The organism is Veillonella sp. CHU740 (assembly GCF_003992055.1).
GTDB lineage: Bacteria > Bacillota > Negativicutes > Veillonellales > Veillonellaceae > F0422.
The window spans coordinates 115,343-173,013 of record NZ_RQVD01000001.1 but is presented as its reverse complement, the minus strand read 5'-3'; the positions used below and the strand labels follow the sequence as shown (position 1 = coordinate 173,013).

Annotated in this window: 59 protein-coding genes, 4 tRNA genes and 1 riboswitch (2 of these 64 running past the window's edge); of the genes, 61 read left to right on the top strand and 2 right to left on the bottom strand. The window is 40.3% G+C overall.

From position 1 onward, the window contains the following. The 59 genes from EO115_RS00800 to EO115_RS00510 form a co-directional block, all read left to right on the top strand. Positions 1–1,049, top strand: the 3' portion of a protein-coding gene (locus tag EO115_RS00800) for an NADP-dependent malic enzyme (RefSeq protein ID WP_126937092.1). Its footprint begins 139 nt before the window's first position; the window shows 1,049 of its 1,188 coding nt (coding positions 140–1,188); its start codon lies beyond the left edge, outside the window; it ends in the stop codon at positions 1,047–1,049. Positions 1,050–1,262: 213 nt separating this feature from the next. Then, positions 1,263–1,574 carry a 50S ribosomal protein L21 gene (gene rplU, locus EO115_RS00795; RefSeq protein ID WP_009352881.1) on the top strand — a complete coding sequence of 104 codons (312 nt, stop codon included), beginning with the start codon at positions 1,263–1,265 and terminating at the stop codon, positions 1,572–1,574. Positions 1,575–1,579: 5 nt separating this feature from the next. Beyond that, positions 1,580–1,894 (top strand): ribosomal-processing cysteine protease Prp, encoded by a 315-nt coding sequence (locus EO115_RS00790; protein ID WP_126937091.1) that lies wholly within the window; start codon positions 1,580–1,582, stop codon positions 1,892–1,894. A 12-nt stretch (positions 1,895–1,906) separates the two neighbouring features. Then, a complete protein-coding gene (gene rpmA / locus EO115_RS00785) occupies positions 1,907–2,194 on the top strand; it encodes a 50S ribosomal protein L27 (RefSeq protein WP_009353004.1) in 288 nt (95 codons plus the stop codon). Positions 2,195–2,560: 366 nt separating this feature from the next. After that, positions 2,561–3,979, top strand: a complete 1,419-nt coding sequence (gene hydG, locus EO115_RS00780; protein WP_126937090.1) for a [FeFe] hydrogenase H-cluster radical SAM maturase HydG — start codon at positions 2,561–2,563, stop codon at positions 3,977–3,979. 433 nt (positions 3,980–4,412) lie between these two features. Then, positions 4,413–5,372, top strand: coding sequence for a homoserine O-succinyltransferase (gene metA / locus EO115_RS00775; RefSeq protein ID WP_126937195.1), 960 nt, complete (start codon positions 4,413–4,415; stop codon positions 5,370–5,372). A gap of 47 nt (positions 5,373–5,419) precedes the next feature. Beyond that, entirely contained in the window at positions 5,420–6,688 is a 1,269-nt protein-coding gene (locus tag EO115_RS00770; RefSeq protein ID WP_126937089.1) for an O-acetylhomoserine aminocarboxypropyltransferase/cysteine synthase family protein, read from the top strand. Positions 6,689–6,944: 256 nt separating this feature from the next. Beyond that, positions 6,945–7,940, top strand: a complete 996-nt coding sequence (locus EO115_RS00765; protein ID WP_126937088.1) for a hypothetical protein — start codon at positions 6,945–6,947, stop codon at positions 7,938–7,940. Between the two features lie 102 nt (positions 7,941–8,042). Beyond that, positions 8,043–8,405, top strand: a complete 363-nt coding sequence (locus tag EO115_RS00760; RefSeq protein WP_126937087.1) for a helix-turn-helix domain-containing protein — start codon at positions 8,043–8,045, stop codon at positions 8,403–8,405. Between the two features lie 412 nt (positions 8,406–8,817). Continuing rightward, complete coding sequence (locus EO115_RS00755) at positions 8,818–8,982, top strand: 4Fe-4S binding protein (RefSeq protein WP_126937086.1); 165 nt, start codon at positions 8,818–8,820, stop codon at positions 8,980–8,982. A gap of 114 nt (positions 8,983–9,096) precedes the next feature. Further along, the gene (locus EO115_RS00750; RefSeq protein WP_126937085.1) at positions 9,097–10,131 is read left to right on the top strand and encodes a rod shape-determining protein; all 1,035 of its coding nucleotides are present in this window, start codon (positions 9,097–9,099) and stop codon (positions 10,129–10,131) included. Then, complete coding sequence (gene mreC / locus EO115_RS00745) at positions 10,131–11,048, top strand: rod shape-determining protein MreC (protein WP_126937084.1); 918 nt, start codon at positions 10,131–10,133, stop codon at positions 11,046–11,048. The genes EO115_RS00750 and mreC overlap by 1 nt, the downstream gene beginning before the upstream one ends. Beyond that, on the top strand, positions 11,045–11,536 hold the full coding sequence (gene mreD / locus EO115_RS00740) for a rod shape-determining protein MreD (protein ID WP_126937083.1): 492 nt from the start codon (positions 11,045–11,047) through the stop codon (positions 11,534–11,536). Before mreC ends, mreD begins: the two co-directional genes overlap by 4 nt. A gap of 12 nt (positions 11,537–11,548) precedes the next feature. After that, positions 11,549–13,465 (top strand): penicillin-binding protein 2, encoded by a 1,917-nt coding sequence (gene mrdA / locus EO115_RS00735; RefSeq protein ID WP_126937082.1) that lies wholly within the window; start codon positions 11,549–11,551, stop codon positions 13,463–13,465. Positions 13,466–13,474: 9 nt separating this feature from the next. Further along, complete coding sequence (rodA, locus tag EO115_RS00730; protein WP_126937081.1) at positions 13,475–14,578, top strand: rod shape-determining protein RodA; 1,104 nt, start codon at positions 13,475–13,477, stop codon at positions 14,576–14,578. Positions 14,579–14,615: 37 nt separating this feature from the next. Further along, on the top strand, positions 14,616–16,499 hold the full coding sequence (locus tag EO115_RS00725) for a TIGR03960 family B12-binding radical SAM protein (RefSeq protein ID WP_126937080.1): 1,884 nt from the start codon (positions 14,616–14,618) through the stop codon (positions 16,497–16,499). Next, positions 16,471–17,160 carry a TIGR03936 family radical SAM-associated protein gene (locus EO115_RS00720; protein ID WP_126937194.1) on the top strand — a complete coding sequence of 230 codons (690 nt, stop codon included), beginning with the start codon at positions 16,471–16,473 and terminating at the stop codon, positions 17,158–17,160. The genes EO115_RS00725 and EO115_RS00720 overlap by 29 nt, the downstream gene beginning before the upstream one ends. A gap of 9 nt (positions 17,161–17,169) precedes the next feature. Continuing rightward, positions 17,170–18,588, top strand: coding sequence for an Rne/Rng family ribonuclease (locus EO115_RS00715; protein WP_126937079.1), 1,419 nt, complete (start codon positions 17,170–17,172; stop codon positions 18,586–18,588). Positions 18,589–18,694: 106 nt separating this feature from the next. Further along, the gene (locus EO115_RS00710) at positions 18,695–19,258 is read left to right on the top strand and encodes a manganese efflux pump MntP family protein (protein ID WP_126937078.1); all 564 of its coding nucleotides are present in this window, start codon (positions 18,695–18,697) and stop codon (positions 19,256–19,258) included. A gap of 384 nt (positions 19,259–19,642) precedes the next feature. After that, positions 19,643–19,733: transfer RNA gene (locus EO115_RS00705), tRNA-Ser, on the top strand. A 209-nt stretch (positions 19,734–19,942) separates the two neighbouring features. Next, complete coding sequence (locus EO115_RS00700) at positions 19,943–20,617, top strand: trimeric intracellular cation channel family protein (RefSeq protein ID WP_126937077.1); 675 nt, start codon at positions 19,943–19,945, stop codon at positions 20,615–20,617. 105 nt (positions 20,618–20,722) lie between these two features. Next, positions 20,723–22,468 carry a DUF4127 family protein gene (locus EO115_RS00695; RefSeq protein ID WP_126937076.1) on the top strand — a complete coding sequence of 582 codons (1,746 nt, stop codon included), beginning with the start codon at positions 20,723–20,725 and terminating at the stop codon, positions 22,466–22,468. 50 nt (positions 22,469–22,518) lie between these two features. Beyond that, complete coding sequence (locus EO115_RS00690; RefSeq protein WP_126937075.1) at positions 22,519–23,622, top strand: acyltransferase; 1,104 nt, start codon at positions 22,519–22,521, stop codon at positions 23,620–23,622. A 577-nt stretch (positions 23,623–24,199) separates the two neighbouring features. After that, positions 24,200–25,054, top strand: a complete 855-nt coding sequence (dat, locus tag EO115_RS00685; RefSeq protein ID WP_126937074.1) for a D-amino-acid transaminase — start codon at positions 24,200–24,202, stop codon at positions 25,052–25,054. Then, entirely contained in the window at positions 25,054–25,596 is a 543-nt protein-coding gene (locus EO115_RS00680; RefSeq protein WP_126937073.1) for an ECF transporter S component, read from the top strand. Before dat ends, EO115_RS00680 begins: the two co-directional genes overlap by 1 nt. A gap of 418 nt (positions 25,597–26,014) precedes the next feature. After that, positions 26,015–27,061, top strand: a complete 1,047-nt coding sequence (locus EO115_RS00675) for a methionine ABC transporter ATP-binding protein (RefSeq protein ID WP_126937072.1) — start codon at positions 26,015–26,017, stop codon at positions 27,059–27,061. Further along, entirely contained in the window at positions 27,042–27,695 is a 654-nt protein-coding gene (locus EO115_RS00670) for a methionine ABC transporter permease (RefSeq protein ID WP_126937071.1), read from the top strand. Before EO115_RS00675 ends, EO115_RS00670 begins: the two co-directional genes overlap by 20 nt. Positions 27,696–27,706: 11 nt before the next feature. Continuing rightward, positions 27,707–28,516: a MetQ/NlpA family ABC transporter substrate-binding protein gene (locus EO115_RS00665; RefSeq protein WP_126937070.1), complete on the top strand. Its 810-nt coding sequence runs from the start codon at positions 27,707–27,709 to the stop codon at positions 28,514–28,516. A gap of 215 nt (positions 28,517–28,731) precedes the next feature. Continuing rightward, a complete protein-coding gene (locus EO115_RS00660; protein ID WP_126937069.1) occupies positions 28,732–29,022 on the top strand; it encodes a YerC/YecD family TrpR-related protein in 291 nt (96 codons plus the stop codon). An 85-nt stretch (positions 29,023–29,107) separates the two neighbouring features. Further along, on the top strand, positions 29,108–29,887 hold the full coding sequence (locus tag EO115_RS00655) for a TSUP family transporter (RefSeq protein ID WP_240628884.1): 780 nt from the start codon (positions 29,108–29,110) through the stop codon (positions 29,885–29,887). A gap of 11 nt (positions 29,888–29,898) precedes the next feature. Further along, positions 29,899–30,669, top strand: a complete 771-nt coding sequence (locus tag EO115_RS00650) for an SDR family NAD(P)-dependent oxidoreductase (protein WP_126937068.1) — start codon at positions 29,899–29,901, stop codon at positions 30,667–30,669. Between the two features lie 78 nt (positions 30,670–30,747). Beyond that, positions 30,748–31,821 (top strand): hypothetical protein, encoded by a 1,074-nt coding sequence (locus EO115_RS00645; protein ID WP_126937067.1) that lies wholly within the window; start codon positions 30,748–30,750, stop codon positions 31,819–31,821. Between the two features lie 18 nt (positions 31,822–31,839). Beyond that, entirely contained in the window at positions 31,840–32,184 is a 345-nt protein-coding gene (locus EO115_RS00640) for a YkvA family protein (RefSeq protein ID WP_126937066.1), read from the top strand. A 48-nt stretch (positions 32,185–32,232) separates the two neighbouring features. After that, positions 32,233–32,643 carry a thioesterase family protein gene (locus EO115_RS00635; RefSeq protein WP_126937065.1) on the top strand — a complete coding sequence of 137 codons (411 nt, stop codon included), beginning with the start codon at positions 32,233–32,235 and terminating at the stop codon, positions 32,641–32,643. A 3-nt stretch (positions 32,644–32,646) separates the two neighbouring features. Beyond that, positions 32,647–33,465, top strand: a complete 819-nt coding sequence (murI, locus tag EO115_RS00630; RefSeq protein WP_126937064.1) for a glutamate racemase — start codon at positions 32,647–32,649, stop codon at positions 33,463–33,465. Between the two features lie 8 nt (positions 33,466–33,473). Beyond that, a complete protein-coding gene (locus EO115_RS00625; protein WP_126937063.1) occupies positions 33,474–34,013 on the top strand; it encodes a hypothetical protein in 540 nt (179 codons plus the stop codon). Between the two features lie 11 nt (positions 34,014–34,024). After that, positions 34,025–34,681 (top strand): coenzyme F420-0:L-glutamate ligase, encoded by a 657-nt coding sequence (locus tag EO115_RS00620; protein ID WP_126937062.1) that lies wholly within the window; start codon positions 34,025–34,027, stop codon positions 34,679–34,681. A 76-nt stretch (positions 34,682–34,757) separates the two neighbouring features. After that, positions 34,758–34,857, top strand: a riboswitch (TPP riboswitch). 258 nt (positions 34,858–35,115) lie between these two features. Then, entirely contained in the window at positions 35,116–35,310 is a 195-nt protein-coding gene (gene thiS / locus EO115_RS00615; protein WP_126937061.1) for a sulfur carrier protein ThiS, read from the top strand. Continuing rightward, a complete protein-coding gene (gene thiF, locus EO115_RS00610) occupies positions 35,311–35,886 on the top strand; it encodes a sulfur carrier protein ThiS adenylyltransferase ThiF (RefSeq protein WP_126937060.1) in 576 nt (191 codons plus the stop codon). It begins immediately after the preceding gene. A gap of 34 nt (positions 35,887–35,920) precedes the next feature. Beyond that, entirely contained in the window at positions 35,921–36,691 is a 771-nt protein-coding gene (locus EO115_RS00605; protein WP_206168420.1) for a thiazole synthase, read from the top strand. 26 nt (positions 36,692–36,717) lie between these two features. Beyond that, complete coding sequence (gene thiH / locus EO115_RS00600; RefSeq protein ID WP_126937058.1) at positions 36,718–37,914, top strand: 2-iminoacetate synthase ThiH; 1,197 nt, start codon at positions 36,718–36,720, stop codon at positions 37,912–37,914. After that, positions 37,901–38,722, top strand: a complete 822-nt coding sequence (locus EO115_RS00595) for a thiamine phosphate synthase (RefSeq protein ID WP_164724011.1) — start codon at positions 37,901–37,903, stop codon at positions 38,720–38,722. Before thiH ends, EO115_RS00595 begins: the two co-directional genes overlap by 14 nt. A gap of 280 nt (positions 38,723–39,002) precedes the next feature. After that, positions 39,003–39,941: a glycosyltransferase family 2 protein gene (locus EO115_RS00590; RefSeq protein WP_126937056.1), complete on the top strand. Its 939-nt coding sequence runs from the start codon at positions 39,003–39,005 to the stop codon at positions 39,939–39,941. A gap of 26 nt (positions 39,942–39,967) precedes the next feature. Further along, entirely contained in the window at positions 39,968–40,828 is an 861-nt protein-coding gene (locus EO115_RS00585; RefSeq protein ID WP_126937055.1) for an NlpC/P60 family protein, read from the top strand. Between the two features lie 71 nt (positions 40,829–40,899). Further along, positions 40,900–41,610: a metal ABC transporter ATP-binding protein gene (locus EO115_RS00580; RefSeq protein WP_126937054.1), complete on the top strand. Its 711-nt coding sequence runs from the start codon at positions 40,900–40,902 to the stop codon at positions 41,608–41,610. A 1-nt stretch (position 41,611) separates the two neighbouring features. Beyond that, positions 41,612–42,415 (top strand): metal ABC transporter permease, encoded by an 804-nt coding sequence (locus tag EO115_RS00575; protein ID WP_126937053.1) that lies wholly within the window; start codon positions 41,612–41,614, stop codon positions 42,413–42,415. 59 nt (positions 42,416–42,474) lie between these two features. After that, the gene (gene alaS / locus EO115_RS00570) at positions 42,475–45,084 is read left to right on the top strand and encodes an alanine--tRNA ligase (protein WP_126937052.1); all 2,610 of its coding nucleotides are present in this window, start codon (positions 42,475–42,477) and stop codon (positions 45,082–45,084) included. Between the two features lie 53 nt (positions 45,085–45,137). Further along, a complete protein-coding gene (locus EO115_RS00565) occupies positions 45,138–45,398 on the top strand; it encodes an IreB family regulatory phosphoprotein (protein WP_126937051.1) in 261 nt (86 codons plus the stop codon). Further along, the gene (ruvX, locus tag EO115_RS00560) at positions 45,398–45,808 is read left to right on the top strand and encodes a Holliday junction resolvase RuvX (RefSeq protein WP_126937050.1); all 411 of its coding nucleotides are present in this window, start codon (positions 45,398–45,400) and stop codon (positions 45,806–45,808) included. The genes EO115_RS00565 and ruvX overlap by 1 nt, the downstream gene beginning before the upstream one ends. Before the next feature lie 10 nt (positions 45,809–45,818). Further along, entirely contained in the window at positions 45,819–46,091 is a 273-nt protein-coding gene (locus EO115_RS00555) for a DUF1292 domain-containing protein (protein WP_126937049.1), read from the top strand. Between the two features lie 66 nt (positions 46,092–46,157). Beyond that, on the top strand, positions 46,158–48,287 hold the full coding sequence (locus EO115_RS00550; RefSeq protein WP_164724010.1) for a DUF4261 domain-containing protein: 2,130 nt from the start codon (positions 46,158–46,160) through the stop codon (positions 48,285–48,287). Between the two features lie 123 nt (positions 48,288–48,410). Continuing rightward, positions 48,411–49,418, top strand: a complete 1,008-nt coding sequence (mltG, locus tag EO115_RS00545; RefSeq protein WP_126937047.1) for an endolytic transglycosylase MltG — start codon at positions 48,411–48,413, stop codon at positions 49,416–49,418. Then, positions 49,408–50,016, top strand: a complete 609-nt coding sequence (locus EO115_RS00540; protein WP_126937046.1) for an O-methyltransferase — start codon at positions 49,408–49,410, stop codon at positions 50,014–50,016. Before mltG ends, EO115_RS00540 begins: the two co-directional genes overlap by 11 nt. Beyond that, on the top strand, positions 50,009–51,238 hold the full coding sequence (locus EO115_RS00535) for a U32 family peptidase (RefSeq protein ID WP_126937045.1): 1,230 nt from the start codon (positions 50,009–50,011) through the stop codon (positions 51,236–51,238). The genes EO115_RS00540 and EO115_RS00535 overlap by 8 nt, the downstream gene beginning before the upstream one ends. A 21-nt stretch (positions 51,239–51,259) precedes the next feature. Then, positions 51,260–51,493, top strand: a complete 234-nt coding sequence (locus tag EO115_RS00530) for a DUF4911 domain-containing protein (protein WP_126937044.1) — start codon at positions 51,260–51,262, stop codon at positions 51,491–51,493. Positions 51,494–51,509: 16 nt separating this feature from the next. After that, entirely contained in the window at positions 51,510–53,669 is a 2,160-nt protein-coding gene (locus tag EO115_RS00525) for a hypothetical protein (protein ID WP_126937043.1), read from the top strand. 286 nt (positions 53,670–53,955) lie between these two features. Beyond that, a tRNA-Pro gene (locus EO115_RS00520) sits at positions 53,956–54,032 on the top strand. A gap of 11 nt (positions 54,033–54,043) precedes the next feature. Beyond that, positions 54,044–54,117 (top strand) — tRNA-Gly (locus tag EO115_RS00515). A gap of 103 nt (positions 54,118–54,220) precedes the next feature. Further along, positions 54,221–54,297, top strand: a tRNA-Arg gene (locus tag EO115_RS00510). 526 nt (positions 54,298–54,823) lie between these two features. Here EO115_RS00510 and EO115_RS00505 read toward each other — a convergent pair. Continuing rightward, complete coding sequence (locus tag EO115_RS00505) at positions 54,824–55,561, bottom strand: type II toxin-antitoxin system PemK/MazF family toxin (protein ID WP_126937042.1); 738 nt, start codon at positions 55,559–55,561, stop codon at positions 54,824–54,826. Between the two features lie 235 nt (positions 55,562–55,796). Between EO115_RS00505 and EO115_RS00500 the strand changes: the two genes are divergently transcribed. Continuing rightward, the gene (locus EO115_RS00500) at positions 55,797–56,060 is read left to right on the top strand and encodes a hypothetical protein (protein WP_126937041.1); all 264 of its coding nucleotides are present in this window, start codon (positions 55,797–55,799) and stop codon (positions 56,058–56,060) included. A gap of 87 nt (positions 56,061–56,147) precedes the next feature. On the opposite strand, the gene EO115_RS00495 is transcribed toward EO115_RS00500, so the two are convergent. Then, on the bottom strand, positions 56,148–56,855 hold the full coding sequence (locus EO115_RS00495; protein ID WP_126937040.1) for a nicotinamide mononucleotide transporter: 708 nt from the start codon (positions 56,853–56,855) through the stop codon (positions 56,148–56,150). Between the two features lie 348 nt (positions 56,856–57,203). On the opposite strand from EO115_RS00495, the gene metE reads away from it, so the two are divergent. Further along, on the top strand, positions 57,204–57,671 hold the 5' portion of the coding sequence (gene metE, locus EO115_RS00490; protein ID WP_126937039.1) for a 5-methyltetrahydropteroyltriglutamate--homocysteine S-methyltransferase. It continues 1,812 nt past the right edge of the window; only the first 468 of its 2,280 coding nucleotides appear in the window; the start codon lies at positions 57,204–57,206; the stop codon falls past the right edge of the window.

The window sequence follows — 57,671 nt, the reverse complement described above, 5'->3', positions numbered from 1 at the left end:
TTAAAGAAGATGAAGATAAATCCTTCGATTTAACATGTCGTTCCAACATGGTAGCTGTTGTATCCGATGGTACACGTGTATTGGGTTTAGGCGATATCGGAGCAGCCGCAGCGATCCCAGTAATGGAAGGTAAATCCCTACTGTTCAAACGTTTTGGTAATGTAGATTGTATTCCTTTAGTCATCGACACTAAAGATCCAGATGTGTTAATTAACACTGTAAAATTAGTGCAAAAAAACTTTGCAGGCATTAACTTAGAAGATATTTCTTCCCCTAAATGTTACGAAATTGAAAATCGTTTGAAAGAAGAATTAGAAATTCCTGTATTCCATGATGACCAACATGGTACAGCTATTGCTTGTTTGGCAGGTGTAAAAGCAGCTCTTCGCTTTGTGAAAAAAGACTTGTCCAAAGTAAAAATCGTTGTAAACGGTGCTGGTGCGGCAGGTGCCAACATTGCTCGCTTGTTATACTTAGCAGGTGCGCGTGATATTACCTTAATGGTAAGCTCTGGTGTGTTGAATAAAGATTACAAACGTCTTGATTCCTTACAAGCTGAGTTGATTAAAACATTAGGCCAAGAAACAAAAACTGGCAATTTAGCAGAGATTGCTAAAGATGCTGACGTATTGTTAGGTGTATCTGCAGCAGGTGCTTTCACAAAAGAAATTTTAGAAAGCTTAGCAGATGATGCGATTGTATTTGCAATGGCTAACCCAGTGCCAGAAGTAATGTATGAAGAAGCGAAAGCAGCTGGCGTACGTGTGATGGGTACAGGCCGAAGTGATGCGCCTAACCAAATCAATAACGTAAACGTATTCCCTGGTATCTTCCGTGGTGCCATCGACGTACAAGCACGTGAAATCAACGATGAAATGAAATTGGCAGCCGCTGATGCATTAGCAGCTCTTGTAACTGATGAAGAATTAGCAGAAGACTACGTAGTAGCCAATGCATTCGACAAACGTGTTCCGTTAGCAGTAGCAAAAGCAGTTGCTGAAACGGCAATCAAAACTGGTGTAGCTCGTAAAACAGAAGTGCCGTACTAATCGTTAATAACGTGAATGATAGAACGCCCTCAATGGTAAAAATTGAGGGTGTTTTCTTATAAAATTCGTTGACATCTGTGGTGCTATCATATATAATAAATTAGTCATAGTTTGGGTACGCCCAACTATTGCAAGCCGCATGAAGAGGTCAATAATATTTGGCTTCGGCTAGATAACCGCATTCAGCGAGTACGAATACAAGGAGGTGTCATAATGTACGCAATTATTAAAACTGGTGGTAAACAATATCGCGTTTCCGAAGGCGATGTAATCACTATTGAAAAATTGGATGTAGCAGCTGAAGGAACTGTTTCTTTTGACGAAGTTGTAACTGTAGTTAAAGACGGTGACGTTAAAGTTGGTACACCACTTGTGGACGGTGCAAAAGTTACTGGTACAGTACTTGAACATGGTAAAGCGAAAAAGATCTTGGTTTTCAAATACAAAGCGAAATCCAACTATCGTCGTCGTCAAGGCCATCGCCAACCATTCACTAAAGTTCGCATCGAAAAAATCGAGGCGTAATTATCATGACTCACATTGATGTGAAACGCAATGTAGAAGGGCACATTGTAGAATGTCATTTTCGAGGACATGCTGAGGCAGGTCCCTGCGGAGAAGATATTGTATGTGCAGCTATTTCTATGCTTTCACAGACATCGCTTTTAGGACTTCATGAGGTGGCTCAGCAATCCATGGAGTATCGTATAGAAGACGGTGAGTTAGATATCCTGCTTTCAGAACCCATTACTGAAAGAGGACAAACTATATTAGAAACCATGCTTCTTGGTATTAAGAATGTGGCGGATCAATATAGTGATTTTGTTAGAGTGAGTGAACAATAGGAGGTGAACTACATGTTATTCAATATCCAATTACAATTATTCGCATCTAAAAAAGGTGCTTCCAGTACAAAAAATGGTCGTGATTCCGAGTCCAAACGTCTTGGGGTTAAATGCCATGACGGTTCTACTGTAAAAAGTGGTAACATCCTAGTTCGTCAACGTGGTACACATTTCCATCCAGGCGCTAACGTAGGTATCGGCAAAGATGATACTTTGTTTGCATTGGTTCCTGGCCGTGTAGCATTTGAACGTGCTGGTCGTTATAACCGTAAAGTTTCTGTATACCCTGTAGAAGCTTAATCATAACACATATGAAAGGTCACTAGATAGCAATATCTGGTGGCCTTTTTTGTGCTGTCATATGATTCTTTATCGAATTTTGATGCTAGATATATACTATGGAATCTGTGGTATGTGTATAAGAAGCATATATACAGTCTGACAAATGATGAACAGATGAATACCTGTGTGTTTCTATTTATGCATACATAGTATTAACAATTGCTTTCAAAATACATACTAATCTTGTATACATAGCCTACTAAGTGGAGTATAATAAAGAGAGTGCTATATCTAATAAAATCGGTATAGCGAATCTATTAGGACAAAGCCTAGAAGGATATAGGCTATCATAGATCTACTAAGTCAGTAGAAAAGGAGTTTACTATGTATGATGTACACTCTTCCAAGGCGGAAGAATTTATTAATCATGAAGAGATTCTAGCCACATTACAATATGCAGAAGAAAACAAAGAGAACAGACCTTTGTTGGATGCCATATTAGAAAAGGCAAAAACACGTGTGGGGTTGAACCATCGTGAAGCAATGGTGATGTTGGAATGCCCATTGCCAGAATATAAAGAAAAATTATTTGCTCTAGCAAAAGAAATAAAACAAGCTATTTACGGAAATCGTATTGTGCTGTTTGCTCCGTTATATTTATCTAACCATTGCATCAATGGTTGTGTTTATTGCCCATACCATGCGAAAAATAAAACGATTACTCGCAAGAAATTGAACCAAGACCAAGTTCGTGAAGAAGTAATGGCTCTAGAAGCGATGGGACATAAACGGATTGTTATCGAATCTGGTGAACATCCATTAGAAAATCCATTGGAATATATTTTAGAATGTATCAATACGATTTACTCCATTAAAAAAGATAATGGAGAGATTCGCCGTGTGAATGTGAATATCGCCGCTTGTGAAGTGGAAGATTATCGAAAATTGCATGAAGCAGGTATCGGTACGTACACATTGTTCCAAGAAACGTACAATAAAGAAAATTATGAAGCTCTTCACCCAACGGGACCTAAGAGCGATTATGCATACCATACAACGGCTATGGACCGTGCTATGGAGGCCGGTATTGATGATGTAGGGATTGGTGTATTATACGGTTTAGAGCATTATAAATATGATTTTGTTGGCTTGTTGATGCATGCGGAACATTTAGAAGCAAAGTTTGGTGTAGGTCCGCATACAATCAGTGTGCCTCGTATTTGCCCAGCCGATGATATCGATGTAGATGATTTCAGTAATGCTGTGCCAGACGATATTTTTGAAAAAATCGTAGCTTTGATTCGTGTATCTGCGCCATATGCAGGTATGATTATGTCTACCCGTGAAAGCCAATCCATGCGTGAGCGGGGCTTAGCATTGGGCATTTCCCAAATCTCTGGTGGTTCTCGTACATCTGTTGGTGGCTATGTAGAAGAAGAACCAGAAGAAGAAAATTCTGCTCAATTCGATACGAGTGACCGCCGTTCCTTAGATGAAATTGTAGAGTGGTTATTGGAATTAGGCTATGTGCCTAGTTTCTGTACAGCTTGTTATCGAGAAGGTCGTACAGGAGATCGCTTTATGGCTTTGGCGAAGAGCGGACAAATCTCAAACTGTTGCCAACCGAATGCGTTGATGACATTGAAAGAATATTTATTAGATTATGCAGATGATGAAACAAAAGCCGTAGGAGATGCTGTCATTGATGTACAATTAGATTCCATTAAAAATGATCTAGTAAAAGAAAAATCGAAAGCCTATATTGCACAAATGGAAGAAGGAGAGCGCGACTTCCGATTCTAAGTGGAGATTAGAGATTGTTGCACCTATATGTGTTAGGTGTACCATAGATAATTAAAAATATATATTATACAAAATGCAGTTGCCCAGAGGGCAGCTGCATTTTTCTGTGTAGAGAATCGTGGACATAGTATATTATTGATGCCTGTCTAATCTAGGGTGTGATAGGGGATGACAGTGGAGCATCATAGATATTACGTGAATCATGCTTAGGAACGAGCAATCAATACAACTACTGTAGGGGGATGCAAGGGTTATGGAAGGTATACATTTATAAAATATATGATAATAAATGTTGTTATAGCTATTCCCTATATATAATAATATGTATCCTGTATAAGGATAAAAGTCCATATATTGTTGACATATGACGGACATCCTAGTATACTTAATTCATCGCCAAAAAGAGATGTAGTTGGAAAGAGAGGTGAGCAGATTGCCGATACGAGTGGTGAAAGGACTGCCAGCTATTGGAGAACTTTCACAAGAGAATATTTTCGTTATGGATTCAGAACGGGCGGAATCACAAGACATTAGGCCATTACATATTGTAGTTGTGAATTTGATGCCTAGAAAAGAAACAACGGAAATTCAGCTCTTACGAGCATTGAGCAATACGCCGTTACAAACGGAAGTCACCTTCTTGTACACAGCGTCTTATAAATCAAGTAATACTTCACAAGAATACTTGAAAACGTTTTACCGAACATTTGATGAAATCAAAGAAGAATATTTTGATGGACTCATCATTACAGGAGCCCCTGTAGAGCAGATGCCCTTTGAAGAGGTAGAATATTGGCAAGAGCTTTCAGAGATTATGGAGTGGAGTAAAACACATGTATGCTCGACACTATATATCTGTTGGGGAGCACAAGCAGGAATTTACAAACACTTTGGTATTCACAAGGAAGACTTGCCAAGCAAGTTATTCGGTGTGTACGAACAAGAAGTGCAAAATGGTAAGCCCATGCTTATGCGTGGCCTAGATGAACTCTTCTATATGCCTCATTCACGGCATACGACGGTGAGTGAAAGCGAAATTAACGCTCACCCTCAGTTAGAAGTGCTAGCCCGCGCGGATAAGACCGGTGTTGGTGTAGCCAGGTCCTATGATAATAAACATATTTTTATCTTTGGACACCCTGAATATGATCGAGATACGTTGTATCAAGAGTATGATCGGGATCGGAAGTTAGGTCTGGACATTGATATGCCAGAAAATTATTTCCCTGACGATGATCCGACAAAGACCCCAATGATACGATGGCGATCGGCTTCGACGATATTGTATACGAACTGGTTAAATTATTATGTATACCAAGAAACACCGTATGAAGTAAGTGAATTACAGTCGAGAGAATATGAACAACCATATATACAGGATTGGGTCATTTAATCCTAGTAAAAAAGTAGTAAAGAATTAAGAATAGCGAGGAAATTAACATGAGCAATTACAAATTTGAAACATTACAATTACATGCAGGTCATACAGTAGACGCAACAGGCTCCCGTGCGGTGCCAATCTATCAAACAACTTCCTATGTATTTAAAGATGCAGAACAAGCAGCAGGTCGTTTTGCTTTAACTGATGCTGGTCCTATCTATACTCGTTTAGGTAACCCTACACAAGACGTATTGGAAAGTCGTGTAGCAGCATTAGAAGGTGGTGCTGGTGCTATTGCTGTAGCATCTGGTTCTGCAGCGATTACATATGCGATCCAAAACGTAGCATCTGCTGGTGACAACATTGTAGCAGCTTCCACATTGTACGGTGGTACTTACAACTTGTTCAGTGCTACATTGCCGCGTTTTGGTATTACAACAAAATTTGTGAATCCAGACAATTTAGATGAGTTCAAAGCAGCCATCGATGATAACACAAAAGCAATCTATGTAGAATCCGTTGGTAACCCAGGCGCTAACTTGGTAGACTTAGAAGCAATCGCTGAAATCGCTCATGCACATGGCATTATCGTGATTGTAGATAACACATTTGGTACTCCATACTTATTCCGTCCATTCGAGCATGGTGCAGACGTAGTAGTTCACTCTGCTACTAAATATTTAGGCGGTCATGGCACAACTATCGCTGGTGTCATCGTGGAAAGTGGCAAGTTCGACTACAAAGCGAGCGGTCGTTACCCTGGATTCGTAGAAGGAGACGTACATTACAATGGTTTAGTATACGGCGATCTTCCAATTCCTTTCACAGTGAAAGTTCGTGCTCAATTGTTGCGTGACACTGGAGCATCCATCACTCCACTAGCAGCATGGTTGATTATCCAAGGTATCGAAACATTGTCCTTGCGTGTAGAACGTCATGTAGAAAACACTCGTAAAGTAGTAGATTTCTTAGTAAACCATCCAAAGATCGCTTACGTGAATTATCCTGAATTGCCAAACAGCCCGTACAAAGCATTGGCTGATAAATACTTCCCAAATGGTGTAGGTGCTGTGTTCACATTCGGTGTGAAAGGTGGTAAAGAAGAAGGTATCAAATTCGTAGATGCTCTAGAAATCTTCTCTAACCTTGCTAACGTAGCAGATGCAAAATCTTTAGTTATTCACCCAGCAAGTACAACGCATGCGCAATTGAGTCCTGAGGAACAATTGACAGCAGGTGTTAAACCAGAACAATTGCGTGTATCCATCGGTATCGAAAACATTGACGATATCATTGCCGATTTAGCGCAAGCATTAGACAAACTATAAGATTCATAGGTGTAGTTAACACATAATATATAACGCCATAGGTTATGTAGCGATAAGCGATAGCCTGTGGCGTTTTATCTGTTTATATTCGTAGGGTTTCTGGTTATGTTATACTATATAGGGTTATATCATGCATTAATGCAATAATGGATAGTATACATTGTGATATGAGAGTATAGTCCTACTCATATAGGAACTATACAACCATGTATAATGAAAATGATATATATTATGCTAGATATTATAAGGAGGCCCCATGAAAGGATATGGTTTAAAAACGGTTGTAATAGGTGCTGCGTTCTGTTTGTGCACTGTGTTACCTGTATTGGCTAGTACAGAAGCGGTAGGGATGCCACTGACACAGACGAATGAAGTAGTTCAACATACAACGGTGGTAACAAGTGATAAAGGGCAGTTTACATTTGAGTTTCCTTGGGAAGTTTCAAGTGCACAGACGATAGATACAGTGACGTTATCTAAGCAAGGGGCTGTTGAGGGTAGTACAGTGGGCTTTGCATTACAGCTACATGATGGTGCTAAGATGACGGTGACACGTCGTAGTAATCAACCGCAAGAAGGAGTCTCCTTGGAGGAGTGGAATTCGACCTGGTATGACACGCCAATAGAAGGACTTTCAGATGCGGAGTATGTCAATGTGTGGAAGCGATTTGACCCAAAGGTGGCGGCCTATCCATATGTGACCGGAGGGTATTTACCAGATGAAAGGATGACGGCAGCTCGTTGGAGTTATGTGGTGAAAGACGAGACGCATCCATTGCCGATTCGCTTTGAATTAGATTTAATTCCTAAAACAGATCCTCAGCATCGCTATGTGATGACATTAGAATATACAAAGAAGGGAGCCTATCAGCTAGATACCCTAAAAGGATTGGAGAAACAATTGCAACCTATGAGCTCTAAGTTAGATAGACCTCATAGTACAGGAGAGTACAAATTTTCTAGTTTGCCAGTAGTAGCAAAGGAGCTTCCGATTCAAGACGGCAAACAGTTGGTGGATCTGTATAGAAACGAAGTATTCCGAGGTAAACAGACAAAACAACATAAAGAGGACGTTTATATCTATGATACATCCGTAAAGATAGAAACTGCTGATACAGTGGATAGTATGAGTGAAACAAGTGAATCAACTGCTCGTGGTGTAGGCAGAGACAAAACAGTAGGTGACACTGTTGTTACCTCTGTACACATAGATACTAAGGGACAAGTGGAGCTAACGAAGCATATACAGTAATTTGAAATGTATATGCGTATTAGGAATGTATGCTATAAAGAACTTGAATTTTAAACGAATTGTGTATATAATACAGTTAGCAAAAAGTATTTGTTCTAATCTATGTTTGAAAAGAGGTGCATTCCTGTGAGTAGTCATGTAAAGGCAATTGATTCAGTGCCAGCCTATGGGGATTATTGCGTCTGTTTAGGTCGTAAAATTGCCTGGATACGTAGAAGTAAAGGGTTTTCTCAGAAGCGGTTGGCAGAACTGTGTGGGATTAGTTCAAGCTATTTGGCCAAGATTGAAGGAGCCAAAGGTAGCCTTGGTACTACGTTGCAAATTTTATATTTAATTGCAGGTGTACTACAGGTCGACTTAGGAGTGCTCTTATCGCATACGGCTGATGACTATCATAGAATGCGGCTATTTAAGATTAAGAGGAAAGTTTCTTCCTATGAAACAGAACGCGATCACAGCGTGTAGGTGTATTATATAATAACTTTCCACACAATAGAGAAAGTTTACTCGAAGAGACAGCGCTCATTAGGAGTATCTAATTATGAACTTAGATACTCCTAATTTTATTTTTAGTTGTATTTGAGAATACAATCGTTCTCAAATACAAAACTGATAATATTAATTGAGAATCTATAAATAAAATGGAGTAGACCTTTATTTTTGATATTTTAAATGATAAACTCTATCAAATAGCTTAACAGTGCGATTTATAATACGAAAAATGCATAAATGGATGTTAAAATCACATAGAAAAAATATATAGAAAAGTTTGACAATACAAAAAAAACGTGCAATAATGAGAATGTAAAAAAGGTAAGTACCTTACGTAAATGATAATTATAAAGTTAGCGAATATGTATTTTTATGGAGGTGTCTCATGCGCGTTATTGGTGATGCATGCATTAAATGTGGTTCTTGTGCTTCTGTTTGTCCAGTAGGAGCAATTGCTGAAGGCGAATTAAAATATGAAATCAATGAAACTTGCATTGATTGCGGTTCTTGCGAATCCGTTTGCCCAGTAGCAACAATCACAGCTGAGTAATCAACAACAAACAAAACCCCTTGAACATAAGTGTTCGAGGGGTTTTTTATTTATAATCTTCCTAAAGTATGTTACAATTAATAGAATACGGAATTCTTTATAAGGAGAGATTCGATGAGATTATTTTCTTCATTAGGAAGAGATTTAGGAATAGATATCGGGACCTTTCATACACATATTTTTGTAGAAGGTCGTGGTGTAGTGGTATCTGAACCATCTATTGTGGCTACTGATGCAAAGCAAGAATCAGTAGTAACGGTGGGTGAAGATGCCCATCGTTTATTATTGCGCAATCCAGAAACATTAGCACCTATGAGTCCTTTAAAAGAGGGCTTCATTGTGGACTATCGGATTGTGTTATCTATGTTGAAATATTTTATGAATAAAGCTTCAAAGGCTGTGCGACGATCCCGTGTTGTCATGGCTGTTCCTTGCGGTATTACTGATGTAGAGCGAAGAGCGATGACCGATGCCATCATACAAGCAGGAGCCCGAGAGGCATATTTATTAGAAAGTCCTGTAGCGGCGGCCATCGGTGCTAACTTGCCAATTATGGAAGCTAGAGGCAGTATGGCTGTCGATATTGGTGGTAGTACCACAGATGTAGCGATTGTATCCATGGGTGGAAAGGTAGCCAGCAAAACCTCTCGAGTAGGTGGTAATGAACTCAATGAGGCGATTTATAAATATATCCGCAGTGAATTTTCTATTATGGTATCCAATGAAACAGTTGAGGACATCAAACTCACATTGGGAACGGCCATGCCTCCTTCTGTAGAAAGGGAATATACGATTGTTGGTCGTCATTCAGAGACGGGACTTACAAAACGTTGCATCATACGAAAAAGTGAAGTGTATGAAATTTTACGACAACCTATTGCAGAGATGGTAGCAGTGGTTCGAAGTATCTTAGAAAAAACACCACCAGAATTAGTGGCAGATATTATGGAAAGTGGTATGCTACTTACAGGTGGAACAGCGCTCTTAGAAGGGTTAGACCTGCATATGCGAGAAGAGCTAGGTGTACCTGTTCGTATTGCGGACGCACCAGACCTTACGGTGGCCTTGGGATTAGGAAAGGCAGCATCTGATGTAGAACGGCTTGAAAGGCTATTAGTGGCAAGTAAATTACGAAAGGGGCGGTCTTAATGCAACAATCAGAACGAAAATGGCTGACAATGATCGTCCTTATATGCTGCATATTAGGTGTATTTGGTTTCATATGGAAGCAGCGCACCCAAGTTCCTGTTGTAACAGTGGCCTTGGAAAATATGATGGCTCCTTTTACGTATGGGTCGAGTCGATTGTTGGAAGGTCTTCATACGGGTATTGAAGTGTTAGATGCTGGTATTTTGCGAGTGAAAGACACCTCTGATTTAGAGGCACGCAATGCCGCGTTAGAACAGAAACAGTCTGCCTATGATGAATTAGTAGCCGAAAACCTTCGATTGCGTCAATTGTTGCAGTTCCAAACGGAGCAACCACAATTTTCTATGATAGGAGCGACAGTAGTGACTCGTGATCGAGGTGCTTGGACTGATACATTTACTATTTCTAGAGGCCAAGCGGATGGGATTGCTCCGAATATGGTGGTCATCGCACCACGTGGCGTAGTAGGATTTGTATCTGATGTATATGAACATTCTGCAAGAGTACAAACGATTCTAGATCCAAGATCGGCCACAGGAGTGATTGTACAGCGCCCAGAGTCTAGAATTGCTTCTATTTTAAAAGGTAATGGCAATCATCCGCTAGAACCGCAAATGGTGAATATTGCGTTAAATGGTGATGTGCTAAAAGGTGATACGATTGTGACATCTGGTTTTGGAGGCATGTATCCAAAAGGAATCATCCTCGGCCATGTAAAAGATATTGTTACTGATGAAGAAGGTTTTGTAAAACATGCGATTATAGAGCCTACAGTAGACTTTCAAAGTTTAGAAGAAGTATTTGTCATAACTAAATCCTTTACGGCTACGCCGGAGGTGCCTAAATTAGAGCCTAAATTGATTCCTCGTACACAGCGAGATCAAGTGGAAGGGGCTAAAGGAACGGTGCAACAATGAAGCGATTTGCGTTGACATTACTGATGATTTGTATTGTGATTATACAATCTTTAGTGGTACCTAGATGGTTTGCTCCATCTTGGGCGCCTCATATATTGATGGATATCGCTATTGTGGTAGCTATATTGAAAGGCCGGCCTACGGGGATGCTATTAGCGATTATAGGCGGTATCGTGCAAGATGTGCTTATCGGAAACTATTTTGGATTGCATGTGGTTTCCTATGCGGTAGTGACCTACATGTTAGGGTCTATGAACCATACGATTTATGAAGAGCAATGGTACGCTAGTGCTTGGTGGATAGGTCTGGGAGCTTCTCTAGTGCTGTTGGTGCAGGTAGGCTTATTATGGGTTGTACAAGAGCCGGTAATCCTGTCTAGTTACATATGGAATCATGGGTTTCCCTCTGTGGGAGTAGATGCTTTTATTGGGATTGTTATCCATCATGTACTATGGCGTTGGGAAGAAAAAGATGAATATATGTGGTAGAAAGGAGGACCTATGTTAAAAGCACTATATAAAAAGAAGAAGACTACACGTTTTGATGTGCTTCTAACAATAGTTGTTATTATATTTCTAATCCTTTTAGGCCGCGTTTTTTTCTTGCAAGCTATTGAAGGTGACTATTATAGAGGCAAAGCCGAGGGGAATAGACTACGGATGTTGTCGATGACGGCCACTAGAGGTATTATGTATGATCGAAATGGCCAAATTGTGGTAGGATCACGTCCAGCGTACATGGTATCTATGTTGCCTACAGGTAAACAGGCAGACCCACAAGTTTTGCAGACTCTAGCTACGTATTTACAAGTGCCTGTAAAAACGTTAGAAGATAAAGTTGAAGCTCATAAGGGTGGATATGAACCCATTCGCTTAGCTAGTGATGTTACATTGGATAAAGTCACTAAAATTGAGGAGCATCGCCATGAGTTACCGGGCATTACCGTCGATGTAGAGCCACTACGGTATTATCCTCATGATACAATGGCTTCGCAATTGTTAGGCTATGTGGGTGAAGTGAGTGAAGATGAACTGGCAGCGGCCAAGCAAGCAGAGTTAGATGGTACACATACAGGTGGTTCTATCGGACCGGGAACGATACTAGGTCGTTCTGGTCTGGAAAAAATGTACGATCCTGTATTGCGTGGTGTCGATGGAGGTCGACAAGTAGAGGTCGATGCTAGTGGTAGACCTATAGAAGAAGTAGGTCGTAAACATACGGTACCAGGTCGTAATATTCATTTAACAATTGATTTGAACCTGCAAAAGGTGGCGGAGAAAGCTGTGTATGATCAATTGGAGGCGCTCAGAAAACAGGGGATTCCTGCCAAGGGGGCCGCAGTAGTTGCTATGGATCCTAATACGGGTGCCGTATTGGCCATGGTGAGTGCGCCTGGATTTAATCCGAACTGGTTCGCCAAAGGGATCACCACAGAGCAGTGGAATCAGTTGAATACAGATTCGAATCATCCCTTTGAAAATAAAGTAGTCACAGGTGAATATCCACCGGGGTCTCCTTTCAAAATTATTACAGGTGCGGCAGCCTTAGAATTGAAAAAGGTAACGCCTAATGAAATGATTTATGACAGTGGTAAGCACTGGTTGATCGATAAACGAAATGCCGAAGGTGAAGCCCTTGGATGGCTAGATTTTAATAAGGCATTGGCCAAGTCAGATAATGTGTATTTCTATGAAATGGGCAATCGGTTAGGGATTGAAAATATCGATAAATATGCGAAGATTTTTGGTCTCGGTGAAAAAACAGGGATTAAGTTATATGATGAAGGCACAGGCAATATAGCTAGTCCTGAATATAAGCGAAAAGTATTTGACCAAGACTGGTATTTAGGCGAAACGTTTGATGCTGCCATAGGACAATCTTTTACGCTAGTAACGCCGATACAGATGGCAGTTGTTATGTCTGAAATTGCCAATGGAGGGATTCGCTATCAACCGTATGTGGTGAGTCGTATTGACAATGCAGATGGGACACCAGAAGAAATCTTTGGACCTAAGAAGTTAGGCGTTCTTCAAGTTTCTAAAAGCGTCATGGATATCGTACGTAATGGATTGCGTGATGTAACGTTGGAAGGTGGTACAGCCGGCGAAATCTTTAAAGGGTTATCCTTAGCAGTAGCTGGTAAAACTGGTACTGCCGAGAATGCTACTGGTCGTGACCATGGTTGGTTTGTCGCCTATGCACCGTATGATAAACCTCGCATTGTAGTAGTGGCATTGGTAGAGCAAGGCGGATTCGGAGCGATTTCTGCGGGATCTATTGTCCGCCCTATCTTGGAAGAATATTTCCATATACCAAAACAGCCAATACCACCAGTGACGGCCAAAAAAGAAGATGGAAAAGACGATAATAAAGATACTTCAACATCTAAAACAGAGACGAAAGATAACAAAGACTAGGAGTGCATTATGTGGCAAAGAATTATACGAGAATGGGATTGGATACTAGTGCTGTCTACCATTAGTCTAATCCTCATTGGATGTGTTGTCATTGGTAGTGCTACACATGTCAATCGGGAAGGGCTGCAATTGACAGGATTAGTTTCAAAACAATTGCTGTTCTTTGGGTTAAACTTAATTGCGATTATAGGCTTGCAATGGTTAGATTATGAACGATTGCGCACTTACGGAAAATGGATTTATGGAGCTACTATAGTGATGTTGCTTGCAGTTATGATTGTGGGTACATCTGCATTAGGGGCACAGCGTTGGATTCAAATCGGCCCCATTACAATCCAACCTTCTGAGTTTACTAAGCTAATGATGATTATTAGTTTGGCCAATATGTTAGAGAGCAGAGTAGGTAAGTTAAATACATTTAAAGAGTTAGCTCCTGTATTTCTGTTTTTGGGAATTCCTGCCTTGTTGGTGTTCAAGCAACCAGACTTGGGTACATCGTTGGTGTATGTAGCCATTTTGGCAGGCATGTTATTTGTCAGTGGTATTCGCATGCGCTTAGTGCAGATTATGGTAGGAACCATGGTAGCATTAGCTCCTTTGAGCTGGTTTGTATTGCAAGAGTATCAAAAGCAACGGATTATGGTGTTTTTAAACCCCAATGTAGACCCATTTGGCGCAGGATATCATATTATCCAATCTAAAATTGCAATTGGTTCAGGATTGTTATTCGGAAAAGGTTTATTTGAAGGGACTCAAAGTCAATTAAACTTCTTACCAGAAAACCATACAGATTTTATTTTTTCTGTAGTAGGAGAAGAATTAGGTCTTCTCGGTTGTTGTGTAGTCTTGGGGTTACTGTTGGTAGTTGTGTATCGCAGTTTTTTAATTGCTAAACGATCTGTAGATCCTTTTGGTATGCTAATTGCAACGGGTATTGGCTCTATGCTGCTGTTTGAAGTGTTAGTCAATGTAGGAATGACAACGGGTATTATGCCTGTCACAGGGATTCCATTGCCATTTATCAGTTATGGGGTCAGCGCCTTGACTACCAATTTGTTGAGTGTAGGCTTATTGTTAAATATAGTAATGCGCCAGAAAAAGCGCATGTTTTAATTATTAGAAATGAGGCTTGTGCCTCTTGTGAGGTTGTATGATTCACTTAGATCCATCATGGTTACAACATGTGGAAAAACCGGCTCGCTATACGGGTGGAGAATGGAATAGCATTGTGAAAGACCACAGTACAGTGGATGTAACAATGGCATTAGCCTTTCCTGATGTATATGAAGTCAGTATGAGCCATTTAGGGATAAAGATTTTATATGGTTTGTTGAATGAGCGAGAAGATGTGGCGGCAGAACGTGTCTTTGCGCCTTGGCATGATATGGAACAGGAAATGCGAGATCGTAAGATTCCTTTATTCTCCTTGGAAACAAAAACACCAATTCGTGAATTCGACTTGTTAGGCTTTACATTGCAATATGAGATGAGCTATACCAATATTTTAAATATGTTGGATATGGCAGATATTCCGTTCTATAGCAAAGATCGAGATATGTCTTTCCCATTGCTCTTAGCAGGGGGACCTTGTGTCTATAATATTGAACCGATAGCAGATTTCTTTGATATTGTGTCTATCGGTGAATCTGAAGAATGGCTAGTGGAATTTGTAGAACTATTTAAGACAGAAAAAGCAAAAGGGTTCCCAGGTGGCAAAGAGGCCTTCTTGCGTAAGGCAGTCTTAATTGAAGGTACCTATGTACCGGCTTTATACCAGCCAGAATATACAGAGGAAGGCCATTTTAAAGGGTTGCAAGTATTGGCAGAAGAAGCTCCGTCAGTAGTCAAAAAGCGCATCGTCGAAGATGTAGAAAACTCCTACTATCCAACAGCGCCGATTGTGCCGTATTTAGACGTAGTCCATGATCGGGCTGTGTTGGAATTGTTCCGTGGTTGTTTACGAGGCTGTCGTTTTTGCCAAGCTGGTATGTTATATCGTCCTGTTCGTGAAAGAACGCCGGAACGATTGTTGCAGATGGCAAAAGATATTATCGCCAATACAGGATATAACGAAATTTCTTTAATGTCTCTTAGCTCGGCAGACTATTCTAAATTACCAGAGTTAGTAGATATGTTGATGGAAGAGTTTAAAGACAAACAAGTGAGTGTTAGCTTGCCGTCTTTGCGTATTGATGCATTCTCTATTGATATTGCTAAAAAGGTACAACAAGTTCGTAAAAGTGGCTTAACCTTTGCCCCTGAAGCGGGGTCGCAACGTATGCGTGATGTCATCAACAAAGGGGTTAGCGAAGAAGATTTAATGGCTGCTTGTGAAAATGCTTTTAAATCTGGATGGAATACAGTAAAGCTCTATTTCATGATGGGCTTACCGACGGAAACGGATGAAGACGTAGCAGGCATTGCTGATTTAGCATATAAAGTGTTAGATTTACACCGTGATATTACAGGCAAACGCAATGGTAAGGTCACAGTGAGTTGTTCTTTCTTTGTTCCTAAAACACATTCTCCATACCAATGGTATGGTCAGCAAGATGTGGAGGAAATTCACCGGAAGCAACGATATTTAAAATCCCTCATCAATAATCGCAATATCTCTTACCATTACCATGATGGGCATACAGGTTATTTAGAGGCTATCTTTGCTCGTGGTGACAGACGATTGGCTCCCTCTGTCATCGAAGCTTGGAAAAACGGTTGTAAGTTTGATGGCTGGACAGAGTATTTTAAATACGATACTTGGATGCAAGCTTTCAAAGATACAAATATTGATCCAGATTATTATGCGCGCCGTGACCGTAGTTTTGAAGAGGCATTGCCATGGGAACACATTGATGACACGGTAAGTAAAGCCTTTTTACAACGTGAATGGGAGCGTGCTGTAGAGGGTACGTTGACATGGGATTGCCGTCGTAAACCTTGCAATGGCTGTAATGCTTGCCCAGAGTTAGGCACACCAATTATTGATTATAAGGAGGGTGGACGTGTTGAGAAAGTTACGTTTGGCCTTACATAAGGGAGAAGAACTTCGATTCTTATCCCATTTAGATTATGCCTCAGCTATTGAGCGTATGATTCGCCGTAGTGGCATTAAAATGGCCTATTCTGAAGGATTCAATCCACATATGAAAATTAGCTTTTCTTCTGCTCTTGCCTTGGGTATTACAGCTAGCGCTGAATATTGTGATATGGATGTTTTAGAAGAAGGCTCCTTGGAGGAATTGATGGATCGACTTTCACAGGCTGCACCAAAAGGGCTAGAAGTGTTAGAGGGTCGTTTCATGCCGGACAAAGTGAAAAAGATGATGGCTATCTGCAATTATGCAGTCTATGAAGTGACAGGTCCTGCGAAAGCAGATGCCAACTGGGATCAGTTGTTGGAGCCTTTTAATAGTGCAGTAGAAGTGTTATATGAAAAAGTAACGCCGAAAAAGACAAGAACCATTGATGTAAAGCATTTTATTAAAGAACCATTGGCGGCAAAGGTAGACGGCGATATGGTGACCATTCGCATGGCGATTGGTGTGTACCCTGAGGGGACCATGAAGCCTGGCGATATGTGGAAATTGGGAAAAGACCAATATGGTTGGCCTGTAACAGATAGTTATTCTATCCATCGTGAAGCCATTTTGATTGAAACAGAGGGTACGTGTATTACGCCTTTAGAAGTGGAATAAGGAGATACTATGAACCGATTATATGCCAATGTAATGCAGGAGGAAACGCGTCTTGCCATTGTGGATGAGACAGGAGCGTTGCAACAAATTATATATGAACGACCACAGTTGTCGAATCGTGTGAATCATATTTACAAAGGTGTTGTAAAAAATGTCTTGCCAGGTATGAGTGCAGCCTTTCTTGACATTGGCATTGGTCAAAATGTGTATCTGAATCTGCAAGAACATGGGAAACAAAAAAAGGTCCATGTGGGCGAAGTTCTCATGGTGCAGGTGGTGAAAGATGCTATGCTTGGTAAGAGTGCACGAGTGACTACGGATGTAAGCTTAGCAGGACATTATATGGTATTGTTGCCAGAAGATAAGCAAATTCATATATCGAAAAAGATTACAGACCCAGAGCTACGTCAATCTTTGAAAGATATGGCACAACCGTACTTAGAAAAGGGTGTAGGGTTTATTTTGCGGACTGCCGCCATGGATGCATCGCAAGAAGAGATTGCCAATGATATGGCCTATTTACATCAGACATGGGAACATCTACAAAAGCGATATAAAGTAGCACAAAATAAGACGGAAATTTATGGAGATGCAAATCTTTGGTATCGTGTCATTCGAGATTATATGGGACCGACCGTAGATGCTATCATGGTGGATGATATGTCCGCCTATGAAGAGTTACAACGACTGTTGGGTGCTGGGCGATTTGGTAACACTATAGATATTACTCTGTGGAATCAAAAAGAAGATATCTTTAAAACGCATGGAATAGAGGAACAAATCGATGCGTTGCTAAACCATCGTATTGACTTGCCATCTGGGGGTTCTTTGCAAATTGATCAAACGGAAGCATTGACGGTCATTGATGTAAACTCTGCGCATTATAGCGGTAAGAATGAAAAAGTTGGTGAAGTGGCGAAACGAGTGAACCTAGAAGCGGCTCATATGATTGCCCGGCAATTACGTTTGCGTAATTTAGGCGGTATCATTATCTGCGACTTTATCGATATGCCAAAACCTGATGTGGAAGAGTTAGTCCAATTGATGAATCGATTGGTTAAGAAAGATCCGATTAAAACTGTTGTATGTGGTATGACCTCTCTGGGGTTACTAGAGATTACTAGAAAACGGGAACGCCAAAGTATCCCGTCCATTCTCTTTGATACTTGTTCTTCTTGTGGTGGGACAGGGCATGTATTAAAAGGAGAAACAGTGTACTTACAGATTATACGACGCTTACGAGAATTATATCGATTTGGTCGATTAAAAACAGATGTAGCCATTGTGGTTCATCCAGATGTAGGCCTATTCTTTACAAAACCAGTGTTAGAGTCATTGCATAGGGAATTACAACGAACTATACAGATTGAAAATGATTCCACAATGGGATTAGAAGCCTATTCCCTATTGGCCTTAGGTGATGTATAATAAGAAAATAAGTAGTAAGAAAGAAATTTTGTCTTGGGGAAGACATGATTTTGTATTCATTAAGTGCTTGGGGTTCCAGGCACTTTTGCTTTTTTGGAGGCTTCTTGTGTCGTACCTAGAAATTTTAATTTTATCTTTTGGCTTGGCTATGGATGCCTTTGCTGTTTCTATTTGTAAATCCACGCAGATGAAAGAAGATTCTATCTATAAGAAAACAACATTAGCATTTTTATTCGGTGCCTTTCAATGTGTGATGCCGATTATTGGGGCTATCGTAGGTGCTCAATTTTCGCAGAATTTCGATGAATGGGATCATTGGGTGATCTTTATTACTTTAGGCTATTTAGGGATTAATATGATTCGTACTTCTCTCAGTGATGAAGAGGAAGATACAACGACTGTAGATTGGAAAGAAATGTTAGCACTGTCAGTAGCAACAAGTATCGATGCCTTGGCGGTGGGCGTGACGATTGCATTGCTACATGTAGATGTCTATTTTGCTTCTCTCACTATTGGAGTCATTACTTTCTTTGTTTGTTTAGTAGGTATATTCAGTGGATATCACATGATGAAAGCCTTTCGAGAGCGAGCAGAAATGGCTGGTGGGGTAATATTAATCATCATTGGAGTGAAAATATTGATGCAGCATTTGGGGTATTTGCCTCGCTAAGTCGTCTCTTGCTATGCTATGCAGCCTATGGCGTATATAACTGAATATGATAAAGGGAAGAGCACGACATATTCCTCCACAAACTGATCCTATCGGTAGGGTCGTTTCTTGTTATGCTATTCAGCTTGTAGCGGTTTTAACTACGTAGAGCAAAGGAAGACCGTAACAAACTCCTTCTCAAACTGATCCTACGGTAGGTTTGTTCAGGAGCATGTTACGGTCTTTTGTGTTTGTGTGATTTATGTAGTAAGGTCCGCTACAAGGCTGCTACTCATGACTGCGTTCCTCACGGGGAAGAAGGTTGCAAATTGTAACTGCATTTTCTGGTGGAAAAAGTGCTTGACGAAATATGCTGTATAGTTTATACTTATTAAGTATTCACTTGGAGAGGTGTCCGAGCGGCTTAAGGAGCATGATTGGAAATCATGTGTGCGGTGATACCGTACCGAGGGTTCAAATCCCTCTCTCTCCGCCAGATTTTAAAAGCGTTTATGCATTGCATAGGCGCTTTTATTGTATTTTGTGGCAAGATGGTATATAATTAACTCAATAAAAGTTATAGTCCCCATTATAGGGTAAACAAAAAAGGACGGGTGCAACCGTCCTTTTTGCTTTTTATGTTTTATTTTGTATAGAATCTTCCTGTGAAGAATGGTATACTAAATCCATATGAGGAGGCATTGTATGGATGTTTTATGGCTATTATTTGATGTGATCGGCACGATTGCGTTTGCTATATCGGGGGCTTTGCTTGGTATTCAGAGGCGTATGGATATTTTTGGTATATTAATCCTAGCATTGGTGACGGCTATTGGTGGTGGGATTGTTCGTGATGTGCTAGTAGGGCGTATTCCTCCAACGTCGTTACAAACAGGGTTGTACATTTCTATTACATTGGTTACTGTAGGCATTGTATTTATGATGTATCGATATGGTTGGAATCGGTATCTTGAAAGTAAAGGAATGACAAAAATATATCTTACTGCAGATGCCTTAGGGCTGGCTTCGTTTACTATTACTGGGGCTAGTGTAGGGATTGCCACGAATCCTCATAACTTGGTATTGGCAGTGATTCTTGGCGTTGTTACCGCTGTGGGGGGAGGTATCATTCGCGATATCTTGGCACATCGTACGCCTAGTGTATTGAAAGAAGAAGTCTATGCGTTGCCAGCATTATTAGGAAGTATTTCTTACTTTTATCTTTATGAAAGTAATCATCAAATTGTAGCAGCCTATATTACATTTGGTATCGTATTTACTATTCGAATGGTAGCTATGGAATATCATTGGAATTTGCCTCGTATTGAGCGGAAACATAGATCAGATACAAGACGAAGTGATAACTACACGAATGATTGATATAGCTTCTGTTGTTATATGTGATGATATAGAGTTGTCATAGAGGATATTCTAGCGATATAATAATAAGAGTTTTTATAGTGTTATACACGGGAGAAATACGTGATGAATTTACATAAATGGCGACGTCAGTTCGCTATGGCAGCGACTGCATTGGCAACCGCTGTATTGAGTAGTATATCTGTAGCAGAGGCTACGACGGTATTATATGTGCCACAAGATGACAGGCCAGTGAGCTTAGCCTATACGGTGGCAACAGCACAAGATGCAGGATACACAGTTTTGACTCCACCAGAGTATTTTATTTCTGGTCGTAACTTTCAGGGAAATGCAGAGGCGATATGGAAGTGGGTCGATGAGAATGCTAGCAAAGCAGATGTGTTGGTATTGAGCACTGACACATTAATTTATGGGGGCTTAGTAGATTCCAGAAAGCACCATATAGATATGCATACATTGACATATCGAGTGCATCATATTGAAGATTTACATGCGAAATATCCTAATATACCAATTTATGCATTTGGTACGGTGATGCGCTCTCCTAGAGCTAGTGGAGGCGGTGTGGAACCATCCTATTATGATCAATATGGTCCAACTATATTCCGCATTGCAGCGTTACAAGACAAAATGGATAGTCAACCGTTGACGATAGATGAACAAAAAGAATTGTTCACCCTACAAGCGACAGTACCTGTTGAATTTTTACAAGATTGGTTCCAGCGACGTCAAAAAAATATGACGGTGAATCGTGAATTAATCGATATCACAAAAAAAGGTGTCTTTACGTATTTTGCGTTGGGGCATGATGATACTAGTAATTTATCCCAATCGGCTATGGAAGGTCGATATTTGCAAAAGCATAGTAAGGGACTTTCACCGAAACAATATGGAAGTTTCCCAGGGGCGGATCAATTAGGGTTGCTGTTGATTGCTCGGGATCACGTCGATAGAAATCATTTGCAACCAACCTTTGAAGTCATGTATCCACTAGGTGGTGGCGGAGATACGGTACCACATTATGAAGACCAAAAAGTAGAAAAAACTATTGCTGAACATGTAGAGGCCGTTGGGGGCACGATGAAAGCCAAAGGAAAACCGACAGTGTTGTTGGCAGTCAACACGCCGCTCGGTGTGGTGACAGGTGAATCGGAAGCTTTTGAAAACTTTCCAATGATTTCTAGAAGAACGAATGAGTTCTTAGACCATATTCAAGCATCCTTGAATCAAGGTGTGCCAGTGAGCATTGCAGATATTTCGTACTCAAATGGATCAGATAATACATTGGTGTATGGATTGTATCAACGAGACTTGCTCTATAAATTGAGCGCTTATAATGGTTGGAATACAGCAAGTAATACGATTGGATACGCCATTGCGCAAGGTATTCTAGGCGTCCATATGGGTGAACAAGAACATCGTAATATGTTGACTCAACAATATTTAGACAATTGGGCATACCAAGCTAATATCCGTAAAGATGTGTATCGCATGCAGGATAGAATTCGCACAGATAATGTGAAATATACAGGTACATTGAATGATACCTTAGAAAGTTATCTAGGAGAACGAGTACAAGACTTTGCAGCTACCTATTTAAAAATAGACCCTCGTACTGTATCGGCTCGATTCCCTTGGAAACGCCTGTTTGAAACAGATATTACTGTCTATCGTGAACCAGTAGCGCCATTGCAAAAAGAATTGCGCTTGCAACGAGAAGCTGCTGAACGAGCAGAAGCGGAAGCAAAAGCCAAGGCAGAAGCGGAAGCTAAAGCGGCAGCAGAAGCTAAGGCTAACGCTGAGAAACAAGCGAAGGCAGATGCTGGATCAACGGCAAAAGCGAGTACATAACATATAGTAAAGATAGAGAGGGACCTAGCCCCTCTTTTTTTGGAGGTTCTATGAGAAAACCGGCTGTACCTGCGATTACCTATATGCGCGGGCTTTGTATGCTAGGGGTGATTGGGATTCATGTAGGGTCCTATGCACTTAGCAACCCTCATATTAACATACATCTATTGGGCCTATTAGAAATCGTATCTCGATTTACTGTGCCTGCATTTTTCTTTTTATCTGCCTTTGGATTGTTGTATCATACATCGGTGGAGGATGAATTTTCCTACGCTGATTTTTTACGTCGGCGTATACAGGTGGTGCTCTATCCATACATTGTATGGACCATACTATACACGGCATATAATGCGAGTGTAGCTCATAGTGCGTGGGGATTGATGCCACATGTGTTAGGGTTAAGTTTACTCTTTGGAAATGGTATGTATCATCTGTACTTCTTAGTCATATTACTTTGGTTCTATGCCTTGATGCCACTATGGCGATGGGCACTGCGGTCTATACTGAAAGCCCCAATATTGTTGATGACTATATTATTTTTTGTGCAAATGGCAGTGAATTATTGGTCCTCTTATATGGCAGGTTCTGTGCAATTTTCACAAGAATGGTTGCAGTACATCTTTAGCATGCGCCTTAATTATTTTGTAGGATTTTATGTGTGGATATTCCTATTAGGTGGTTTATTAGCTGAGAAATTCGACGCCATGTTAGAATGGATTGATGCTCATGGATTTGCTATCACAGTGGGATTTATCGTATCTTTAGTGGCTATGCTAGGATCTTATTACTATGTAATGGCAGAGTGGGGATATACTCGGTTAGAGGCTATCTACACAGTCCATCAATTAAGTCCACAAGGTTTGGTATATACAGCCATGGGTTGTGTCTTCTTTGTGTGGGCCTTTACAGTGTCATCCATGAGTGATGTAGTGGAGACCTTTTGGACAGAATTAGGAGATGCATCGTATGGAATTTATTTAGTGCATCCGTTTGTACTAATAGCATTCGATAAAGTTCTACAAATAGCAGGGCTAGGATATACGGCTATGACCGTCATTGTCATGTATATCAGTGCAGTTATATTGTCATTTGGATTGACAAAATTATTAGGTTCTTTGCCAAAACAAATTAGAGGGTATGTGCTAGGCAAATAAGTCGTCACTTGTGATGCTATGCAATCTGTGCTGTTCTTAACTGAATATGATGAAGAGAAGAGCACGACATATTCCTCCACAAACTGATCCTACGGTAGGTCGTCACTTGTGATGCTATGCAGCCTGTGGCGTTCGTAATTAAATAGAGTAAAGGAAGACCGTAACATACTCCATCTCAAACTGATCCTACGGTAGGTTTGTTCAGGAGCATGTTACGGTCTTCTGTGTTTGCGCAATTTAAGTAATAAAGAACGCCACAAGGCTGCTACTCATAACTGCGTTCCTCAGGGGAGGGGTGTTGTTTGCAAACTTGTGCCTTGCTTGGCTTGCATTGGAGCATGTTTAGGTCTTCTGTGTTTGCATGATTTAGGTACTAAGGGATGCCACAAGGCTGCTACTTATAACTGTGTTCCTCAAGGAGCGGTGTTATTTGCAAACTTGCGCTCTGCTTAGATTGCGTCTAAATAGGGTATGTGGTGTTTACAGAAGATTTGCTGTAAAAGATATAGAATTTTATACTTGTCTGTACTATAATGAAAGTGATACTTGATTCGTATGTATACTATGAGGTGTTACTATGAAAGAATTAACTTATTTTAATGGTGAAATGGTAGAGCCTGGGGCTAAGGTGGTTAGTCTTGATGATAGAGGGTATTGTTTTGGTGATGGTGTATACGAGGTAGTTCGTGTGTACAATGGCCGTGCGTTTGCTTTCTCCTATCACCAAGATCGCTTGTATCGTTCTATGCGTGAAATGGATATTCCTGTACGTATGCCACCGGATGAGTTACAAGAGTTACATGAAATCATGATTGAGCAAAGCGAAATTACAGATGGATACATCTATTTGCAAATCACTCGTGGTGTATCTCCGCGTCATCATGCCTTTGAGCGTTCTAAATTAGAACCGCAAATGTACATGTTCATCAAGCCAATTACAATGGACCTAGGGGCCTTACAAAATGGTGTAAAAGCGATTACTTTGCCAGATGATCGTTGGGCTCGTGTGGATATTAAAACGCTAAATTTAATTCCTAATATTTTGGCGCAGACAAAAGCGGAGAAAAAAGGTGCTTATACAGCGATCCTAGTGCGTGATGGTATTGTCACAGAAGGGGCTACATCGAATCTATTTGTCATGAAAGATGGTGTGTGTTATACCCATCCTGCCGATCATCATATTTTAAAAGGTATTACTAGACAATTGATTGTCACTCGAGTAGCACCAACGGCTGGTATTACAGTCATTGAACGTGAATTTGATGAAGCGTTTTTAAAAGATGCGGATGAAATTTTCTTTACCGATACGATTGGTGGTGTCATTCCTGTAGTCACATTGAATCGTGAACCTGTAGGAGATGGTACTCCAGGTAAAGCAGCAAAAGTATTGGCAGAACAATTACATCATTTAATGGAAGAAGGGCTAGCATAATGTCGGTTAAAACAATAACAGGTAGTGCGTTACTATTAGCGATTGCCTTGCTCAGTCAAGGGTTTCTTCGCATGATCATACCTGTGCATGGGTTAGTGCAATTTTTGGTGGGTTCTATTGTAGGGGCTTGTACGGCTATCGCAACATGGCGATATGGGTTATGGAGTGGCTTTGTCGTAGCTTGTGTCACACCATTGATGGCCTTTGTCCAAGGTATGTTGACAATTCCGGTATTTGTACCAGTGGTAGCGGTTGGCAGTATGGCTTACGCTGTAACTGTGAAAATGTTAGGACAAAAACGAATTTGGGTGACAGCTATTGTGGCTGCGATTATTAAATCTGTAGTGTTATATGCTTTGTTTTTTGAACTATTCCAATTGTTGCCAACAGGAGCAGATGGTAGTCCAGCTGTTGATGAGAACTTGCAAAAAGGTATCTTGTTCAGCATGGGCTGGCCACAGCTGATTACTGGTAGTTGCGGTATTTTCTTAGCCGCATTTATTGCAAAACGTGGTGGCATTAAGCTCCAGAAACAAGACTAGCTAGCATGTGGATTGTATGTAAGGGAGTATATTCATCCGACTATTGACTGCTGTCATTACGAAAAGTACAGGTATTTGTATAGAAACGCATGATAATTAGTATATGGCTAGTATGAGAAAAAGAATACTTGCTTTAGATTACTGATATACTTAGTGGAAATGCTATCTTTCATCATTATATAATAAGTATATAGTGAGTTAACATAGGGGCCCATATCTAGGCAGGAGTGCATTTGTTATAAAGAGTGGGCACCTCTAAATATGGAGTTATAGATTTAAGTTATAATAGACGATAGGCAAGTAGTATAGTGGGAATTATTGACAGTCTGTCTACTCACATTGTACAATTTATGCATACCCAAGAGCTCTTAGGTAACTGAGGGCTCTTTTTTATTTAGTTTGAAAAGGAGAGGATTTCATGATAGAACTTAAACAGATTCAAAAAGTCTATGAAGGTGCTGTCCGTGTGGAAGCCTTGAAAGAAATTAATGTCACTATACAAGAAGGCGAAATTTTTGGTGTTATCGGACAATCTGGTGCTGGTAAATCTACCTTGATTCGCTGTATCAATATGTTGGAACGCCCTACATCTGGAACCGTTATTGTGGACGGTGTAGATTTAACGAAGTTGAACACAGCAGAACTTCGTGAAGAACGCAAACACATCGGTATGATTTTCCAGCACTTTAATTTGCTTTCATCCCGCACAGTCTATGAAAATGTGGCATTTCCATTGGAATTACAAGGATTGTCCAAAGAAGAAATTAGAGAGCGTATTTTGCCAATTTTAGACATTGTTAAATTGTCGGATCGCTTAGATAACTATCCATCTCAATTGTCCGGTGGTCAAAAACAACGTGTTGGTATTGCTCGTGCCTTAGCTAGTAATCCAAAAGTGTTGTTATGTGATGAAGCTACATCTGCATTAGACCCACAAACGACAAAATCTATTTTGGCATTATTGAAAGATATCAATCGTCGATTGAACTTGACTATCGTGTTAATCACGCATGAAATGAATGTCATCAAAGAAATTTGTGATCGTGTAGCGGTTATCGAGGGTGGCACTATCATCGAAGAAGGTCCGGTAGTGGATGTGTTTACAGAACCAAAACAAGCCACTACGAAAGAGTTCGTGTCTGCTATCATCACTCATGATTTGCCAGAAGACGCGTTGGCTCATTTAACGATGAATGAAACGTGGGTAGAAGGTGCTAATCCGATTGTTCGATTGACATTTAAAGGTAATGTGACGGACGAACCAGTAGTGGCAAGTATTATCCGTAAGTTTGATACAGATGTAAATATCTTATTTGGTGGTGTAGATTACATCCAAGATATGAGCTTTGGTCATTTGATTGTGGAATTAAAAGGTGAGCGATCTAAATCAGAAGCGGCTATCGACTACTTACATAATTTACCAATTGGAAGCGAGGTGATCGGTTATGTCACAGCAAATCATTAATTTATTGCTGCAAGGTTTCTTAGAAACTGTACAAATGACGGTGATTTCTACAGTAGTAGCCGTTCTATTAGGGGTTCCATTGGGCGTGATTTTAGTGATTACAAGCCGTGGTCATATTATGCAAAATGAAGCAGTGAATAAAGTGCTAGGTGCTATCGTAAATGCCACACGTTCCATTCCGTTCATCATTTTGATGGTAGCTATCATTCCATTTACTCGCTTAGTGGCAGGCACATCCATTGGTACTACCGCAGCTTGCGTGCCATTAACTTTGGCGGCAATCCCATTCTTGGCTCGTTTAGTAGAAACAGCTATCAAAGAAGTAAATGGCGGTGTTATTGAGGCAGCGCAGTCCATGGGGGCTACTCCATTGCAAATTATTTGGAAAGTATTACTACCAGAAGCATTGCCAACATTGATTGACAATATTACCGTGTTGATCGTTAACTTGATTAGCTATTCTGCTATGGCAGGTGCTATCGGTGGTGGTGGTCTTGGGGATATTGCTATCCGTTATGGATACCAACGTTTCCAAGGTGATGTGATGTTAGCAACTATCGTTATTTTAATTGTCTTAGTCCAAGTCATCCAAAGTTTAGGTGACTATTTATCTCGCAAGGTAAATAAAAAATAAAGGAGATATACATGAAACGTATTTTAGTCGGTTTATTAGCTATTGCATCCTTAGTACTTTTACTAGCAGGATGTGGTAAAGAAGATGCAAAACAGGCAGCAGATGCGCCAATTAAAGTAGGTGTGACAGCAGGTCCGCATGCAAAAGTTATGGAATTTGTAAAACAAGAAGCAGCAAAACAAGGCTTGAACATCGAAATCGTTGAGTTCAGCGATTATATCCAACCAAACATTGCGTTGGATCAAAAAGAGTTACAGGTAAATTCCTTCCAACATCAACCATTCTTGGATAACACAGTAAAAGATAAAGGTTTGAAAATTCAATCTATCGGTAAAACAATCTTGTTACCAATGGCCATTTACTCTAACAAATATAAAGATTTGAAAGATGTGCCAAATGGCGCTACTGTAGCGATTCCTAACGATCCTACCAATGGTGGTCGTGCCTTGTTATTGTTACAACAAGCTGGTTTGATTACATTAAAAGATGGGGGGAATGTTAAATCTTCCGTAGCAGATATTACAAGCAACCCTAAAAATATTGATATTCGTGAATTAGAAGCGGCACAAATTGCTCGTTCTTTGAACGACGTTGACGTAGCAGCAGTAAACACAAACTACGCAATTCCAGCTGGTTTAAATCCACAAAAAGATGCTGTTGTAGTGGAAAGTACAGACTCTCCATATGCTAACGTAATGGCTGTTCGTACAGAAGATGTAGATAATGAAACATATAAAAAATTATTGTCTATTTACCAATCTGAGCCAGTACGCAAATTCATTCAAGATGAATTTAAAGGATCGATTATTCCTGCATTCTAATATATAAAAACTACCTATACAAGGATAGATGATGGAGTTCCATTGTCTATCCTTTTTCTTTACTACATAATGAATAGTTCAAAAGCAATCAAGGTTGCTAATGGTAATCATAGTATCAATAAATAAAAATCAATTATATGATATATGTAAGTCATTTGATATGGTATAATGATAGGGTAATAAAGTACATTATGAATAGAACCAATGGAGGACCTATGGGATCTAATCAAAAATTAAAAAATCCGATGCATGACCAATTATTTAAAGCCATTTTATCCTTGGAATCAATGGATGAGTGCTATGAATTTTTTGAAGATATTTGCACTATCGGAGAATTGAAGTCGATTTCTCAACGTTTAGAAGTAGCTAGATTATTAAAGTCTGGCACTGGATATGATCAAATCGTAGAATTAACGGGGGCTAGTACAGCAACAATTAGCCGTGTTAAACGATGCTTAAATTATGGGGCAGATGGGTATAATAAAATACTACCCCGTATAGAATAGATGAAAAGATATACAGTATAGTTTGTAAGTCTCAAACTATGTGAAGAAATGCATGATAGTCATGCCTAAGAGAGGAGGGCTTTATATGATGGAAAGTGAATTGCTCATTGGTGGGATTTTATTTTTTACAGGAGCCCTCGCAGGGTTTATAGATTCTATCGTGGGAGGCGGAGGCCTGATTTCCTTGCCAGCTATTATGCTGACAAATTTACCTATCGCAACCTGTCTAGGAACCAATAAGCTTTCTAGTGTTTTTGGGTCTGGTACAGCCATGATTAACTTTGCTAGGAATGGATTAGTCAATTGGTCATTTTTAAAATGGATTATGCCATTTACTCTTATCGTGTCTATGACCGGGGCCTATATTGCAGTCTATGTGCCACCGACATTTTTAAAACCCGTTATTATTGCCTTATTACTGGTCGTACTAGTCATTGTAGTCATGAAAAAAGACTGGGGTGCTATCTCCCAAGTAGAACGTATGCATGGTTGGAAGCTACTAGCATACATGGGAATGGCCATTATCATTGGGCTCTATGATGGATTTATTGGACCTGGAACAGGGATGTTTTTGATTTTTTATTTTCTGTTTATGGGATATGACTTTTTAGGAGCTTCCGGTAATGCAAAGGCGCTAAATACAGTGAGTAACTTTGGGTCCTTGGTTGTCTTTATGATGATGGATCAAGTGCATTATGGATATGGATTAGCCGTAGCAGCTGGACAGATTATTGGTGCTACGACTGGTTCTAAATTAGCGATGGCAAAAGGAGCTGGCTTAGTGCGTGTGTTATTTATTACTATGTCCTTAGCTATGTTATTAAAATTAACCTATGATTATTTACTTTCACAAGGAATCATATAATGGGAGCGAATATGAAAGCGTTTTCTGATAATCAGGTGGCGCTCATTAGCGGAGGCACCTCTGGTATTGGGTTTGCCACAGCAGAACTACTATTGGAGCAAGGTTGGTGTGTAGTCATCAATGGTAGAAATGAAAGAGATGGTCAAGAAGCTGTTGTAAAATTACGGCGGATTTCTTCAAAAGTTAGATTTGTACAAGGTGATGTGAGTAAAGTGATGAATTGTCGACGCATCGTTGAAGAAACGATTCAACTATTTGGCAATCTCAATGCACTTGTTACGGCCGCTGGATATTATGAAGAATGTTTATTAGAGGAGGTGGATGAACAAAGCTTTGATGAGATGATAGGGACAAATGTGAAAGGGACTGTGTTCTTGTGCCAGGCAGCGGCACCGTATTTGAAACAAGTACATGGTAGTATTGTCACAATTTCCAGCGATGCAGGATTGCAAGGGAATGTGGCGTGCTCAGTATACGGTGCATCTAAAGGAGCTGTGGTAAGCTTTACAAAGTCTTTGTCCTTAGAGATGGCACCTCATCGGGTGCGTGTCAATTGCGTGTGCCCGGGAGATGTAGACACATCGTTAGTGGCGAAGCAATTGGCCAATGAACCATCGGGAGATATTGCCAAAGCGAAAGAAGAAATGGCGTTACATTATCCATTGGGACGCATTGCTCAACCTCATGAAGTGGGAGAAGTCATTGCATTTTTAATCAGTGAAAAAGCCTCTTTTGTAACAGGCGCAGCTTGGACAGTAGATGGCGGATTAACAAGTTGGTAATTCATGGTGAAATTTGATACAATAGGGGTAGTAAGTACATTGACACTTAGCGTATCGTTGTAAGTATAGGAGTCAGATATGGAACAGTTGAACTACAATCAAGGGGAACTAACTCAAACAAATGTACAAGAAGAAGTAGAAGCAATCTGCCGTTGGGCAGCTGCACGTGCTGCGGGTATTGCAGCGCTGCCAAAATTTAATTATCCAGGTTTATTGGCAAATGATGTATATATGGTAACTCGTATTGCACAGGCCCATGGACAATGTCCTGTTACCAATGGTGTTACTAGCTTTTTAGTAGGCCTTGGTGGAAGTGCGGTAGCATCCTTGTTATGCACATTGGTACCAACGGCTGTGGTACGTGTGCCAGTGGCAGCAGCGATTACCTATGGCGTTGGTAAAATGGCTGCTAAATGGGTGGAAGATGGCATGCCAGCGTGTCCAAATTTTGAAGAGTATCGTGATCGATTAGTTCAAATTTATGAGCATAATAAAGAAACAGTAGTCACATTGGCCAACACGCCTCTTCGTGACAAACCGTTGGGAAATGAATCTGCAGATTTCTTGGGTGATGTGAATATCTCTGGTAGCGACTATTTAGGGGGCGCAAAAAACTTTGCTAGCTCTTTCATTTCTTCTGATGTGTTAAGCAATATGGGAGCTGTAAAAGATGTGGCTCTAGGTGTATTCTCTATCTTGGGTGCTACCGTAAAAGATACACTAGAAAAAAGCGGTAATGATGAATTGTTGGACAATGTTCGTCATGCAGCAAGTGGTGTAGGCTCTTTATTAAAAATATTAGCAGCAGAAGCATTCTCTTTAACAGCTGCTGTGGTTGGTACATCGGCTTCTAAAGCGAATATGTACACACAAGTAGCGTATGAAAAAGCAGAATCTGTGAGCCAGTCTTTGAATGCATCCTTACAAACTGCAGTGGAACCAGTTGTAGAAAAAGCAGCCACTGTCGTACAAGGCGTAAAAGAAACAGTAGAACCAACATTGCAAAAAATCGAAGAAAAAGCCTCTGAAGTGGCAGCGAAAGCAATCGATCAAGCGCAAGAGGCAGTACAAGAAATTCGTGAAAAAGCAGAAGTTGTCAAAGAAACAGCAATCGATTTAGCGGAACAAACTAAAGATAAGTTCAAAAACTAATCAGAGAGGTTGATACTAATGAAACTATTACAAATCCTTAAGTATGGAAAAGCCTTTACATCTGACAAATTTTTAGCAACTATAAATCGTATGGGCCGTAATATTATGTTTGCTAGAAAAGCAGTTATGCTGTATTATTGTTTACGTGATGAAGATACACCTAAGTTCGTAAAAGGAGTAATTGCTGGTGCCTTAGGATATTTGGTGCTACCAATCGATTTTATTCCTGATAGTATACCGGGCCTTGGTTGGTTAGATGATGTAGCCGTATTGGCAATCGCTATGAAAGTAGCTAACCGATATATCAAAGCGTCACATAAAGAACAAGCACAAAAATTTGTGCCTATTGGATCAATGGATTAGTAAAAGGGGCTCCTTGGAGCCTCTTCTTGCATAGGAAAGGTAACATACATGATTTCTACATCGTTACGTGTCCGATTTTATGAAACGGATATGATGGAGATTGCTCACCACACGAATCATTTACGATGGTTTGAGATGGGGCGAATTGAATATTTTCGCCGCTGTGGTATTAGTTTGTGGGATATGATGCAAGAAGGTATTGTATTTCCCATCACAAAAGTGAGCTGTGAATATAAAGAAGTAGCTCGTTTTGATGATGTATTACGTGTGGAATTACAAGTGGCATCTTTGTCTCGCGCACAATGTACATTTACGTATCGAATCATACGAGAGTCAGATGAGGCTCTTATTTGCACAGGGGAAACACAGAATGTGTTTACTTCTAAAGAAACCGGAAAAATTGTACGGTTGCCAGATGTATTTTTCAAACCTATGAAAGCCGTAGCAGAGGAGGAATAGGGAATGACGCCCATACAGAAAGACTTACCAATCGGAGTGTTTGACTCTGGTATTGGTGGATTATCTGTATTATCGGTGCTAAGAGAGGAATTTCCAGAAGAAGACTTTGTCTACGTTGGAGATAGTGCTAACAATCCTGTTGGCAATAGACCGATAGAAGAAATTAAAACCATTGCTACTAAGATTGCACAGTTTTTAGTAGCGCAGCCGGTCAAACTCATCGTAATTGCCTGTAATACCTTTTCCGTAGTAGCGTTAGATACATTGGCGCACCATGTTTCAGTACCGATTGTAGGAATGGCACAAGGGATTCATGATGCGTTGCGGGTCAAGATGAAAGGTAAGTTAAAAGGTCCATTGGGGATTATGGCGACAGTAGCTACGATTGGAAGCCATAAACATCTTGATGCGATTCACAGTTTGAAACCACATGCGAAAGTTGTGGAGCAAGGTTGTGAACACTTAGCGGCTTGTATCGAAGAAGGTCATTTAAACGATGATGAATTGCGCTCTTGTGCAGAGGCCTATGTAAAACCATTGTTAGAAGCTCGGGTGGAGGTCGCGATTTTAGGTTGCACCCATTATCCTTTGGTGGAACCTGTACTCCGGGAGTTAACGAATCATCAAATTCGATTTGTAGACCCTGCATGGGAAACATCAGATGCAGTAGGGGCTATTTTATATGGAGAAGACTTGGAACGAGAGTCGGGTCGAATTGGTTCTATGAAGATTTATGTAACAAGTCATGCAGAGAGAGTCACACCGATTGTACAAGAAATTTTCTGTGACACTACATTGCGGGCTGAGCTAGTTACATTATAGGAGGGACTATGTATATTTACACACTATTAGATACCCTTGTGTGGATTGCTTGTATCATTGCGATTATCTATATTGCATATCGCGTGTTTGCATGGCGCCAAGGAAATGAAGGAATTACGATTTTAGTGAAGCGTCGTACTCCATTTGTAGTAGAAGATATTAGCTTTGATCAAGTTGTATTAACAACAGATATTCCCTTTGTGAATAAAGGCAAACAATATGGAACGATTATGGATATGTTTCCTCGCCATTTATTACCACAAGAGCAGTTTGACAATGTGCAAATTCATTCTTGGCTGACAGATGCGAATAAAGAACGCCATGATGGATATTGGGAAGCCTTAGTGTATAAACAACGAAAAGGGGGAACCATTCGCTTACGTGTTATTTTGACAGGTAAAAATGGCAATATTCGTAAAGATGTAGTGGGCTTCCCAAATATGCCTATCGACATTTATCATCAAGTAGTAGGCCGTGAGGAATACCGTATTTCAAAAACTAGAATTACTCTAACTGCAGAAGAGTTAGAAGTAGCTATGCGTAAATAGGAGGTGGCACTATGGCAGAATTAGAACTTTTACCAATACCTACGCGCATTTTAACTGAAAAAGATGATATCGTAGAAGCCATCGTAGAGTTTGCAGGCCCGTATGTGGGACCTGAAGATATTGTGTGTGTCGCAGAATCCGTAGTGGCTATTACGCAACGAGAGTTTACTCGACCAGAAGAGTTACGTCTATCTTGGCAAGCAAAATTTTTAAATCGATTCATTCATCCTGATGGTTCGATGGCTTCTGTATATGGTATGCAGGCAGCTATGGACAAAGAAGGGGAATGGAAAATGATGTTCGCCTTTGTGTGTGGGGCTGTGGCAAAGCTATTTAAAAAGTCTGGTGTGTTTTATCAAATGGCACGTACTGCGTCTTTAACTGATGACGTGACAGGTACTATGCCACCATTTGATAAATGCATTGTGTATGGGCCGAAGCAACCACATGCAGTAGCAGATGCTATTATGAAAGCTACGGGAGCCTATGGAGCTTGTGTAGCGGATGTGAATGACTTGAAACGAGCTGCGATTTTAGGTCATAGTCGTGGGCTAAAACCACAACAAATTGCGCAGATTTTGATTGATAATCCATTTGGTAATGACAGTCAAATGACGCCGATCGTAGTGATTAAAAACTATGCCTCTGTATCTGCTCGCAGAGGATAATGCGAGAGTACATACTCTAATAGGCAGAAAGATTGATACACATACTTGCAAAATATGTCGTATCAGCGTATACTGAAAGTGAACTTTGGGGAGCCTTGTGGCTGAGAGTAAACGATAGTTTTGACCCATAACCTGATTTGGATAATGCCAACGTAGGATAAGTTTGATTCGTCATACCGAGGACATCCAACAGGATGTCCTTTTTTTGTATCTTTCACAGGATGGTTATTACAGATAGGTACAGAATGAAGGTACATCTAAGTGGATGTACAAGAGGAACAGAATAGTGAGACGATAGAGTGCTACAGCATGAAGGGGCATACCACCGCGGGTATGGTTTTTCGTGCTGTTTTTTGTATTAAGATGTGATAGTGTGTTGAATGCAGTATCAGTGTGGTGGATAGCAGCGTATATCTGCACATAATAAGGAGGACATGATGAAAGTAAATGGAAACAATTATGAATATACGGGTCAAACTGTACAAGAGGTATTGGAAGCATTGCAATTCCGCCTCGATCGTATTGTTGTGGAATATAATGGTAAGATTCTTTCGAAATCGGATTGGACATCTACACGTGTAAGTGCCGCAGATACGATGGAAGTAGTTACATTCGTAGGAGGTGGCTAAATGCAAGCATTAGGGGATAAAAAAGTACTTCTCATTGGTGTTGGTGGCGTAGGCTCTCATGTAGCTGCGGCTTTATGTCGTGCTGGAATTGGACAATTGGAAATCGTGGACTTTGATGTAGTAGATGAAAGCAATCTAGGTCGCCAATATTACGATGTGAATGATGTAGGGGTTGTGAAAGTAGAGGCTATGAAAGCCCATCTCAATCGAATGAATCCAAACTGTACAGTCATCGCTCATGATGAACGATTAACACCGGAGCGATTGGCAGAGTTAGTAGAAGGCCATGACATGATTGTGGAGGCCGTAGACCAAGCTGTGACAAAAGCGTGGATGACAGAGGTCATTTTAACGCATCCTACAGAGCCACTACTAGTAGGCTGCTCTGGCATGGCCGGTTGGGGTGATAGTAATGGTATCCGTCGCGAGCGCAGACACCATCGTTGGTACCTTTGTGGAGATGGCGTAAGCGATATCGATTCTATTGGAAAAATTACAGCAGCTCGTGTGATGGTGTGCGCAGGGCACATGGCAAATGCAGTGATTCAATTATTACATGGAGAAGATATTGATTAAGGAGGCTCTGGATATGTCACAATCTGTAGCAACAATGCAAGCACAAGATACATGGACCTTAGGTGGTCATACATTTCAATCCCGATTTATTTTGGGGTCTGGTAAATTTTCTATTGATTTAATTGAAGCTGTCTTAGAAGAGGCAGGAGCAGAGATGATTACTCTTGCCTTGCGCCGTGCGGTGGGTGGAGATGTAGAAAATATATTAGATGCTATCCCGAAAGATACTATATTAATCCCTAATACAAGTGGTGCTAGAGATGCAGAGGAAGCAGTACGCATTGCTAGACTTTCACGGGCCACAGGTTGCGGAGATTTTGTGAAAATAGAAATTATGAAAGATTCTAAATACCTCCTTCCACATAATGGAGAAACTATTAAGGCTACAGAAATATTGGCCAAGGAAGGGTTTATCGTTATGCCTTACATGTACCCAGATTTAGAAGTGGCTCGTGATTTAGTGAATGCAGGAGCAGCGGCAGTGATGCCATTGGCAGCACCAATTGGATCTAATCGAGGTTTACAAACGAAGGAATTTATCAAAATATTGGTGAATGAAATTGATTTGCCTATTATTGTAGATGCAGGCATCGGGGCTCCATCCCAGGCTGCAGAAGCTATGGAAATGGGCGTCACAGCGATTATGGCCAATACAGCAGTCGCTTCCGCAGGTCATATTCGGGGCATGGCAAAAGCATTTGGCTTAGCCATCCAAGCAGGTCGATTGGCATATTTGTCAAAACTAGGGCCAACCCTTGAAGTAGGGGGAAGTGCATCTTCACCTTTGACTGGATTTTTACGGTAATGGAACGCTTATAGAAAGGAAATGTCATGTCTACTACAACAAGACCTCATATAGAGGATCCATGTTGGACCTATCGCCCCCATATGGACCAAATTGAAAGCCCTATTTTAGACACTGTATTACGAGAACGGGAACACTATACGTATGACCACTATACGGCTGATGATGTGCGCCGTGTTCTCAAAGAAGATACCATTGATGTAGAGGGATTAAAAGTCTTGCTCTCTCCCGCGGCAGAATCTTTTTTAGAGGACTTGGCAGAGAAAGCAAAAGCAGTGCGTACACGATACTTTGGAAACTCTGTCTATTTGTTTACCCCCTTATATATTTCGAATTATTGCGATAATCTGTGTGTGTACTGTGGATTTAACTGTAAAAATCAAATTCATCGAGCTAAATTAGATGAAGCAGGCATTGAAGAAGAACTAAAGAATATTGCAAAAACAGGATTGCAAGATATTTTAATTCTTACTGGTGAAAGCGAGCGTCATAGTCCCATCTCGTACATTGGTCGTGCCTGTGAATTGGCAAAAAAATATTTTAAAGTAGTAGGTGTTGAAATATATCCTGCTAATGTGGCAGATTATGAATACTTGCGAGCATGTGGCTGTGATTATGTGACTGTTTTTCAGGAAACCTATGACTGGGAAAAGTATAAAACATTGCATCTATTGGGCAATAAAAGTGTATTTCCGTACCGACTAGAAACGCAGGAGCGTGCCTTACGAGGCGGCATGCGTGGTGTGGGGCTAGCGGCTTTGTTGGGATTGGACAATTTTAGAAAAGATGCCTTTGCCACAGCCTTGCATGCACATCTATTGCAGCGCGCGTATCCCCATGGAGAAATTAGTATCTCATGTCCTCGACTTCGCCCGATCGTCAATGATGATACTATTAACCCCGGTGATGTAGGGGAAGCTCAATTATTGCAAGTGATTCTGGCTTATCGGTTGTTCTTGCCTTATGCCAATATTACAATCTCAACTCGTGAGACTGCTCGATTCAGAAATGGCGTATTGCCATTGGCAGCGACAAAACTTTCAGCTGGCGTGAGCACAGGTATTGGAGAACATTCTTCAGAAGAGAAGAAACAAGAAGAAGGGGATGCTCAATTTGAAATCGCTGATAGTAGAACTGTAGCGGAAGCAATGGAAGATGTGAAAGCCCTAGGTATGCAAGTGGTGATGAGTGATTATGTGGATGTACTCTATGAAGAGCGATAATCCAACCATAGATACCTTAGTGGTCATTACGAATCGACAACTACTGAAAGGTGATATGAGCCTAGCAACATATGGTGTAGCACTGTCTAGAGCAGTAGAAATAATGCAAAAGTATGGTAAACATTGTATTAATACTATAGAAAAAAGCAGTTTACCATGTAATATACATAGCTCATATACATCTACAGTAAGCGGGAATCTTGATAGCAATAGATTGCATAAGGAGAGGTCAGATAGTGTTAAAGCAGATAGTTGGATGAGAAATCACAGTAGTCTGTACACCCTGTGTCGTGACACGGACCTACCCTTTCATGAGTATCTTCAGTTATGTGATGCTATAGGGGATGCCGTAGTATACCATGGTAAAGTCATTACCAATCGTGAGGAATTAGCGATCGTTTTGGAACGTGCCAAGCGGATTCATATACCAAGTAACCTCATATGCTATTGGCAATTGGAAAAGCAAGAACTGTGGAATGCACTGCAACAACAGTGGAATGCCGTAACACTATGGAGTACAGTGCATGATGAAGAGGATATCCGATTGTTAGCATCGTCAGGCATCCCTAATTTGGAGTGTGTCTTGATTAGTCCTATCTTTCCTACACTATGTAAAGAAGGACATCCTGGTATTGGTGTTAGTAGAGGGGAAACATTACTACAACAAATGAAGAATCATTACCCATATGTCAAAGGAGTTGCATTAGGTGGTATACATAAGAATAATTATATTGAATGCTTAAATCATACATTCAATGGCGTAGCTATTATGTCTGATTTCATGAAGCAAGTGCATTGCAATATATAGATAGAAGAACGCCATACACTTCGGAGCAAATCGCAGTGGAACGTAAATTTGTGGAGAAGTGTATGGCGTTCGCTCCCTACGTTCTAGGTGCAAAAGCGGGGAAAGAACGCCATATACAGCGGAGCACTCTCAGTGGAACGTAAATTTGTGGAGAAGTGTATGGCGTTCGCCCTTTACGTTCTAGGTGCAAAAGCGGAGAAAGAACGCCATATATAGCGTAGTTTGCAAAAGATGGCTCAATCCTGTAAAATAGATAGGTAAAGAAGTAAAAGGAGGATCTATGTTACTATCCATTGTTGTGCCTGTATATAACGAAGAAGATAACATTCGAAAATTTTATACGACAGTAAAAGAAGTATTGCAAACTCTTGACTATGACCATGAAATTATTTTCGTTGATGATGGGTCGAGTGATGATAGTGCAGCTATGTTGCGCTATATTGGTAAAGAAGATCCGAAGGTAAAAGTATTGCTCTTAGCGCGTAACTTTGGGCATCAATTGGCGTTGACTTGTGGGCTTGATTATGCCAAAGGTGATGCGGTGATTACTATGGATGGAGATATGCAACATCCACCAGAGTTGATTCCTGAGTTAGTTAAGCATTGGGAGGAAGGAGCCGACGTGGTTCGTACCATTCGTGACTCCACAGAAGATGCAAGCTGGGCCAAATCCTTTACGTCTAAATACTACTATAAGATATTAAATAAATTAGCCAATGTACCTATCGTTGAAGGTGGATCCGATTTCCGTTTGATGAATCGCAAATCTTTAGAAGTCTTGAAAACATTTCGAGAACACGGCAGATTCTTGCGTGGCATCGTAGGTGACTTAGGGTTTGTACAGCATGAATTCCATTTTGTGGCCCCTCCACGATTTGCAGGGACTTCAAAATTTAGCGTTAAGAAAATGATGCGCTTTGCCTTAGATGGAATTACGGCATTTTCACGAGTGCCTTTGCGTTTGGCGCTGTACATTGGACTATTATGTGGACTATTGAGCCTCATTATGATTGGACATATTCTATTCGTTCATTTCTTCTCCGATAATGTTATCAGCGGTTGGGCTACACTTGGTGTGGCAATCTTCTTCTTAGGAGGCATACAACTAGTGGGTATTGGTATTATCGGTGAATATGTAGGACGAATTTTTGAAGAAGTGAAACAACGACCATTATATTGGGTGAAAGATGCCATAAACTGCGACTTAGAACGTAAGTAAGCAGATACACTACGAGAGGAGTCTCTATGACAGGGTATACAAAGAAATGCCTAATACTTGCTGCATTTGTAGGTATATTAGGTGCCTCTGTACAAGGGGCGTATCAATATGGTGATACGGGAAGTGAGATTGTAGCCATTCAAAAGAAGCTGATTGCGGCTGGCTACAAAGCACGAGAAACAGGCGAATATGATGCCAATACAAAGTGGGCCGTACGATTGTATCAAAAAGATCAGGGCTTGCCAGTAGATGGTATCTTAGGTGACGCGACCTATAAAAAACTGATGGGTAAACCGATGCCTAGCGCCACCAAAACAGTGTCGAAGGTGAAAGAAATTTCAAAAAAAGATGCAGAGTTGATGGCGAAAATCCAAGCGAAAAAGGAAGGCAATTCAAAAGCTATTACGACATCTGTGAAGCAACAAAAGAAACCGACTACACAAGGCAAACCTGCAACGGTTCAAGTGAAACATAAGGTGACGAATCATACAGCGAAACCATTGCGAACTGTACCAGTTTCAGGAAACGTAAAGGAAATATTGACCTATGCAAATACCTTTACAGGAGTACCATATAAATTTGGTGGTACTACCCCAGCAGGTTTCGATTGCTCTGGATACATTCGTCATGTCTTTCAGAAAGTGGGCGTTCAATTGCCGCGCCAAGCGGATGAACAATACACGGTGGGAAAAAAAGTAGAGAAACAAAATTTGCAACCCGGCGATCTAGTGTTTTTTGAAACCTATGAACCAGGGGTTTCCCATTCGGGTATTTATATTGGAGATGGACAGTTTATCAGTGCCACATCCAGTAGCGGTGTTGCCGTAGCAGATATTGATGATAGCTATTGGGGACCACGCTATGTAGGCGCTAAACGCGTACTATAATACACAAGCTGTAATGATACTGTCATTACAGCTTTTGCCATATATGCGGTTGCAACATAAAGGAGTTAACTATGACACACGCAGGTATTCATATACAAGATGTGCAATTTTCTTATGGAACACAGCCAGTCATTCACAATATGACCATTACGATTCCTAAAGGTGAATTTTTGCTCGTAGTGGGACCCAATGGTTCTGGTAAAACTACGTGGCTTCGCATGGTAGCAGGCTTATTAGAACCTACGGCAGGACACCTTTGTTTAGATGGAATTAGTCCTAAAGAAGCACAAATGAAAGGGCTCATTCACTTAGTGCCGCAAATTTACAATAAAAATGCAGCCCAATTTCCAGCCACCGTAGAAGAAGTGGTAGGACTGGCTTTGTTTCATGTGCCGAAGAAAGATAAAAAAGGGCGCATACTGGATGCGTTGAAATTGGTAGGTATGCAAGAGTTTCTAACTCGTCGCATTGGTGAGCTCAGCGGTGGCCAACAACAACGTGTGATGTTAGCCCAAGCGTTAGCTCGTAAACCGAACTATATCTTACTAGATGAACCAACCAGTGGTATCGATTACGAAACAAGTAAGAAAATTTATGAAGTGTTGCGCTCCTTAAAAAATGAAAATATTACCGTTATTATGGTTACCCATGATGTAACGGAAGCAATGGAAGTGGCGGATACGATTTTATGTGTGGATGGACATGCATGTTACTATGGACCTTGCGAAGGCTTTATGGACAGTCATCAAGGATCTCGTTTGGCATGGCATGTAGGAGGCTAATATGGACATTTTATCCTATACATTTATGCAACGTGCATTCTTAGCAGGGTTGATAGTAGCCCTTATGTGCCCATTGATCGGCATGTTCATCGTCATTAAACGACAATCCATGCTCGGAGATGGATTAGGGCATATTGCATTTGCTGGTGTAACAGGGGCATCCTTGTTGAAAGTATATCCACCGCTAGGAGCCATCGTATTGACAGTGACCTCTGCGTTGGGGATAGAATTAGTACGCCGTTACCAAAAACAATATGCAGATATGATTATGGCCTTATTCTTTTATGGTGGTTTATCCTTAGCCATCGTATTTTCTACGATGGTAAAGATGCCTAGTACAGGATTATTGAATTTCTTGTTTGGTAGTATCTTGACGGTGACCATGACAGATATTTATAGTATCGGCGCCGTGGCTATCTTGGTGGGGATTATTATGAAATTTGTCTATCATTCTTTAATGCTCACCTCTTTTGATGAAGAAATTGCTCGTACCGTAGGTATCAATGTAAATCGTGTCAATATGATTTTTGCTGTATTAACTGCTTTAGTCGTTGTGATGGGGATGACCGTAGTAGGGATTCTGTTGATCAGTGCCCTTATGATTGTGCCCGTTGCCTCCGCACACTTATGGAAACGAGGATTTAAAGCGACATGGGGCATTGCCACCGTATACTCTGTACTATCTGTCATTGGTGGACTATGCAGCGCCTTTTGGCTTGACTTTGCACCTGGGGGGACCATTGTGCTCACAGCTATTGGACTCTATGTCATTACATTTTTTGTGACCATGGTACAAGGAAAGTAGATACTTTCAGCGCCGTATATGATATAATAAAAGCAATAGACAATTTTAGGAGGGAAACCATGACAGGAAATGAATTACGCCAAGCGTATTTGAATTTTTTTGAAAGTAAAGGACATTTAAAGCAAGAAAGTTATTCTCTTGTTCCAGATAACGACCCATCTTTGTTATTAATCGGTGCAGGTATGGCGCCATTGAAACCGTTTTTCACAGGTAAATTAGTGCCACCTTGTGCACGAATTACGACAAGCCAAAAGTCAATTCGCACAGGTGATATTGAAAACGTAGGACGTACAGCACGTCACCATACATTCTTTGAAATGTTGGGTAACTTCTCTTTTGGCGATTATTTCAAAAAAGAAGCCATCCATTGGGCATGGGAATTCTTAACAGAAGTCATCAAATTGGACAAAGAAAAATTATATGTCACTGTATATCCAGATGACCAAGAAGCGTATGACACTTGGCATAATGAAATCGGGTTACCAGAAAATCACATTAGTCGCTTAGAAGATAACTTCTGGGAAATCGGAGAAGGCCCATGCGGTCCAGATAGTGAAATTTTCTACGACTTAGGACCGGAACGTGGTTGTGATGATCCAAACTGTGCACCAGGTTGTGACTGTGATCGATTCCTTGAAATTTGGAACCTTGTGTTCACGCAATTCAACCGTACTGCAGAAGGTACGTATGAACCATTGGCTAAGAAAAATATTGATACTGGCGCTGGTTTAGAACGTTTGGCATCTGTATTGCAAGGAAAAGAAAGCAACTTTGAAACAGATTTGATTTTCCCAATTATCGAAGCTACAGCAAAAAAAGCTGGTGTTACATATCATACTGATGCGAGCACAGACATTTCTTTAAAAGTTATTGCTGACCATATTCGTGCTATCGTAGCATTGATTGCTGATGGTGTATTGCCATCCAATGAAGGCCGTGGATATGTACTTCGCCGTATTTTGCGCCGTGCTGTTCGCCATGGTCGCCTATTAGGCATTCAAGGACCATTCTTGGTACCATTAGTAGATATCGTAGTAGATATCTTAGGTGGAGCTATTACGAACATCGTGGAAAAACAAGATTTTGTCAAACGAGTGGTGGCAAATGAAGAAGAACGATTCAACCAAACATTGGCATCTGGCCTTGATATGTTAAGCCAATTGTTGGATACATTGAAGGCTGATGGTACGACTACTGTACCAGGTCAAGATGTGTTCAAGTTATATGACACTTACGGATTCCCTTGGGAATTGACAGAAGAAATCGCTCACGAAGCTGGTTTCACTATCGACCAAGCTGGTTTTGAAAGCGCTATGAACGAACAACGTACACGTGCTCGTGAGGCTCGTGAAGATGTAGATGCAAAAGTGGCCACTCCAGATATTACACATTTATCCAATGAACATATTTCTGACGATGAAAGCGCTACAGCATCCACAGTACTTCTTATCGGTGAAGGGGCGAAAGCTATCGACCGTGCGGAAGATGGTCAAGATGTGACGATCATCGTAAAAACGACTCCATTCCATGCAGAAGGAGGCGGACAATTAGGTGATACTGGTTTCATCGTTGGTCCATTGGGTAAAGTAGAAGTGCATACAGCGAAAAAATTACCAGAAGGCACTACGTACCATGTAGGTACTGTAGTAGAAGGTAGTATTTCTGTGAACGATGAAGTAACGTTTGAAGTAGATGTAGAACGTCGTCAACATATGGCTCGTAACCATACAGCCACCCACTTGTTGCATGCTGCTTTGCGTTCCGTATTGGGTACACATGTCAACCAAGCAGGTTCTTTGGTAACGCCAGACTATTTGCGTTTTGACTTTACACACTTCTCCCCTGTGACAGCAGAAGAATTGCAAACTATCACAAATATGGTAAATGAACAAATTCTTCGTGCTTCCACATTGGAAGTAGAAACGATGTCTATTGATGCGGCGAAAGCAAAAGGCGCTATGGCATTGTTCGGTGAAAAATACGGTTCCGAAGTACGTGTCGTATCTGTGCCAGAATTCTCCATCGAATTGTGTGGTGGTTCTCACGTAGAAAATACAGGCTTTATCGGTCAATTCCGTATCACATCTGAAGGTGGTATTGGCTCTGGCGTACGCCGTATCGAAGCGGTAACAGGTAAAGCAGCACTTGCCTTAGCACAACAAGAAGAGCAAACAGTAAAATCTATTGCCTCTCTTGTGAAAGCTAAACCACAAGAAATAGTAGGTAAAGTGCAACAAGTGCTTGATCATGCGAAAGCCGTAGAGCGTGAGCTAGATCAAGTGAAAAAAGAATTGAACAGCGGCAACCTTGATAGTGTCTTAGCAGGTCAATTCACAGTAGGCGATGTGACAGCTGTAGTAGCGTCTGTACCAGTATCTGATATGGGCGAATTGCGTGACATGGCTGACATGGTTCGCGATAAAATCGGTTCTGGCGTAGTATTATTAGGTGCAGCTAGTGACGATAAAGTAAACTTCGTTTGCATGGCTACGAAAGACGTAGTGGGCAAAGGCATCCATTGTGGTAACATCGTAAAAGCAGCAGCACAAGCGGCTGGCGGCAATGGCGGTGGCCGTCCAGATATGGCACAAGCTGGTGGTAAAGATCCAGCGGCGATGGACCAAGCCTTAGTAGCAGGTAAAGAAGCAATCCAGTCCATGGTTGGATAATCGCATTCATAGATGCGACTTTCAGTAGAACACTTAGGATAAGGAGGGATTATATGAATCTTTCAGATAAAACAATGGTGATTAAACCGGTACAAACAACACCGTTAACACCAGAACAAGTATTTCAACATGTGTTCCAAGCGTTGGCAGAAAAGGGATATAATCCGATTAGCCAAATTACAGGATATCTAATTTCTGGAGACCCAACGTATATTACAAGTTACAACAATGCACGTAAAGATATTCGTAGTATCGAACGTGATGAACTCATTGAAGAACTTGTTAAAGAGTATGTGAAAGCGAAACAATTATAATGCGTATTATGGCACTTGATGTGGGAAGTCGGACCATAGGTGTAGCATGCAGTGATGCGCTGTATATTACAGCGCAAGGTATCGAAACCATTCGCCGCACATCCCACGAAAAAGACTTTCAGCGTATAGCGGAATTAATCCATGAATATGAGGTAGACACCATTGTGGTGGGTATGCCGAAAAATATGAATGGTACAAAAGGGGAACGGGCGGAAAAAACGGAAGCTTTTGTGGAGAAGATGAAAGAAGTCATCTCCACCCCGGTTGTATTTTGGGATGAACGTTTATCCACAGTGATGGCAGAAAAATCCCTTATCGCCGCTGATGTAAGTCGTAAAAAACGCAAAGAAGTCATTGATAAGATGGCAGCAGTTGTCATTTTACAAGGCTATTTAGATAGTCGTTCATAAGGAGGTTACTATGATCGAGCAAGGGTATGAAGGTGAAGTTTCTGTTATCGTAATTGAAGACGAAAATGGAGAAGAAAGATATTATGAAGAAGAAATGTTGATTCAACATGATGGAAAAGCATTTGCCATTTTAGTATCTCTTCCACCAGAAGAAGAAACAGAACATGATGAGCCAGAAGTAATTATCGCACGCATTGATGACGAAGAAGGAGAACAAGTTTACGTTGCTCCAACTGATGAAGAATTCGATGCAGTGATCAAATTGTACGAAGAAATGGACTAATCAGTCAGGAGGGCTGTAACAGATTGTCGAAGGACAGTTAGTTACAGCCTTTTTCGTATGCTATGTATGAGTGGAGAATTAAGAGATATGGCAACAGAAGAAAAGAACAAACAAATTCAGTATGAACTATATATTCCCGCCCAATTTAACGAGGTAATGCGAGAGTCATTAGAAACGTTGATGGAGGATATGTTAGAAGATATAGGGACTGTGCATAAAGGGGAATCGGTGTATAAAGAAAATGGTGTCATTGACCATTGCGTACTTCGCTTTTCCATGGATGAAGGAGATGAATTCGTAGAGGAAATACTCCTCTGTTTGAGAGAAGCGGGTATACCTTATGGTGCTAAGTTATATCAAAATGGAAATGTTATTGCAGAATTAGGCAATTTACATCATATCTATGTTGTGTTGGATGCGTCATTAGGAGATGCGAAACAGTTCAAACGATTGGATACAAAAATTTCTAGGGCCTTGAAAGAAAATAACGTTGTCAGTGATCCCACACTACGTATTCCAGAGGGAGTGGCTATCTTTGCGTATTATGTAGCCGATAAGGACCTTGCAGTGAGCACCATTGAGAAATATCTTCATAGAAGTACGCTAGGAAAAGGAGCTACTATCGATGTGGTAGACTCGGGGCTTACGATTCATGAACGGTTTATGACAGATATATATAGCATCTATCGTGGGGTAGTGCCTGATTTGTGGTCTGCGATTAAAAATGAGTGGAAAGGCATCTCTTCCCGAGAGTGGATACAATTGTTGCGCCGCTATCCAGATACGCCGGAAGGGCTTAGTTTCTTGCTTAATATTGTGAATGGTACGTACCAACAGAAATATACCTCTATGAAGGTCACATTCCCAATGTTCCTCTATGAAGGCAAACGATTCTACTTGCTATCAGCACGTCAAATGTTAGAATTTGATCTTCATGGGCGAGATGTGATGAACATGGATATACTGGGACCTGATGTAAAACCGTCACAAGTACGAGCGCCTTCTAAACAGAGAAATTTGTGCCTGTTTGCAACTACTGGGGAAGGGGAAGAGGCATCGCGACTTTACATTGACTATAACCCGACAAAATCTGGTCATGTAGGACAAGTGCTCTATTACGATGGGGACACGCATATGCTAGAGGTGTTGGGGCCGTCTTTTAGTCATGCCTTGTTAGAGATTATGGATGAAATGTCTGATAATTTAGCGGATTCCATTCTAGAAAGCGTTATGGAACACATCATGAATTTGAATGTAGAAGTATTGGACCTTGACAGCGATGATAATCAGCTCCTGATGAGTACTATGGTTATGCTAGCTGAAAGTACCATAGGAGATGACATTGGCTCTATCTTGGAACATGGTATGGGCCCCGTGATTGGCAGACGTGGATGTATGGGCATGGTATTGTTAGAAAATGCTACCTTTGATGTGGAGCAATTTAAAAAGGATTTGCTCGCTCAATGGGATATTATTTCCGTAACGGGTCCAGAGGGGATGAAAGTCCGTGCAGCCGTTACCACAAAAGATGTGGATACCGTCGAAGAAGAGGAGATGGAGGAGGCATACTTCCTAGTCATTGATGACTATAAAGTAATGGTAGCACCATTTTCCTATGCCATGCCGATAGAAATTGTTATGCAAGGGGCTACTCGTAATTATCTTTGGGACGATGCATTGGATGCTGTAATCCAACACACAAGCCATGTGGCGATTAGTATTGTAGAAGGACCTGGCAAACCATTAGAAGAAGGAATCTTATTAGCGAAATTACTTTCAGTAGCCACAGAGCAAACTGGAGCTACAGCTATCTATACAAATGACGTTCTCTATGAAGCAGACATGTACTACAAAGAAACAGAGAATCTACGAGATGATGTGTTGCCTATGGTGAACCTAGTGTGGGTTGATATCGATTTTGAAGAAGATGGAACCATATCTTTGTATACTAGTGGTATGGAAGAGTTCGACCAACTCAATGTGGAATTCTTGCATTGTCCATGGGATCCAGAGCGTGCCTGTAATTATATCCTTAGCGTGGCGAATTATATACTGGTATCTGGCAAAGAGTTAACAGACGGTGATTCTGTGGGTAGAACAGAGGAAGAACAACTGATAGTTCATATCGATGAACCAGTCCATGCAGATGGATTGCAAAGTATACAAATTTTCTTTGATACAAGTGAAGAAGAATAAATAATGAAAGGGGTTGTAGAATAGTAACAGCCCCTTTTGTTGTACAAACAGATATATATAGAAAAATTGCTATATATACTCCTAAAATGGTATAATATAGTATTCATTGAAAAGGAGATTGCTGTGAAACGATATATAAAATACACATGGATAAGTCTTAGTATCATTTTAGTGGTGGTACTGAGTGCACTAGCAGGCCTATATTATATTCCTTGGACGGGAGGTTCTAAGGATGATGTGGAAACCATCGTCATTAGTGAAAACCAAACAGGGGCGGAAATAGGCGAGGCATTATATGAAAAAGGATTGATAGTATCCCCAACAGTATTCCGGGCAGCACTGCGATTGACAGGTGCTATGGATACGTTGCAACATGGACCGTATCAAATTCCGCATCATTCTAGTTTGAAAGAAATTATTGACCGATTGCAAAAAGGCAAGATTCAAAGTATTACCTTAACCATTCCAGAAGGCTTTACGATTGGTGAAATTGGAAAGCGCATTGAAGAACAAGGCATCGATACGCAGGCTGCGTTCATGGAGCAAGGAAAACTATACTCTCCGTATTTATACATGTACGGACCAAAGCCAGTAACTTATCGTGTAGAGGGCTTCTTATTTCCTAGCACCTATGAAGTGCCTGTAGGTAGTACTGCGGCAGATGTGATGAAGATGATGGCCGATGAAATGAATCGTCAATTAACGCCTAAAATGCGTCAAGATATTGAAGCTCAAGGCATGACAATTTTTGAGTTTATCACCTTGGCATCATTGGTAGAAAAAGAGGCAAAATTTGATGAAGATCGTCCTATTATCGCAGCTGTATTCCGCCAACGTTTGAAAGAGGGTATGCCACTCGAATCGTGTGCTAGTATTCAATATATTCTAGGCTATCCAAAACCGTTGATTACCATTGAAGATACAAAATTAGAGAGCCCTTATAATACATACTTGCACAAAGGGTTGCCTCCAGGACCGATTGCAAATCCTGGATTGAAATCGATGGAAGCAGTATTGTATGCACCAACTACAGACTATTTATTCTTTGTAGCAGACAAAGAGGGGCATCATCATTTTAGTAAAACCTATGAAGAACATTTAAAAATAGTGGATCAAATTTATGAAAATTAAAGATATTTTAAATGAACAACGAATCTATGCATTGTTGCATGATGTACCTATTTTACGAGAATCGGAAGTAGAACTGTTTGAAGATTTAATCGGTCTGTACAAGCCAAAACGAGTATTAGAAGTAGGGACAGCCATAGGCTATTCTTCATTGCTATTGGCAAAACATATGGATAAAGAAGGTCAGCTGATTTCTATTGAACTAGATGACATACGTCATGGTATGGCAAAACATTTTATTTCGCAGTCGGACTATGCAGACCGGATGACTTTGCTGCAGGGAGATGCAACAGAACTAGTAGATACTATAGAAGGGCCCTTTGACCTAGTGTTTTTAGATGGCCCTAAAGGTCAATATTTAAAACAATTGGAAATCATAGAACCAAAACTGTCTGATGGGGCTGTAGTACTAGCAGATAATGTACTGTTTCGCGATTATGTACGAGGCGGTAAAGAGCCACCTCGTCGATTTAAGACCATCGTGAAACGATTACAACACTATTTAGAATATGTAGAACAAAAAGATAAATACAACACCACCATCTATCCTATGGGGGATGGAATGAGTGTCAGTGTTTGGAAAGGACATCATCATGAGTAAACGACATATGGAATTGTTAGCACCTGCTGGCAATATGGATAAATTAAAAATGGCCATTCGCTATGGAGCGGATGCAGTATACTGTGCAGGTCGTGCCTTCGGGTTACGTGCGGCTAGTTCAAACTTTGATAATGATCAACTGAAAGAGGCTGTGGAGTTTGTACATAGTCATGGCAAAAAAATCTATGTGACTTGTAACATCATTCCTCATAACGAGGACTTAACAGGCCTAGAAGACTATTTGAAATTCTTGGAAAGCATTAAGGTAGATGCTATCATCGTAGCAGATTTAGGTATTTTCTTATTGGCAAAACGGGTAGCTCCTAGCTTAGAATTGCATGTGAGTACGCAGGCGAATACAACAAACTACTTGACGACGGAATTCTGGAAAGAACAAGGTGCGGCTCGTGTCGTTGTAGCCCGTGAAGTAAGTATTGAAGACATCAAAACAATGCGTGAAAAGGCAGATGTGGAAATCGAAGCCTTCGTACATGGAGCGATGTGTATTTCTTACTCCGGTCGTTGTTTGTTGAGTAATTATATGACAAATCGTGATGCAAACCGTGGTGCTTGTACACAGGCGTGCCGCTGGAAATATAACTTAGTAGAAGAAAATCGGCCAGGTGAATACTATCCAATCGAAGAAGATGAACATGGTACATATATCTTTAACTCTAAAGATTTGTGCTTGTTGAAATACATTCCAGAATTGTATAAAGCGGGTGTAGATAGCTTGAAAATCGAAGGCCGTATGAAGTCTGTTCACTATGCCGCTACAGTCTCCAAAGTGTATCGTGAGGCCATCGATGCATTCCTAGAAGAGGGCGATGACTGGTACGTACGTGACGAATGGTATGCAGAGTTAGAGAAAATTTCCCATCGTCCTTATACAGAAGCTTTTGCTATGGAAAAACCAGGTGAAGAAGCGCAAAACTATGGTAAATCTTCCAATACGCAAACCCATGATTTCATTGGCCTTGTAGAAGGATACAATGCGGAAGAAGGCTATGCCTACATGGAACAACGTAATAACTTTAAAGTAGGGGAAGAGGTAGAATTCTGTCAGCCGCATGGACCATTGGTAAAACATGTCATTAAACGCATGACTGATGAAGATGGCAATGACATCGATGTAGCTAAACATGCACAAATGAAATTGCGCTTGTATATCGACACACCATTGGAAGAATTCTCTATGATGCGCCGTGAAACAAAGAAATAATAGGTTCTAAGGAGGCAGAGTATGCAAACACAAGCAATTGCCTATGATCCGCAGTATGTGTACTTTCAGATTGACCGAAGCCAAACCAATTATGTGAATCGTATTTTGGAAGGCTATGAATATGTAGGAGTTATGACGACGGTGAATACAGAGGGACTTTGTATGATCCGTACCACAGAATCGACGCGAGAACTGGCGAAGGAAATCTTACAATCTTTGCCCGTATCCGTTACTTTGCTAGATACAATAGAATGAGTAAAGGGAGATATACATGGGACGTAAAAATTATGAAAGTATTGGTATAGATTACGATGAGGAGTTGGATACTAGTAGTAAAAAGGGCGATGGCAACGGACAGAGATATCGCTATACCCTACATATTCCAGCTAAATTCGATGATGATTGCCGTAAATCATTAGAAACGTTGATGCGCTATCAATTAGAACATGTAGGGACCGTAGAAGAAGGTGAAAGTGTATATCTAGACAATGGAGAAATCGACTATTGTATTATCCGCTTCTCTATGGATGGTGATCCTACTTTGATACCGGTAGTCGCAGAAGCGTTGGAAGAAATCGCCTTGCCATACGGGTCTAAATTGTATTTCGATGAACATATGATAGCCGAAGTAGGAACATTGCATCACATTCGTGTTAATTTTGATATGGCACAAGAGAAGCCAATATCCAGAAGTGAGTTTACTCGATTGGATAGGAAAATTTCTGATGCATTAGATGGAATTAATGTAGTGAGTTCCACCTATATGAGTGTACCAGATGGTATAGCTTCCTACTTTTATTACGTGGCAGATCTAGATATGGCGATGGAAATAGTTCGTTCCTTCCTAGACCGCAGCCGTTTTGGTCAAACAGCGAACATTGAAGTGGTCGATTCCGGCATGACAGTACAAGAACGATATATGTCTGAAGTATGCCGTGTATACAGATCTATGACTTTAGAATTGTGGAAAGAAATTCAAAAGGAATGGAAAGCCATTACGCCTAATGACTGGATGCAGTTACTGCGCAAGTATCCCCACACACCAGAAGGAGTGACGTATTTTCTAAATATGCTGGACGGAACCTTGGGAAAACAATTTACGTCTTTGCAGGTTCCTTTCCCCATGTATATCCATGAAGGGAGAAAGTTTTACTCTTTATCAGCTAAGGAAATGATGGCTCATAGGGTAGAAGATTTAGACGTATTACAAATGGCGTTGTCTGTAGCTAAACCTAAGCAAGTACGTGCTCGTACTAGTCAGTGGGATGCTTGCTTGTTGGCAGTCACAGGCAAGGGGCCTGAGGCATCTCGGCTGTATATCGACTATCATCCAACGAAGCAAGGTCATGTGGGACAAATACTATTATATGATGGTGAAAGTCAAGCATTAGAAGTAGTAGCCCCATCCTTTAATCGATTCTTGTTACAGTTGTTACAAAATGGTTTAGATGCCTTTGTAGACCATGTAGTGCAAGTGGTGATGGAAAAGTCATTATCCATTGATTTAGATACAATTGATATCAATGATGATGTGAATCGTTTATTGATTAGCGCTATGGCTAGTCTTACAGACAAAGTGTTGGAGCATGTAGAGCCACCAACAATCGGTAAACGAGGCTGTATGGGGATGGTCATGCTAGAGAATGATAGTTTCAACTTCCCGCGGTTTAAAAAAGATTTGCTTACACTGTGGGATATTTCCTCTGTAACAAGCCCAGAAGGCGTACAAGTACGTGCGGCTATGGCTCGAAAAGATATACAGTCTATCACGGAAGATGAATTAGAAGAAGCACACTTCTTACTCATTGATGACTATAAAGTTGTTATCGTGCCTTTTCCATTTCCTATGCCATCCATCATAGCCGAAGGAGCGGCGATGAAAAACTACCTATGGGACGATGCTATGGGCGCTGTCACAGGTCATACAAATCATGTGGCTATCAGTATTGTAGATGGTCCTAGTGATCGTATGGCACAAGAAGCGTTGCTGATGAAGTTACTTTCAGTAGTTAGTCAACAAGGCGACGCAGTAGGTATCTATACAAATGGACTTGTGTATGAGCCTATGGCGTATATTGCAGAAACTGACAAATTGCGCCATGATGAATTGCCTGTGGGAAATATGATTTGGGTGGATTTCGAGTTTGAAGAAGATGGTACTGTATCTGGACATACAACAGGTATGGAATCTTATGGAAAATTCAATATTGAATTGCTGCATTATCCTTGGGAGATTGAAGAGATGTGTGCTTCTGTGCGTGCAATTGCAGCGGTTGTCCTATCTTTGGAATCGGATGTACAAGATGGAGATACATTGACGATTGATGAGGAAACCAAGTATACAGTTCGGATTGCTAAAAGTATACATGCAGAAGATGCACAGACTCTACAAATCTATGTGGGCGATGCTGATGAAATAGATGAATACTAATATTTAAGAAAGAGGACACTGCCATGATCGGTGTCCTTTTTGCTTAGATGCATTGTCGATAGAACAATGATATTGTATAGCGGTTTATTAGAAAAAAATCGGTTAATTGTTCAATTTCATTATACAATTAACCTTAGAAAAAAGTTTAATAAATTATAAAAAAATACTTGCATAGATGTGGGGGATATGATATTATATATTTGTTGTTACAGTAAGTAACAAACGGTAGCGAAACGGTGTTTCCCAAGGACAGTTAAGATGGATCGTTACTATGGATAGAAGATATCGGGGCATAGCGCAGTTTGGTAGCGCACCTGGCTTGGGACCAGGGGGTCGCAGGTTCGAATCCTGCTGCTCCGACCATTTTCTTATGTGCGGGTGTAGCTCAATGGTAGAGCCCCAGCCTTCCAAGCTGGTTGCGAGGGTTCGATTCCCTTCACCCGCTCCACTTATACATGTTATTGTATTTAATACGTTCCCATACAGAGACAATGTCTATGTGATGGGTTATTTTATTATTTACAGTAAAATAACATGGCATAACTACATATGGTTCAGTAGCTCAGTTGGATAGAGCAACGGCCTTCTAAGCCGTGGGTCGGGGGTTCGAATCCCTCCTGGATCACCACTAACAAAGGATTCTATGTTTTCTAGAATCCTTTTTATGTTGGAGGGATCGACGCACTAAGGTCTCCGCGTCACTGCGTTCCTAGAGACCTAAGTTGCTTACGTATCCCTCCTGGATCACCAGAGTACGAAGGATTCTACTTGATGTAGGATCCTTTTTGTATGGCAGGGATGCTATCGCTAAGTTCTCTGCGTCGCTATGCTCCTAGCGCACTAAGTCGATTACGTATTCCTCCTGGATCACCAAGTAAATAGGCGGATAGTTCAGATTGAGCTATCCGCTTTTTTGTAAAATTGAGTAGTTTCTGCTCTTTGTCAAATGTGTGACTACGCATATAAAGAGTAGTTAGTAGAATTCTAGTTTATAATAAAATAGGCATATATAAACTCATGCGGTATCATAAAAGTAACCAGACTATTAAGAAAGAATGAGTTATATATGCCTAGTGTAACCTTAATGGTTACTCGTGATTTGGTTGATAGCTTATTGCTACCTCGTATTTATATACTATCATAGGCAACTACTTTTAGCAACCAAAATATAAAAATTGTATTTTTTCTTCGAGCATTTTCATTAAATTATCAGGTATAATTACATTAGCTAATGGATCATCATTACGAACTGGATTTTTTATTCTTTGCTTGCTGATAGTAGTGATTTGCCCTATATCGGCAAGGCTTTCAGATTTTAAATTATTAAGATAGGTTAAAATTGCATTTGCATCATTATGTTGCTTTTGAAGAATTTTAAGTTTACTCTTAAGTATTTTGTTAGACTTGATTTCATTGCTTGTATATTTATTTGTTATCTTTAGAACTTTGGCATTTACAGTATCAATCATATGTAAAGATTTGTCGAATAGTAAAGTGGGTAATATTGTAGATAATGAAACCATATGCGTTTTTTGGTATGTTGTATCTTTATCTTTTTTACTTCTTAATGGTATTACTGTTAACGTGGAGCTAGATTTGCTATTCTTTATATCTAATACTATTGCATAATGTAATCCACCTAATTCTTGTCCAACTCTAAAACCGAAATTAACAAATACAATTTGACCATGTTTATAATTTATCAGCTGACGTGGGTTAAATGTTTTTTCGTTTTTTATATATCGCAAATAATCTTTTAGCCAGTATACTAGAATAGCTGATTTTTTATAGTTTGTTTTCATAAGATGTTTTATATAACGTATATATTCATATAAGACGGATTTTTGTACTTTAATAAAATCAAGAATATTTTTAGGGTCTTTTAAATCCATATGATACCTCCTTGATTGAAATAATAGAACATCTTAATACATTTTATAATCCAAAAATAATTTTTATAAAAGAGTTAAAAATTATTCTATATGATTAATATTAACATAAATGAAATTTATAATACAGGAGAATTTATAAAAATTCCTACTAACATTATAAATTAAATGAATTTGTAATCTTAGGGATCTGATTATATAATGTATTTATAATATTTTTTTTTAGGGGGAGATATTGATGAAAATTAAAAACATACTATTAACAACGATATTAGTAATGGCAAGTTCGATTGCTTCAGCTTATAATACGTCACATTATGATCATGCTACGAGAGGTGAGTACTTTCATCCAGATGAAATGGTAACTATGATTGCTGACATTCAATATTTACCTAGATATGGAGTTACAAATTATACATATATATATAGGGATGGAACTAAATGTGTTGTCCAAGTAGATGGTTCAGGGATTGTGCATAGTATTTTAGTTACAAAACCCTAAAGGCATACAATATTTTACAGAATATAAATTCAAAAGCGGATGGCTCAAGCTGAGCTATCCGCTTTTGTATTCGATATATAGAAACAATTACGCTTGATCTTTGTCTTTCCAGAATAACAAGGCCCCGATGGCGTTGATGATATAGAATATGTATTTTCCTACGTTTGCAAAGTTGCCTTGGGTGAAAGCTTTCAATAGTTGAACGATATTATACACCATCCAAAATGGCCATTGTGTATCTAATTTCAAAGCGTTGAATAGGTTGGCAATGAGTGAGAAGGCAAATACGATCGTTGTTAGTGTTGATAAGAAATTCATATGCCCATTAAATCCGACGTAATTTGCTACACTTGATATGGTAAAAGCAACGATAGTGATGATAGTGCCTATTAGATATTTTTGGGATGCAGTCATCGTGTTAGGGATGCCTTCATGAGAGTCTTTCCATTTTTTGATAGCAAATGTATAGATGAAAAATGTAATAGGATAGGTAATAATAGCTGCTTTATTTCCTAGTATAAAGTCTATTACGCCAGAGAGAATTGTGTTTACAATACCCAGATAATTTCCCCAGTTGCTTAATTTTCCTGTAAATCGTGTAGATAACATGGAAATGCCAACATTGATGACAGAAATAATACCGAACGGAACTAAGGCAGTCCAAGGGCCCCAATCGACATACTTTTCAAGTCGAGTATTAAGATATCCAGCGGAGATAGCGATACTAACAACCAGTATAACGCCAATGGCATCAAACCATTTTGAAGTAGCAAACTGTTTTAAATACTGTTGCATGGGAGAATCCTTTCTAAGGAGATATGTTCTTTTAGGAATGTTGTATTGTTAGACGTATTAGAAATCTTGGGTCATATGAAAAGTACTATAGTTTTACACTCTTAAAAGAAAAAATATAAATTTTACTATATGTTTAATCATATCACAGTTGATAAGGAAATCACAAATCGTATGGATAGAAAATTTTATAGATCCCATTATTACAGAAGCATTACCAAAATAAGAGAATTATAACTTTTACCTATAACCCACTATCTTTTATACATATTATACAAATCCCTACCTAAGGAGTATAGTATAGACATCAGATTGATACTTATCGATGTACACTATGGAGGTGTTGTATATATGAAATATTCTGTAACTGGATTCCCACGTATTGGGGCGAAACGAGAGTTAAAATTTATTACTGAATCTTATTTCCGTGGCGATGTGAGCCTAGAGGATTTGACGAAGGTTGTGAAAGAACAACGAGAGGTGCAATGGAAGGTGCAACAGGCAGCTGGGGCAGACTTTATTCCATCCAATGACTATTCCTTATACGATGGCGTGCTGGATACAGCTTTCACGTTGAATGCAATTCCTAAACGCTATCTAGACCTAGGGTTAGGTGAGGTAGATACGTACTTTGCGGCGGCTCGTGGTTACCAAGGTGAGAAGGGCGATGTGAAAGCTTTCTCTATGAAGAAATGGTTCAACACGAATTATCACTACTTAGTGCCAGAAATCGACGATGATGTGAACTTGCAACTGCGTTCCACAGCGTTCCTAGAGGGCTATCGTCAGGCGAAGTCTTTAGCTATCGACACGAAACCT

What these genes read in the sequence shown, in the direction of transcription:
- EO115_RS00495 (WP_126937040.1), bottom strand. Translation starts at nt 56,855, where the DNA reads ATGCAACAGTATTTAAAACAGTTTGCTACTTCAAAATGGTTTGATGCC.
- EO115_RS00770 (WP_126937089.1), top strand. Translation starts at nt 5,420, where the DNA reads ATGAGCAATTACAAATTTGAAACATTACAATTACATGCAGGTCATACA.
- EO115_RS00505 (WP_126937042.1), bottom strand. Translation starts at nt 55,561, where the DNA reads ATGGATTTAAAAGACCCTAAAAATATTCTTGATTTTATTAAAGTACAA.
- EO115_RS00645 (WP_126937067.1), top strand. Translation starts at nt 30,748, where the DNA reads ATGGAACAGTTGAACTACAATCAAGGGGAACTAACTCAAACAAATGTA.
- EO115_RS00530 (WP_126937044.1), top strand. Translation starts at nt 51,260, where the DNA reads ATGCAAACACAAGCAATTGCCTATGATCCGCAGTATGTGTACTTTCAG.
- mreC (WP_126937084.1), top strand. Translation starts at nt 10,131, where the DNA reads ATGCAACAATCAGAACGAAAATGGCTGACAATGATCGTCCTTATATGC.
- murI (WP_126937064.1), top strand. Translation starts at nt 32,647, where the DNA reads ATGACGCCCATACAGAAAGACTTACCAATCGGAGTGTTTGACTCTGGT.
- EO115_RS00660 (WP_126937069.1), top strand. Translation starts at nt 28,732, where the DNA reads ATGGGATCTAATCAAAAATTAAAAAATCCGATGCATGACCAATTATTT.
- EO115_RS00555 (WP_126937049.1), top strand. Translation starts at nt 45,819, where the DNA reads ATGATCGAGCAAGGGTATGAAGGTGAAGTTTCTGTTATCGTAATTGAA.
- EO115_RS00605 (WP_206168420.1), top strand. Translation starts at nt 35,921, where the DNA reads ATGCAAGCACAAGATACATGGACCTTAGGTGGTCATACATTTCAATCC.
- EO115_RS00580 (WP_126937054.1), top strand. Translation starts at nt 40,900, where the DNA reads ATGACACACGCAGGTATTCATATACAAGATGTGCAATTTTCTTATGGA.
- EO115_RS00725 (WP_126937080.1), top strand. Translation starts at nt 14,616, where the DNA reads ATGATTCACTTAGATCCATCATGGTTACAACATGTGGAAAAACCGGCT.
- thiS (WP_126937061.1), top strand. Translation starts at nt 35,116, where the DNA reads ATGATGAAAGTAAATGGAAACAATTATGAATATACGGGTCAAACTGTA.
- thiF (WP_126937060.1), top strand. Translation starts at nt 35,311, where the DNA reads ATGCAAGCATTAGGGGATAAAAAAGTACTTCTCATTGGTGTTGGTGGC.
- rplU (WP_009352881.1), top strand. Translation starts at nt 1,263, where the DNA reads ATGTACGCAATTATTAAAACTGGTGGTAAACAATATCGCGTTTCCGAA.
- EO115_RS00675 (WP_126937072.1), top strand. Translation starts at nt 26,015, where the DNA reads ATGATAGAACTTAAACAGATTCAAAAAGTCTATGAAGGTGCTGTCCGT.
- EO115_RS00755 (WP_126937086.1), top strand. Translation starts at nt 8,818, where the DNA reads ATGCGCGTTATTGGTGATGCATGCATTAAATGTGGTTCTTGTGCTTCT.
- EO115_RS00590 (WP_126937056.1), top strand. Translation starts at nt 39,003, where the DNA reads ATGTTACTATCCATTGTTGTGCCTGTATATAACGAAGAAGATAACATT.
- EO115_RS00585 (WP_126937055.1), top strand. Translation starts at nt 39,968, where the DNA reads ATGACAGGGTATACAAAGAAATGCCTAATACTTGCTGCATTTGTAGGT.
- EO115_RS00760 (WP_126937087.1), top strand. Translation starts at nt 8,043, where the DNA reads ATGTTTGAAAAGAGGTGCATTCCTGTGAGTAGTCATGTAAAGGCAATT.
- rpmA (WP_009353004.1), top strand. Translation starts at nt 1,907, where the DNA reads ATGTTATTCAATATCCAATTACAATTATTCGCATCTAAAAAAGGTGCT.
- mrdA (WP_126937082.1), top strand. Translation starts at nt 11,549, where the DNA reads ATGTTAAAAGCACTATATAAAAAGAAGAAGACTACACGTTTTGATGTG.
- EO115_RS00790 (WP_126937091.1), top strand. Translation starts at nt 1,580, where the DNA reads ATGACTCACATTGATGTGAAACGCAATGTAGAAGGGCACATTGTAGAA.
- EO115_RS00750 (WP_126937085.1), top strand. Translation starts at nt 9,097, where the DNA reads ATGAGATTATTTTCTTCATTAGGAAGAGATTTAGGAATAGATATCGGG.
- thiH (WP_126937058.1), top strand. Translation starts at nt 36,718, where the DNA reads ATGTCTACTACAACAAGACCTCATATAGAGGATCCATGTTGGACCTAT.
- EO115_RS00655 (WP_240628884.1), top strand. Translation starts at nt 29,108, where the DNA reads ATGATGGAAAGTGAATTGCTCATTGGTGGGATTTTATTTTTTACAGGA.
- EO115_RS00595 (WP_164724011.1), top strand. Translation starts at nt 37,901, where the DNA reads ATGAAGAGCGATAATCCAACCATAGATACCTTAGTGGTCATTACGAAT.
- EO115_RS00535 (WP_126937045.1), top strand. Translation starts at nt 50,009, where the DNA reads ATGAGTAAACGACATATGGAATTGTTAGCACCTGCTGGCAATATGGAT.
- alaS (WP_126937052.1), top strand. Translation starts at nt 42,475, where the DNA reads ATGACAGGAAATGAATTACGCCAAGCGTATTTGAATTTTTTTGAAAGT.
- EO115_RS00540 (WP_126937046.1), top strand. Translation starts at nt 49,408, where the DNA reads ATGAAAATTAAAGATATTTTAAATGAACAACGAATCTATGCATTGTTG.
- EO115_RS00640 (WP_126937066.1), top strand. Translation starts at nt 31,840, where the DNA reads ATGAAACTATTACAAATCCTTAAGTATGGAAAAGCCTTTACATCTGAC.
- mreD (WP_126937083.1), top strand. Translation starts at nt 11,045, where the DNA reads ATGAAGCGATTTGCGTTGACATTACTGATGATTTGTATTGTGATTATA.
- EO115_RS00635 (WP_126937065.1), top strand. Translation starts at nt 32,233, where the DNA reads ATGATTTCTACATCGTTACGTGTCCGATTTTATGAAACGGATATGATG.
- EO115_RS00565 (WP_126937051.1), top strand. Translation starts at nt 45,138, where the DNA reads ATGAATCTTTCAGATAAAACAATGGTGATTAAACCGGTACAAACAACA.
- EO115_RS00620 (WP_126937062.1), top strand. Translation starts at nt 34,025, where the DNA reads ATGGCAGAATTAGAACTTTTACCAATACCTACGCGCATTTTAACTGAA.
- hydG (WP_126937090.1), top strand. Translation starts at nt 2,561, where the DNA reads ATGTATGATGTACACTCTTCCAAGGCGGAAGAATTTATTAATCATGAA.
- EO115_RS00500 (WP_126937041.1), top strand. Translation starts at nt 55,797, where the DNA reads ATGAAAATTAAAAACATACTATTAACAACGATATTAGTAATGGCAAGT.
- EO115_RS00665 (WP_126937070.1), top strand. Translation starts at nt 27,707, where the DNA reads ATGAAACGTATTTTAGTCGGTTTATTAGCTATTGCATCCTTAGTACTT.
- rodA (WP_126937081.1), top strand. Translation starts at nt 13,475, where the DNA reads ATGTGGCAAAGAATTATACGAGAATGGGATTGGATACTAGTGCTGTCT.
- EO115_RS00575 (WP_126937053.1), top strand. Translation starts at nt 41,612, where the DNA reads ATGGACATTTTATCCTATACATTTATGCAACGTGCATTCTTAGCAGGG.
- EO115_RS00700 (WP_126937077.1), top strand. Translation starts at nt 19,943, where the DNA reads ATGGATGTTTTATGGCTATTATTTGATGTGATCGGCACGATTGCGTTT.
- EO115_RS00695 (WP_126937076.1), top strand. Translation starts at nt 20,723, where the DNA reads ATGAATTTACATAAATGGCGACGTCAGTTCGCTATGGCAGCGACTGCA.
- EO115_RS00670 (WP_126937071.1), top strand. Translation starts at nt 27,042, where the DNA reads ATGTCACAGCAAATCATTAATTTATTGCTGCAAGGTTTCTTAGAAACT.
- EO115_RS00525 (WP_126937043.1), top strand. Translation starts at nt 51,510, where the DNA reads ATGGGACGTAAAAATTATGAAAGTATTGGTATAGATTACGATGAGGAG.
- EO115_RS00680 (WP_126937073.1), top strand. Translation starts at nt 25,054, where the DNA reads ATGTCGGTTAAAACAATAACAGGTAGTGCGTTACTATTAGCGATTGCC.
- EO115_RS00690 (WP_126937075.1), top strand. Translation starts at nt 22,519, where the DNA reads ATGAGAAAACCGGCTGTACCTGCGATTACCTATATGCGCGGGCTTTGT.
- dat (WP_126937074.1), top strand. Translation starts at nt 24,200, where the DNA reads ATGAAAGAATTAACTTATTTTAATGGTGAAATGGTAGAGCCTGGGGCT.
- EO115_RS00625 (WP_126937063.1), top strand. Translation starts at nt 33,474, where the DNA reads ATGTATATTTACACACTATTAGATACCCTTGTGTGGATTGCTTGTATC.
- EO115_RS00715 (WP_126937079.1), top strand. Translation starts at nt 17,170, where the DNA reads ATGAACCGATTATATGCCAATGTAATGCAGGAGGAAACGCGTCTTGCC.
- ruvX (WP_126937050.1), top strand. Translation starts at nt 45,398, where the DNA reads ATGCGTATTATGGCACTTGATGTGGGAAGTCGGACCATAGGTGTAGCA.
- EO115_RS00765 (WP_126937088.1), top strand. Translation starts at nt 6,945, where the DNA reads ATGAAAGGATATGGTTTAAAAACGGTTGTAATAGGTGCTGCGTTCTGT.
- EO115_RS00550 (WP_164724010.1), top strand. Translation starts at nt 46,158, where the DNA reads ATGAGTGGAGAATTAAGAGATATGGCAACAGAAGAAAAGAACAAACAA.
- EO115_RS00650 (WP_126937068.1), top strand. Translation starts at nt 29,899, where the DNA reads ATGAAAGCGTTTTCTGATAATCAGGTGGCGCTCATTAGCGGAGGCACC.